This window comes from Mesorhizobium sp. M0701 (assembly GCF_040320365.1).
Classification (GTDB): domain Bacteria; phylum Pseudomonadota; class Alphaproteobacteria; order Rhizobiales; family Rhizobiaceae; genus Mesorhizobium.
Map to the genome: position 1 here is coordinate 1 of NZ_JAMYPO010000041.1, position 57,482 is coordinate 57,482.

Annotated in this window: 47 protein-coding genes and 4 pseudogenes (1 of these 51 running past the window's edge); 18 read left to right on the top strand and 33 right to left on the bottom strand. The window is 61.9% G+C overall.

Going from position 1 to position 57,482, the window contains the following annotated elements; all coding sequences use genetic code 11:
* A pseudogene (locus tag NKI24_RS28030) lies at window positions 1–900 on the bottom strand (aldo/keto reductase); the annotation flags it as partial.
* Between the two features lie 60 nt (window positions 901–960).
* Here NKI24_RS28030 and NKI24_RS28035 point away from each other — a divergent pair.
* On the top strand, window positions 961–1,875 hold the full coding sequence (locus NKI24_RS28035) for a LysR family transcriptional regulator (protein WP_352749985.1): 915 nt from the start codon (window positions 961–963) through the stop codon (window positions 1,873–1,875).
* A gap of 517 nt (window positions 1,876–2,392) precedes the next feature.
* Here NKI24_RS28035 and NKI24_RS28040 read toward each other — a convergent pair.
* Entirely contained in the window at window positions 2,393–2,734 is a 342-nt protein-coding gene (locus NKI24_RS28040; protein ID WP_352749986.1) for a hypothetical protein, read from the bottom strand.
* Window positions 2,735–3,456: 722 nt separating this feature from the next.
* Between NKI24_RS28040 and NKI24_RS28045 the strand changes: the two genes are divergently transcribed.
* Window positions 3,457–4,485, top strand: coding sequence for an alpha/beta hydrolase family protein (locus NKI24_RS28045; RefSeq protein ID WP_352749987.1), 1,029 nt, complete (start codon window positions 3,457–3,459; stop codon window positions 4,483–4,485).
* A 349-nt stretch (window positions 4,486–4,834) separates the two neighbouring features.
* Here NKI24_RS28045 and NKI24_RS28050 read toward each other — a convergent pair whose 3' ends face one another.
* A complete protein-coding gene (locus tag NKI24_RS28050) occupies window positions 4,835–8,275 on the bottom strand; it encodes an AAA family ATPase (RefSeq protein WP_352749988.1) in 3,441 nt (1,146 codons plus the stop codon).
* Here NKI24_RS28050 and NKI24_RS28055 point away from each other — a divergent pair.
* The 5 genes from NKI24_RS28055 to NKI24_RS28075 are packed head-to-tail and all read left to right on the top strand — an operon-like array spanning window position 8,275 to window position 13,417.
* Complete coding sequence (locus tag NKI24_RS28055) at window positions 8,275–9,045, top strand: conjugal transfer protein TraD (protein WP_352749989.1); 771 nt, start codon at window positions 8,275–8,277, stop codon at window positions 9,043–9,045. The two genes, NKI24_RS28050 and NKI24_RS28055, sit on opposite strands and share 1 nt — an antisense overlap.
* A gap of 20 nt (window positions 9,046–9,065) precedes the next feature.
* On the top strand, window positions 9,066–11,111 hold the full coding sequence (locus NKI24_RS28060) for a type IV secretory system conjugative DNA transfer family protein (RefSeq protein ID WP_352749990.1): 2,046 nt from the start codon (window positions 9,066–9,068) through the stop codon (window positions 11,109–11,111).
* A gap of 7 nt (window positions 11,112–11,118) precedes the next feature.
* Window positions 11,119–12,201 (top strand): AAA family ATPase, encoded by a 1,083-nt coding sequence (locus NKI24_RS28065; protein ID WP_352749991.1) that lies wholly within the window; start codon window positions 11,119–11,121, stop codon window positions 12,199–12,201.
* Complete coding sequence (locus tag NKI24_RS28070; RefSeq protein WP_352693581.1) at window positions 12,198–12,620, top strand: hypothetical protein; 423 nt, start codon at window positions 12,198–12,200, stop codon at window positions 12,618–12,620. The genes NKI24_RS28065 and NKI24_RS28070 overlap by 4 nt, the downstream gene beginning before the upstream one ends.
* On the top strand, window positions 12,617–13,417 hold the full coding sequence (locus NKI24_RS28075; protein ID WP_352693583.1) for a hypothetical protein: 801 nt from the start codon (window positions 12,617–12,619) through the stop codon (window positions 13,415–13,417). Before NKI24_RS28070 ends, NKI24_RS28075 begins: the two co-directional genes overlap by 4 nt.
* A 372-nt stretch (window positions 13,418–13,789) precedes the next feature.
* Here the strand turns inward: NKI24_RS28075 and NKI24_RS28080 are convergent, their stop codons facing one another.
* From NKI24_RS28080 to NKI24_RS28130, 11 genes and pseudogenes are all read right to left on the bottom strand, one after another.
* Window positions 13,790–14,089, bottom strand: a complete 300-nt coding sequence (locus NKI24_RS28080; RefSeq protein WP_352722241.1) for a hypothetical protein — start codon at window positions 14,087–14,089, stop codon at window positions 13,790–13,792.
* A gap of 58 nt (window positions 14,090–14,147) precedes the next feature.
* Complete coding sequence (locus NKI24_RS28085; protein ID WP_023803002.1) at window positions 14,148–14,471, bottom strand: DUF736 domain-containing protein; 324 nt, start codon at window positions 14,469–14,471, stop codon at window positions 14,148–14,150.
* Window positions 14,472–15,183: 712 nt separating this feature from the next.
* Window positions 15,184–15,429, bottom strand: a complete 246-nt coding sequence (locus tag NKI24_RS28090) for a hypothetical protein (protein ID WP_352749992.1) — start codon at window positions 15,427–15,429, stop codon at window positions 15,184–15,186.
* 43 nt (window positions 15,430–15,472) lie between these two features.
* Complete coding sequence (locus tag NKI24_RS28095) at window positions 15,473–15,715, bottom strand: hypothetical protein (RefSeq protein ID WP_352749993.1); 243 nt, start codon at window positions 15,713–15,715, stop codon at window positions 15,473–15,475.
* 182 nt (window positions 15,716–15,897) lie between these two features.
* On the bottom strand, window positions 15,898–16,407 hold the full coding sequence (locus NKI24_RS28100; protein ID WP_352749994.1) for a GNAT family N-acetyltransferase: 510 nt from the start codon (window positions 16,405–16,407) through the stop codon (window positions 15,898–15,900).
* A complete protein-coding gene (locus NKI24_RS28105; protein WP_352749995.1) occupies window positions 16,407–16,688 on the bottom strand; it encodes a type II toxin-antitoxin system TacA family antitoxin in 282 nt (93 codons plus the stop codon). The genes NKI24_RS28100 and NKI24_RS28105 overlap by 1 nt, the downstream gene beginning before the upstream one ends.
* Window positions 16,689–16,846: 158 nt before the next feature.
* A pseudogene (locus tag NKI24_RS28110) lies at window positions 16,847–17,244 on the bottom strand (hypothetical protein).
* Window positions 17,234–17,494, bottom strand: coding sequence for a type II toxin-antitoxin system prevent-host-death family antitoxin (locus NKI24_RS28115; protein ID WP_352518109.1), 261 nt, complete (start codon window positions 17,492–17,494; stop codon window positions 17,234–17,236). Before NKI24_RS28115 ends, NKI24_RS28110 begins: the two are co-directional and overlap by 11 nt.
* Before the next feature lie 62 nt (window positions 17,495–17,556).
* Window positions 17,557–18,498: a DUF2493 domain-containing protein gene (locus NKI24_RS28120; RefSeq protein ID WP_352749996.1), complete on the bottom strand. Its 942-nt coding sequence runs from the start codon at window positions 18,496–18,498 to the stop codon at window positions 17,557–17,559.
* Between the two features lie 249 nt (window positions 18,499–18,747).
* Complete coding sequence (locus tag NKI24_RS28125; RefSeq protein WP_352749997.1) at window positions 18,748–19,803, bottom strand: DUF7146 domain-containing protein; 1,056 nt, start codon at window positions 19,801–19,803, stop codon at window positions 18,748–18,750.
* A gap of 12 nt (window positions 19,804–19,815) precedes the next feature.
* Complete coding sequence (locus tag NKI24_RS28130; RefSeq protein WP_352749998.1) at window positions 19,816–24,354, bottom strand: strawberry notch-like NTP hydrolase domain-containing protein; 4,539 nt, start codon at window positions 24,352–24,354, stop codon at window positions 19,816–19,818.
* Window positions 24,355–24,538: 184 nt separating this feature from the next.
* Between NKI24_RS28130 and NKI24_RS28135 the strand changes: the two genes are divergently transcribed.
* Window positions 24,539–25,732 (top strand): DUF1173 domain-containing protein, encoded by a 1,194-nt coding sequence (locus NKI24_RS28135; protein ID WP_352749999.1) that lies wholly within the window; start codon window positions 24,539–24,541, stop codon window positions 25,730–25,732.
* A 35-nt stretch (window positions 25,733–25,767) separates the two neighbouring features.
* Here NKI24_RS28135 and NKI24_RS28140 read toward each other — a convergent pair whose 3' ends face one another.
* On the bottom strand, window positions 25,768–26,451 hold the full coding sequence (locus NKI24_RS28140) for a transposase (RefSeq protein WP_352750000.1): 684 nt from the start codon (window positions 26,449–26,451) through the stop codon (window positions 25,768–25,770).
* Window positions 26,452–26,920: 469 nt separating this feature from the next.
* On the opposite strand from NKI24_RS28140, the gene NKI24_RS28145 reads away from it, so the two are divergent.
* Window positions 26,921–27,316, top strand: coding sequence for a hypothetical protein (locus NKI24_RS28145; RefSeq protein ID WP_352750001.1), 396 nt, complete (start codon window positions 26,921–26,923; stop codon window positions 27,314–27,316).
* 417 nt (window positions 27,317–27,733) lie between these two features.
* Here the strand turns inward: NKI24_RS28145 and NKI24_RS28150 are convergent, their stop codons facing one another.
* The 4 genes from NKI24_RS28150 to NKI24_RS28165 all read right to left on the bottom strand — a co-directional run bounded on the left by NKI24_RS28150 (window position 27,734) and on the right by NKI24_RS28165 (window position 31,666).
* Complete coding sequence (locus NKI24_RS28150; RefSeq protein WP_352750002.1) at window positions 27,734–28,366, bottom strand: DUF1419 domain-containing protein; 633 nt, start codon at window positions 28,364–28,366, stop codon at window positions 27,734–27,736.
* Window positions 28,367–28,498: 132 nt separating this feature from the next.
* Window positions 28,499–28,891, bottom strand: a complete 393-nt coding sequence (locus tag NKI24_RS28155) for a hypothetical protein (RefSeq protein ID WP_352750003.1) — start codon at window positions 28,889–28,891, stop codon at window positions 28,499–28,501.
* An 84-nt stretch (window positions 28,892–28,975) separates the two neighbouring features.
* Entirely contained in the window at window positions 28,976–29,425 is a 450-nt protein-coding gene (locus tag NKI24_RS36040) for a UCP036055 family protein (RefSeq protein ID WP_502901494.1), read from the bottom strand.
* A gap of 96 nt (window positions 29,426–29,521) precedes the next feature.
* The gene (locus NKI24_RS28165; RefSeq protein ID WP_352750005.1) at window positions 29,522–31,666 is read right to left on the bottom strand and encodes a ParB/RepB/Spo0J family partition protein; all 2,145 of its coding nucleotides are present in this window, start codon (window positions 31,664–31,666) and stop codon (window positions 29,522–29,524) included.
* 184 nt (window positions 31,667–31,850) lie between these two features.
* Between NKI24_RS28165 and NKI24_RS28170 the strand changes: the two genes are divergently transcribed.
* Window positions 31,851–32,471 (top strand): DUF433 domain-containing protein, encoded by a 621-nt coding sequence (locus tag NKI24_RS28170; RefSeq protein WP_352750006.1) that lies wholly within the window; start codon window positions 31,851–31,853, stop codon window positions 32,469–32,471.
* Window positions 32,472–33,230: 759 nt separating this feature from the next.
* Here the strand turns inward: NKI24_RS28170 and NKI24_RS28175 are convergent.
* The 5 genes and pseudogenes from NKI24_RS28175 to NKI24_RS28195 all read right to left on the bottom strand — a co-directional run.
* A pseudogene (locus tag NKI24_RS28175) lies at window positions 33,231–34,028 on the bottom strand (DUF932 domain-containing protein); the annotation flags it as partial.
* A gap of 257 nt (window positions 34,029–34,285) precedes the next feature.
* Window positions 34,286–35,092, bottom strand: a complete 807-nt coding sequence (locus tag NKI24_RS28180; protein WP_352750007.1) for a class I SAM-dependent methyltransferase — start codon at window positions 35,090–35,092, stop codon at window positions 34,286–34,288.
* A gap of 314 nt (window positions 35,093–35,406) precedes the next feature.
* A complete protein-coding gene (locus tag NKI24_RS28185; RefSeq protein ID WP_352453168.1) occupies window positions 35,407–35,847 on the bottom strand; it encodes a hypothetical protein in 441 nt (146 codons plus the stop codon).
* Window positions 35,848–35,957: 110 nt separating this feature from the next.
* Window positions 35,958–36,158 (bottom strand): hypothetical protein, encoded by a 201-nt coding sequence (locus NKI24_RS28190; protein ID WP_352453169.1) that lies wholly within the window; start codon window positions 36,156–36,158, stop codon window positions 35,958–35,960.
* Between the two features lie 232 nt (window positions 36,159–36,390).
* Window positions 36,391–36,726, bottom strand: a pseudogene (locus NKI24_RS28195) (hypothetical protein); the annotation flags it as partial.
* 373 nt (window positions 36,727–37,099) lie between these two features.
* On the opposite strand from NKI24_RS28195, the gene NKI24_RS28200 reads away from it, so the two are divergent.
* The 3 genes from NKI24_RS28200 (at window position 37,100) to NKI24_RS28210 (ending at window position 40,014) form a co-directional block, all read left to right on the top strand.
* On the top strand, window positions 37,100–37,561 hold the full coding sequence (locus NKI24_RS28200) for a Ros/MucR family transcriptional regulator (RefSeq protein ID WP_352750013.1): 462 nt from the start codon (window positions 37,100–37,102) through the stop codon (window positions 37,559–37,561).
* A gap of 406 nt (window positions 37,562–37,967) precedes the next feature.
* A complete protein-coding gene (locus NKI24_RS28205; protein WP_352750008.1) occupies window positions 37,968–38,894 on the top strand; it encodes an ABC transporter substrate-binding protein in 927 nt (308 codons plus the stop codon).
* 112 nt (window positions 38,895–39,006) lie between these two features.
* Window positions 39,007–40,014, top strand: a complete 1,008-nt coding sequence (locus NKI24_RS28210; RefSeq protein ID WP_352453171.1) for an ABC transporter substrate-binding protein — start codon at window positions 39,007–39,009, stop codon at window positions 40,012–40,014.
* Between the two features lie 563 nt (window positions 40,015–40,577).
* On the opposite strand, the gene NKI24_RS28215 is transcribed toward NKI24_RS28210, so the two are convergent.
* Window positions 40,578–41,300 (bottom strand): hypothetical protein, encoded by a 723-nt coding sequence (locus NKI24_RS28215; protein WP_352750009.1) that lies wholly within the window; start codon window positions 41,298–41,300, stop codon window positions 40,578–40,580.
* Between the two features lie 169 nt (window positions 41,301–41,469).
* Between NKI24_RS28215 and NKI24_RS28220 the strand changes: the two genes are divergently transcribed.
* The gene (locus NKI24_RS28220) at window positions 41,470–42,099 is read left to right on the top strand and encodes a TetR/AcrR family transcriptional regulator (protein ID WP_352750010.1); all 630 of its coding nucleotides are present in this window, start codon (window positions 41,470–41,472) and stop codon (window positions 42,097–42,099) included.
* A gap of 1,633 nt (window positions 42,100–43,732) precedes the next feature.
* On the opposite strand, the gene NKI24_RS28225 is transcribed toward NKI24_RS28220, so the two are convergent.
* From NKI24_RS28225 to NKI24_RS28250, 6 genes are all read right to left on the bottom strand, one after another.
* Complete coding sequence (locus tag NKI24_RS28225; protein WP_352453175.1) at window positions 43,733–44,779, bottom strand: lipocalin-like domain-containing protein; 1,047 nt, start codon at window positions 44,777–44,779, stop codon at window positions 43,733–43,735.
* Entirely contained in the window at window positions 44,769–47,168 is a 2,400-nt protein-coding gene (locus NKI24_RS28230) for an FtsX-like permease family protein (protein WP_352453176.1), read from the bottom strand. Before NKI24_RS28230 ends, NKI24_RS28225 begins: the two co-directional genes overlap by 11 nt.
* Entirely contained in the window at window positions 47,165–47,821 is a 657-nt protein-coding gene (locus NKI24_RS28235; RefSeq protein WP_352453177.1) for an ABC transporter ATP-binding protein, read from the bottom strand. The genes NKI24_RS28230 and NKI24_RS28235 overlap by 4 nt, the downstream gene beginning before the upstream one ends.
* Before the next feature lie 364 nt (window positions 47,822–48,185).
* Window positions 48,186–48,332, bottom strand: coding sequence for a hypothetical protein (locus NKI24_RS28240; protein WP_352453178.1), 147 nt, complete (start codon window positions 48,330–48,332; stop codon window positions 48,186–48,188).
* A 108-nt stretch (window positions 48,333–48,440) separates the two neighbouring features.
* On the bottom strand, window positions 48,441–48,839 hold the full coding sequence (locus NKI24_RS28245) for a hypothetical protein (RefSeq protein WP_352453179.1): 399 nt from the start codon (window positions 48,837–48,839) through the stop codon (window positions 48,441–48,443).
* Window positions 48,840–49,757 (bottom strand): aldo/keto reductase, encoded by a 918-nt coding sequence (locus NKI24_RS28250; protein ID WP_352749356.1) that lies wholly within the window; start codon window positions 49,755–49,757, stop codon window positions 48,840–48,842.
* Between the two features lie 309 nt (window positions 49,758–50,066).
* On the opposite strand from NKI24_RS28250, the gene NKI24_RS28255 reads away from it, so the two are divergent.
* The 4 genes from NKI24_RS28255 to NKI24_RS28270 all read left to right on the top strand — a co-directional run bounded on the left by NKI24_RS28255 (window position 50,067) and on the right by NKI24_RS28270 (window position 53,882).
* A complete protein-coding gene (locus NKI24_RS28255) occupies window positions 50,067–51,497 on the top strand; it encodes an SIR2 family protein (RefSeq protein ID WP_352750011.1) in 1,431 nt (476 codons plus the stop codon).
* Between the two features lie 4 nt (window positions 51,498–51,501).
* The gene (locus tag NKI24_RS28260; protein WP_352453182.1) at window positions 51,502–52,119 is read left to right on the top strand and encodes a TIR domain-containing protein; all 618 of its coding nucleotides are present in this window, start codon (window positions 51,502–51,504) and stop codon (window positions 52,117–52,119) included.
* Window positions 52,120–52,205: 86 nt separating this feature from the next.
* The gene (locus NKI24_RS28265) at window positions 52,206–52,784 is read left to right on the top strand and encodes a toll/interleukin-1 receptor domain-containing protein (protein WP_352453183.1); all 579 of its coding nucleotides are present in this window, start codon (window positions 52,206–52,208) and stop codon (window positions 52,782–52,784) included.
* Window positions 52,785–53,243: 459 nt separating this feature from the next.
* Entirely contained in the window at window positions 53,244–53,882 is a 639-nt protein-coding gene (locus NKI24_RS28270) for a hypothetical protein (RefSeq protein WP_352750012.1), read from the top strand.
* 21 nt (window positions 53,883–53,903) lie between these two features.
* On the opposite strand, the gene NKI24_RS28275 is transcribed toward NKI24_RS28270, so the two are convergent.
* Complete coding sequence (locus NKI24_RS28275; protein ID WP_352750014.1) at window positions 53,904–55,565, bottom strand: DNA polymerase/3'-5' exonuclease PolX; 1,662 nt, start codon at window positions 55,563–55,565, stop codon at window positions 53,904–53,906.
* 107 nt (window positions 55,566–55,672) lie between these two features.
* On the bottom strand, window positions 55,673–57,482 hold the 3' portion of the coding sequence (gene ligD, locus NKI24_RS28280; protein ID WP_352453185.1) for a DNA ligase D. The gene runs 89 nt beyond the window's last position; 1,810 of the gene's 1,899 nt are visible here — the last part of the coding sequence; its start codon lies off the right edge, out of view — the gene reads right to left on this strand; its stop codon occupies window positions 55,673–55,675.

A 57,482-nucleotide genomic window follows, 5' to 3' on the forward strand; every position in this document is an offset into this window, starting at 1 on the left:
GCGGCAACGCTCGTGCTGTGACGCTCGGCGATCGGTATTAAGGCACCGGCGAACGCCAGGTTGCGGGTAAGCTTTTCGCCGGAAAATTCCGCATTGCGGGATCGCCAGTCGTCTTTCGGCAGGGCCCGGGCGCGCGCGACGGAGAAGCCGCCGGTGAGAAGGCCGGATTGCATGGGACTGTACACAATGACGCCAGTCTCATGAGCGTGGCACCAGGGCAGTTCGGCCTGGGCGACATCGCGACGAATCGCGGAGAACGGCGGCTGCAACGTGTCGACAATGGCCGAGGCTCTGGGCCGTGTCCAACTGCGCGGCACTATGATTTGAAAGGCCGATGGCACGGACCTTTCCCTCCTTCTTCAGGTCGAGGAGCGTTTGCCAATATACTTCGAGCGGCGTGCCATCTTCGGCCGGCCAGTGCATCTGGTAGAGATCGATGCGCGCAACCCCGAGGCGCTTCAGCGAGGCTTCCACCTCGCGGCGGATGCTTGCGGGCGCGCCTACTTTGCTGGGGAGCGCTTGGCGATCGTTTTCGTCCCAGATGAGGCCGCACTTGCTGAAAACGTAAGGCCGCTCATTGGCCGGGATCTCAGCGAGCGCTTGACGCACGACCTCTTCCGAGTGGCCGAGGCCGTAAATAGCCGCCGTGTCGATCCAATTGATACCGCGTTCCACCGCATGCCGTATTGCAGTGATCGAGTCGCCATCGTCCTGTGCACCCCAACCAACGGCCCAATCGGCTCCGCCGATCGCCCAGGCGCCGAACCCGACACGGGTGATCTCCATGTCGGTGCGACCCAAGCGGCGGGTCGGGAGTGCCTTGGCGAGGGATGTCGATTGTTGAAGCGTATCCATGATGCATTCTCCTATGTGCACGCAACGTGAGAAATCTCCGTCCATCTTTCCAATGGATAATTGAGATGCTATTGATCAGTTTAATGCCTTAATAGGATGGCAATCATGGAACTGCGCCAGTTGCAGCATTTCGTGGCGGTCGCCGAGGAGAACCATTTCACCCGGGCCGCCCAGCGGGTGAATATTGTCCAATCGGCTCTGTCGGTTTCCATCCGGGCTCTCGAGGAGGAGCTCGGCGCTCAGCTCTTCATTCGCAGTACGCGACAGGTACGGCTTACGACCACCGGCCGTGTCTTCCTCGACAAGGCGCGAGCGGCACTTGAAGCGGTGCGCGAAGCTCGCGACACCGTGGCGGCGATAAAGGGACTGGATCAAGGCACGCTCACTATCGGCACCGTGCAGAGTCTCCCGGCTTTTCTGGATCTGCCGTCGCTGCTCGCGCGGTTCCATGCGCAGCACCCAGGTATCGAGGTCCGGCTCTGCCAGGGAAGCTCGACCCATCTTCTGGAGAAGATCAGAAGCGGGCGAATTGACCTTGCGTTTTTGCCTCTATGCGAGCCGCCAGTCGGCATCGCGACAACCATGATTGCTTGTGAATCTCTCGTCGTGATCTGCGCACTCGATCACGACCTGGCGGGCGGTGACGAGGTGTCGCTCTCCGCGTTGAAAGGCGAACCATTCGTCGATTTCGAGCCGGAGTGGGGGACGCGGAAACTCGTGGACCGCGCTTTTCTGGAGGCCGGCATAGAGCGTCGCACCGTCTTCGAGGTTAGCGACCTTGAAACGCTCCTGGAACTGGTCGCGCGCGGCCTCGGGATCGCCCTTGTTCCGGAAGCCATCGCTGAAGCACGGCGCTCCACGCTCCACATCACCCCGATTGCGCAAACGGAGATCTGCTGGGAACTCGTCGTAGCCTACGCCGCCGGCGACGGCACGAGTGATTGGCCGCCAGATCACGCCCCAAAGGCGTTTCTGGAACTCCTGACGGATGCGAGGAGATCCGACAGCGGTTTACAATAGCCATGACTTCGAAAAAAGGCCGGATCCGGCGCTTTTGTAATTGCCGCAACTTGAAGAATTTGCTCCGTGGTCGATGGCTAACGAAATGTTTTTCAAATCAGACCTTATAGTTCCATAAGATAGATTACGCGACTTTCATCAGACGAAGTTGAAATTTCTTAAGTATCCCACGTACGTATGCCTGACACTCGCTGCAAGTCTTATGGTTATCGATATGCAAGCAGATCAGTTCTACATCAGTAACTCCTACTCGACGTTCCGTTTCAGAAGATCATTCTTACTCAAGATCGTCTCATCGTCTAATGAAACCGGACGGGATGACCCACTTTTTCTGGAACGCCCGGGGGGGTCGGCGTCCCAGGTCAGACCATCGGCTTCGCTCGCCTGCTCTCTCGGCGCACTCACTTGTGCGGCATGCAATAGACGCCCTCAGATTCCATGAGTACCGCGCCGCCCTTCAACTCACTCAGTGCGCCGACCCACGCTTTCGAATAAGTGCGGCTGGCATCCACGGCCGTCAGCCAAAGACGCGATTGTCGGCCAGTTCGACTTTAGCTTCCTGCTGCAAAGGATTTGCCTGCACGGTCTGTTGATAGTGGCGTTTGATCCTGACATTGCTGGCCGGGAACTCAGCTTCGTTGCTGCCGTAATTCAGCACAAAACCAGTGTGCTCCTCAGCCACTGAGCAACCGCCATCACGCTCACACACGATTTTGGCAGCCGTCCTGCAGTCCCATTTCAGTGAAGCGGGCCACATAGGATTGTCCACGCTTGATCGCGGCTTGTCGCTCTGACCAGCCGCCGTCAACACTGCGCCTGTGTTCAAAATCACAGTGGACAGGAGAAGCGCCTTGAACATTACAAACCTCCCTGAATTACGACCCCATAGTACCTCGTCCTGCGTGATCGCCTGGCTCATGGCATGTTGAGATTGAACCAGCTTTTCTGGCGCACGCCGTTCGCGTCATCATACTCGATGAACCAGGGATTTCCGCGCACCGGTCGAGGGAAGGTGTAGTAGGTGGGGCCATTCCCAAGGGATTGCCCTCGATCGTTCCCCGCGGTCTGGATTGTTGCTGCAACCACCTTACCGTCGATTTCGATTTGGACCTGTCGAGATCCGTCTCCATGATACCCGCCGAGGCCGCTGTCTTTCACAACGACGGGCAACGTGAGCCTATCGGATGAGATGCGGCAGATGCTCCGTTCTTGACCCAGTCCGGGCCGGTCGGAGTTGGCGCCAACCGCTTGCCAGCCAGACGGACAATCCTCATACTTCTCAAATTTCGCGGCGCTTGAGTTGGCTTGCGGACAGATGGCCAGTTAAAACCCGGGGCTTCCATCGCCGCAATCAACTTGTAAATTGGCGGATGGCACGAGGGGGTACCCTGCCAGTCGCCGGATAGACATAGGAGCACCTGGCAGCCCCATTCCGACGTGCATCGAGCAACCCTTTATCGAGCGCTAAATAGTGTGGAGGGATGTCCAGCCGCCCCTTTGTCTGGTGAATGAAGTACGGCGGGATTTCAGCTTTGGTTTCATGATGAAAGGTTTCCAACCTGCAAAGAAAAAGGAGAGAAAATGTTCCGTTATCTAGCGCGCCGTTATGATCGTAAGCACATCCTGAGATCATTAGAACGTCAGAGGCGTATTCATGATAAGCTGATTCCATTTTTTCATGATGGTTCTGACGAATTGGTCTTCAATGAAATTTCCAAAGGCGAGGTGTTTTTCGCGCCTATATTGCCGGCTGCTCCGTTAAGGGAGGGAGCGGATAGTGTTACCTTCCAATCTGATATTTCAACTGAAGACGAGGCGAACAACACGTTTGAATGCGTTGTTACCGACAGTGGATTGAAACAACATGCGCTTGTTGTGTTTCATCATTGGTATGCTCGGAGCCGGTATCCGGCATTTTCCAAATACTTCGCTGGAAAGGGCATAACGGTTATTGAAGCTACACTTCCGTATCATTTTGGGCGGGCTTCGAATGACTATTCTGAGGAAAAACTTTTCAACGCGAATTTAGGGCGCACCGTCCAGTCGATGAGACAGGCTGTCCTAGATGGCCGTAAGATTGTTCGTTGGCTTTATAGTCAGGGCTATCAGAAAATCTCGGTTGTAGGGATGTGTTTGGGTGGCACTGTTGCGGGTCTCGTTGCTGCCCAAGAGCAGAAGGTTGATAAGGCGGTTCTCATGGTATCGCCGGGAAGCCCTGCTGATCTCGTCTGGACTGCGGAGACCATGACGGCCTTACGTCGTCGTATTGAACCGTCCATATCACTGGAAGGACTAAGAACCGCTTGGGGTCTCATCGATCTAGAGAAGCATCTTTTCGGCCTTACACGTCCTCGTCTGGATTTGATGTTCTTGCTCGGTAAGGACGATACGGTTGCCCGCCCAGGAGGCTCTGAGCGTCTCATTGAGTTGCTGGCGAAGTGCAATCTTCCACCTGAGGTCGTGCGGCTGAATTGTGGGCACTCATCTATTGGAATGTTCCCCTACAATTTGATCGCGGCTCGGAAGGTTCTTCGTTTTTTGAAAGAAACCCCGACCCTGTCAGAGCTTTGGGAGGTTCGCGGGTTTCGCTACGACTTTAGCGAAGTTTGAGCTATTTGATGGCTCCGCGCCGGATCGCGGCCAGGGCGCGCGGGATGCGGTTCGGTCCCTCCCCTGCCCTCCCCCGACCAGGTCGCGCATGCGCGACAGCTCATCAACGACGATATCAAGCCGGCCGAGGTCGCCCGGCTCCTGAAGGTGCATCGCGCGGCCTCAGCCCCTCGCAGTTCAGCCGAGAGTACAAGAGCATCTTTGGCAACTCGCCGATTGCGGATCTGCAGCTCTGAACTGTACCGGGCCCACTTGTGACAATGAACGACCACCTTGCTTAGAGAGTAGTCATTCGCCGCGGCCTGCGACGCCGACGGGATAACGACAGCCGGCCTCCCCCGGCGCTTCCCTACTGCTTCAGCCGTGTCGACTGAGACTCTCGCGCTGCAAGACGTTCAGTTTCGGCCTCTTGTCTGGACGCGACTTCACCAGATCGGGCTGCGGAATAGAGAGCCGCGGCCTCGCCCAACCTGACCTGATCGGATTTCGGCACGGATGGATGTTCAAACGATTTGCCCGAGGCTGTCGCACGAGCGATTTCGCGTGCGCCGTCTTCACCGAAACGGGCTTCAATCGATTTCCTGAAGGTGGCGATCTCCCCACTGACCACCTGATCGGCTGACACCATCTTGAAGGTTTCGGCCCGCTCGCGATCATCCTTGGCCATTGCAATTTTTCCGAGCGCGGCTTTCGCCCGATCCGAAACATCCCTTACCTCCACCGCATCAGCCCTCATCCGCTTTTCCACATCACTGCGATAGGCCTGTGCTGCCCGGTTCTCGTACTCGGCGGTCCGGACAATGTTCGGGCCAATCGCGGCGGCGGCCTGTTGAGCGTCGGTCCGCTCTTCCCTCGCCCTGGCGCCAGCGAAGAACCCTTCCCTGCCCCGCAGCTCGCCGATCAAGCTGGTGTCCGCCGATAGACGTCGCGCAGCACTTGTCGGCCCGTCTCGCGCGATGATGTCATCGAGACGCTGGGTTGCCGCTTTCGGATCACGATAGGCGGTCTCCAGATAGATCGAGCGAGCGTCGCGCTCGCGCTGTACATCTGCATCGCGACTGACAGCGACGGCGATGCTCCGTTCGTCAATCGATCGCCCAAAGCTGTCGCGGCGCACGTCATCAGCATTCACATCCTGGAATGCAACTATCAGCACCCTCACGTCCGCTGGCCGATCGGCTGTGGTGCTGGGCGACCCCTCTTCATTTCTGGCATCTGGAACAGACTGCCGAGTTTCGGTCTTGCCTGCCACGGCCCGATCATCGGCTGGCCCACGACGATCGCTGTCTCCTGCCTTTTTTGACTTCGGCGCCACGACGGGCTCAGGCGTCGCGCCTCGATGCCCAAGCCGACGCTGGCTCTCCGCGTCGTTGGCAATGGCGCCGGGCTGCATTTCCGGTGTGCGCGGATCTACCTGACGCATGCCCGCGCGTGCCTCCTCGACAACTGAAGCCATCGGCTGCTCCTCCTTTTCCCGGCCATTCTGAGCTTGCCCAACATGCAACGCTGGCCGAGCGTTCTCCGCCGCCCGTCCCTCGTCTAACTTCGCCCGTTGTTCCGCGCTGAGTTCATCGCGCGTTGCATAAGCCACTGACGCCGCCTTGATCTCGTTGCGGCCGATCTGGCGGGCGAGCTGCCGCAAATCCCGCGCCGTCTGCGTTGCCACGAAGATCGTCGCGCTCTCACGCTGCCGCGTCAGCGCCACATAGCTCGAGGCGGCACGCCAGTGATGCGTGTGCATGAGATAGGTATGATCGAGCGTCTTGCCCTGGCCCTTGTAGATGGTGCCGGCATAGCCGTGCCGGAATCCAGAAAACTCCGACGCAGACCACTCGACCTTTCGCCCTTTCCGGCCTGCCGCCGCATCAAGCGAGACACTGATGCGGCCAAAATTCCGGTCGATGCCGGTGATGGTCCCGGCGTTGCCATTGTAGATGCCGGCGCCTTTCAGCGTATCCGTGAACTGCACCCGGTCACCGACAGCGAACGCGGCCTCGCCATGCTTGGTCGTAAACACAAAATCCTTACCCAACTCACCACGCTCGCGACGGACCGCGCGCAGATCCTTGTTCAGCGCATCGACATCCTTGTTGGTATAGGCAAACACGAACCGCGATGCCGACGGATTGGAAGCAGAATCCTTGGCCCATCGCTCGACCAGTTTTTCTCGCAATTCATCCTGCTTCGACGTCCATACCACCGCCTTGTTTCGGGCGAAGGCCCGGAGCGCGTCTTCGAAGCGACCGTCCGACAGATCGCGTGCCGCCTCTCTCTGCCAGTCGACCTTCTGGCGTGTCACCTGGGTTATCTCGGACGAGCCGTGCTCTTTCTTCAGCTCGGTGAACAGCCCGCCGCGCTCGATCGAGCCGAGCTGCCGGTCGTCCCCGGCCAGCACAACCTTGGCACCCGACAGCCGCGCTTCGCGCAACACTTCGCCGGTCACCTTGGCGTCCATCATCGCCGCCTCGTCGACCACGACCAAAGTGCGCCGGTCCCACTGCGCGCGGCCGTTCTTCAGCCGGAACAGTTCGGCATGAACGGTCGAGCTTCTGGCAAACCCGTCCTCCTTCATGGTCTGCGCCACCGCATTGGTCGGCGCGAGGCCGACCACGCGATAGCCGGCCGCTTCATGCGCCTCGCGGATGGAGCCAAGCGCAAAACTCTTTCCGGTCCCGGCCCGGCCTTCGACTATTCTTAGCCCGCCGGACCCCGTCGCATGATCGAACGCGGCCAACTGATCCGGCCGCAGTTCCTGCACGGACACGAGCCGCTCGCGCGCCCTTGCCCCAACATCGCGATGGGACCCTCCGGCCACGCGCCGTCCATCAGCAAGTGCCAAAACCTCCTGGTCGCGCACCGCCCGCGTTGTCCAGCGACCCACACTCTCGCCTGTCTCCCGGTCATGCAGCGCCAGCACATCGTCACGGCCGAGCACTTTGCCCTTCACATCCGCTCGTTCGCTCTCATCGAGAATGTGTTTTTTCAGATGCCGATCGAGATCGTACTCGGAAAAACTCGCCTGGTTGCGCGTCAGAACAGCCAGCACATGCTCCGGATCGCGCGCCGCTTCTTCGTTCGCCCGCCTGATATGCTCGGCCCGCACATTGGCCTCCGCACCCGGCGTGCGCATGCGGATCGGTCCGATGTGTTCCTCTGGCACCGCGCTCGTCGCATCCACCCGGATCGACAGCCCCTGTTCGGCAAAATAGCGGTTCTGATGATCGCGCCACAGCGCGCCCCACGCCTCGCCTTCCGCCACGATCGCCCGGCCCCCGCCCCGCTTGATGACGGGATCGAGATCACGCGCTTTTTTTGCCGCAAACCCTTCCTCCCCAAGACGCCGCGTCGTGATCAACAAATGCGCATGGTAATTGGCCCGCTCGCCCTCGCTCTCCGCCCCATGCGGCGCATGAACGTCCAGCTGCACCGCCAGCCCCTTTGAGACAAAATGTTCTTGCGCAAACGACCGCGCCAGCTCGACCCGGTCGTCATGATCAAGCTCTTGATTGGCCGGCAGCGCCAGCACGAGCTCGCGCGCCAGCTGCGCGTCCTTGCGTTTTTCCATGGCCTCGGCCGCATTCCACAGCGCATTGCTCGAGGCCAGCTCTGACGGCGCCCCTTCCGGCAACAGCACCTCGTGATGCTCCGGCGCCTCTCGGTGCTTGAAGTAAAACACCTCCCCGGTGCGCTGCGCCTTGATCACCTCGCGGCCGTTGTAGGCGGCCGAGCGCACCGCGCTGCCGCCATCGGATCGGGAGATGTAACGGGCACGGGCGAAAGCGATGGCCATTGCCGCAGGATGCCATCACTCGCGCGCCGGCGCAAGCAAGCATTCGAAGAATGCATATTGCGTCTGCAAAAAACCATCAATCGGCTAATCGACAGACGGTTGGCACTCTGGCAGGATGCTTACTGCGTAAAACGCCAAGGAAGCTTGGTTGCAGCCTCCGGCATATACAAAAGGGGGTTGAAGAGCCTCGCGCCGGCTGGCACAATCCCTTCGGGCTTGGCGGACGGGAAAAAACGGAGATTCTCGCCATGGCCCGCACCTCGCTTGCCGAACGCTTGAGCCGCCTGGAGCAGCAGCGGGCCAAACTCGCCGAACAGGAAGCTAGGCTCAAGGCGGACGAGCGCAAGCAGCGCACCCGCCGCCTCGTCGAGGCCGGGACCCTCATCGAACGGGCCGGATTGATCGATCTCGAGGAAGCAGCCCTCTATGGCGGGCTGCTGTCGCTGGCCGAGGGCGTGCGCGACAAGGCGCAACTCACCGAATGGATCAAGACCGGCAAAACCGCGCTCGATCGGGAAGCGGTCGGCAAGGACGCAACGCACGAACCGTTGACCATCACCTTCCCTGCTCCGCTGCCGACCCCCTTCGCCACTCGCCTGCGCGGCGCCGGCCTGCGCTGGAGCAAAGTCATGCAGCACTGGGAAGGGCTGGCCGATCACGACGCAGTCGCGGCACTTGCCGCCGAGCAGAACGGCAGCGTGCGGCGCATTCATTCCACCGAGCAGCCCGATCGGGAGCCGGATCGCGGCCGAAAATCTGAACGCTCATAGCGCTGACGCCGGGGGACAAGATGTTCGGTCGGCTGTCGTACGATCTCGTCAAGACGCTGTTCAAGGCAGCCTTCGCCATCTTGCCACTCGTCATCTGGTATCCCGCCTGGCGCTATGCCCACACGCTGTGGGGCGACGCCTTGCTCGAATGGTATCGGACTGGTCTGTCGCCGGCATCAGTAATCTACAGACTTGGTTACGCGGCATGGCCATCGATCGCGCTGCTCGGACCGGCCATCACAATGGCGGCGGCTCTCCTGGTGCGCCGATCCGGTATGGTGCTGCCCCTCACTGCTATCGCCGGCGTGTTGGGCATGGCCGCCGCAACGGTTTTCACTGTCTGGCCGGAAGCGACACGACTGCTCGGCAACCGGCCAGCCCATGCCTGGTCCGCCATTTTGAACGCAGCGGACACGACCATCTTCTATGCCGGGGTTGTCGGCTTTCTCGCGACCACGGCCGGCGTCAGGGTGCTGATGGGAAAATCGCTGCACGCCCAAAGCGTCAAGCCGGTTGAGCGTGCCTCCTCTGATATCTTTGGCCACGCCGACTGGATGGAGATTCGCGAGTCACAAAACCTGTTCGGCGGTTCGGCCAAGTCGCCAGCCAATCCGCGTGGCGGCGTCGTCATCGGCGAAGCCTACCGCGTCGATCAGGATGCGCCGACCCGGCGCGGACAAAAGTTTGATCCGCGCGATCCAAAAACATGGGGCAAGGGTGGCAAGTCGCCTTTACTCACCTTTGATCTCTCCTGGGGCGGCACCCACGGCCTCGTCTTCGCCGGTTCGGGCGCCTACAAAACCGTCTCCGTCTGCGTGCCGACACTGCTCACCTGGCGCGGGTCGATTGTCACCCTCGATCCCTCCTCCGAGCTGGCGCCGATGCTGACGGGCGCACGCACGGCGATGGGCCGGCGTGTCATCTCAATCGACCTGATGAAGGGAACCGGAGCCTTCAATGCGCTCGACTGGCTGGCAAAAGATTCGCCCCTCTTCGACGGCGACATCCGCGCGGTTGTCGACTGGATCTGCGGCGAGAAACACACCGCCACCCGTGATGCGCCGCACGGCACCTCCGGCAAAGCCTTCTTCGAGGGCCGCGGCAAGGCCATCGTCGAGACCCTGCTTTCCGACATCGTCTTCGACAAAAATCTGTCCGACGACAAACGCAATCTCGTCACTCTGGCGCAACGGCTCGCCTTGCCGGAGGCAAAAATGCGGGGCGAGCTAGCCCGCATTTTTGAACACTCCTCCTCGCATCGCGCCCGCCATCTCGCCGGCCAATTGATGGGACTGGTGGCCGAGACGTTCTCCGGTGTTTACGGCAATATGAGCGAGCAGACCGAATGGCTCGCCAATCCCGCCTACGCAAAACTGCTGTCGGGCAACAGTTTTCGCACTGCTGATCTCGTTTCCGGCAAGCTTGACCTCTTTATCAACATCCCGATGAAGGTGCTGGAATCGACGCCAGCGCTCGCTCGTGTCGTTGTCGGATCCCTGCTCAATGCCGTCTATGAGGCCGACGGCGTCTTGCCAGGCGGACGCGTCGTCTTCCTGCTCGATGAGGTCGCCCGTCTTGGCTACATGACCTCACTCGCCCGCGCCCGCGATGCCGGTCGCAAATACGGCATCACGCTGGTCATGCTTTATCAGTCCGAAGGCCAGCTGCGCGAACAATGGGGCGATGGCGGCAAGAGCGCCTGGTTCGAAAGCGCTTCCTGGCGATCATACGCCGCGATCAGCTCGCTCGACCAGGCTCGCGCTGTCTCCGAAGCGCTGGGCGAACATGGCGTCGTGCTGAGCTCCGAGACAAAAAACCGCGGCAAGAGCGCAAAGCCGCTCGAGATCGGCACCGCCTCGACCGGCGCCTCCGAGCAGAGATCGGAACGCGGCCGGCGGTTAGCTACCGTCTCCGAGATCCTCGCCGATGCCCGGGCGGACGAGCAGTTCGTTTTCGTCCAGGGCAGACAACCGCTGCGCTGCGGCCGCGCGATCTATTTTCGCCGGCCCGAAATGGTCGCACGCGTCGAGCGCAACCGTTTCGCGCCCCAAAGCCAGTCGGGTTGAGCAAGAGATGCAGCGCGATCTGATCCCGATCATCCTTGGCCTTGCCGTTCTGATCGTCGTGCTTGCGCTGCTGGAAGCCTATTCCGGCGTTATCCTCCTCATCGCGATGACCGTCATGGGCTGGCGGCTGGCGCGTGCCGACAAATATGGCCTGCCGGCATCGCGGAAATTTTTGCAGGGGAACGATCGGCGAGACGTTGAAACCAAATCCGCTCTTCCCATCCGGACATCAAAACATCGGCCGCTCGATGAGGTGCTGGCCGAACTCGACGCCATGACCGGATGGCGCTCCGTCAAGGCGGAGGTCAGGAAACTGGTAGCCGTGTTGCAAGCCGAGCAGGAACGTCGGCGCCACGGCATCAACGCCGCCCCCCCAAGCCTGCATCTGATTTTCCTCGGCAATCCAGGGACCGGGAAAACCACGGCGGCGCGTCTCATGGGCGAGATTCTTTTCGCACTTGGCCTCCTCCGATCCGGCCATGTCGTCGAGGCCGATCGCAGCCAGCTCGTCGCCGGCTATGTCGGCCAGACCGCGATTCTGACACGGCAAGCCGTCGAGGCAGCGCTCGATGGCGTGCTGTTCATCGATGAGGCCTACGCGCTGGCGCCGGAGGGACAAAAAAACGATTTTGGCCGCGAGGCGATCGACACGCTGCTGAAGCTGATGGAGGACTATCGGGATCGATTGTGTGTCATCGCCGCCGGCTACACTGGCGAAATGCGCCGCTTCCTGGATTCAAATCCCGGCCTGCGCTCCCGATACACCAGGACAATCATATTCGAGGACTATTCGGCTGAAGAGCTGGCGGGGATTTTTCGTAACCTCGCCGACCGCGAAGGCTTTGTGCTCGACGCCGCGGCCGAGGACCAGGCCAACCTTGCCTGCGTCCGCATGGAGGCGGAAGGTGGAGACCATTTTGGCAATGCCCGCGCAATCCGCACGCTTTGGGAAGGCACGCGCGAGGCGCAGGCCATGCGCCTCGCGCGTGAGGGTGTCGGAAATGCCGGTCGCGACGCCATCATGACCATAGGGCCCGAAGACATTGAGACGGCGATGGCGACATACGAGCGGCAGGGGTCAATCACATGACGGCTGAAACGCTCTTCTCATCTGTGCGAGCCACACTTCTACGCTGGCTCAAACTTGTTCCCGCCCTGTTCCGGCGCGATCTGCTGTTCCGCTATGCCACGATCGCCGCTGTCCTGGCTTTGATCTTTCGGGCTGTCAGTATCGGTCAGGATGTCGCCGGCCAGCGCGACGATCGTCCCACAGACGCTGGAAAGAACGCCAGCACCCCGCCGACGGATCAGGATAATTTCGAACAGGGCAATGCGTCTTCGGCCGCGGGGTCGCAGACGACGGAACCGCCCGCACCTGGATCAACCTTGGAGCCGGCGCACGAGAAAACGCCTGCTGTCGCTCCAGGCCGGCCGCTACAAGGGATAGAAGTGGCGCCAGCGCCGCACGACAATTTTGGAACCGTGCCGATGGAAGGATCATCACCATGATGCAAAGAAAAAGTGTGGGCGGGCTGGCGCTCGGGATTGGGATCGCAGCATTGAGTTTCGTCGAGGGCCCCGGCTTCGCACTGGCGCAAGACCGGCAGCCAGAAACCCAGAAGCAGTTGGACCGCATCGAGCAGAAACTCGATTCGCTGATCGAGCATCTCGGCATCACCGGACAGGGCGGTGCGTCGGCAAAGAGCAACGACAGCATGCCCGCCACCGGCAACGATGACGCGAAGAAGCAGGCTTCCTCCGAAGGGGGTGCAAGCCAAGGTTACCAGCGGGGCGCGCTCGCCATCGCCCGCGCCGCGCCGGCCAAAAAAGACAATCTTCCAGATATCCCTGCCGACAGCGTCGGCAGCTTTGTCTATATCGGCGGCGCCATTCCCCTCAGTGAACCGTCGCGCAACGGTGTGCTCTACACCGGCCTCACCTCAGTCGAACTCCAGGGCTGGCTGAAGATTGCAGAGCCCGGCCGCACGCAGCTCGCCGTGGAATACCGCGCCACCACCGGATCCAACGTCTTTGTCAATGCCGGCTGCATTGCCTCGCTCTGGCTTGAAGACCGCTCGATTGGCTCCCAGCACGGCGAAATCCCGATGCCCGCCAGGGAGCAAAAAAGCGTCTCCTTCATCTTTGGCGCCGATCTCCAGCCGGGTCTCTACAAGCTTCGCGCCTGGCTGGCCTGCACCGAGCCGCGCGACCTCCGTGCTCTCAACGCTCAACTGCTCATCAAGACGCCTGGCGATATGAACCTGCGCATGATCGACAGCGGCGAATTGCTGCACCAGGGGTCGTAAAAGGTCATGGCGAGAACCTGCTCAGGTGATCGCCGCCTCCAGGAGTTACCGGAAAACATTTTGGCCTTGCTGTTGCCCCTCCTCGAGGTGCTGCCATTTCGGTCGGTACAATCTACTGCCGCGCCCGTCGTCGCCGTCGACGGGGTGGCGACGATGGGCCGAATGAATCCGTCCATGATCGGCGGCGGCGAGTGCTGCACCTGGGCGCTAATTCAAAGCGTCGTCCACTCTCTCCGTGACGCCCGTCCGTTTCGCTGTCGACCGGCCGCACTGAGGCTGATAGACATTGGTCTCCAGCCACTCTGCATGAGAAAAGCCCGGCGACGGAGCGCACCGTCGCCGGGCTTTTGGGGCACGTTCGCCCAGTCGGGCTCATTGAGGCGGCGCCCGATCAGCCACAGCCGCCTTGTCTTCGATGAGTTTCGCCGCGAGATCCGCCGGCAGCGGCATGAGATCGTAGCCGTGTAAGATGGTTGCATGGCGAAGATCCTCAAGCGCTTCGAACGCGCGATCGCGGGTGCCAAGCCAAAGACCGGGCTCGTCGGTTTCATCGTGCGGGAACGCGTGCAGGAAGTAGGTCCGAAGCGGTGGGTCGTAGCCGATGACGGCGTCTGGATCCGAGCGGACCTGTCCGGTGACGGTGCCACTGACGGTGATGGTGTAGCGGCTCATTGCAACCTCCTTTTGCCGGTGGGGAAGCCGGCCCCTTGCGGAGCCGGCCACCGATGCCTCACTGGGGATTGTTCCAGAGGATGACCTTCTTGTTCTCCTCGCCGCCCGGGGCGGGTGCGAGGTTGCCGAAGATGACGCCGATCTCAGGGGCTTCCAGCTTGACCGAGAGGTATTCCTCGCCCGAACGCTGAGAGGTGCGGTGCCAGCCGGCTCCGATCTCGAAGCCCGTGCGCTTGTTGACGATCCGGTAGTCGGGCGCGTCCTCGCGCGACTTGTTGGTGTTCGGGATCAGGGTGATCGGGGCATTGACCCGGAGCGTAGCGAAGACGCCTTCCATCGAGCCGTCGGCCTTGGTGGTGAGGTTTGCGATCGTGGTGGCCATGGTAGTTCTCCTTCGGTTGCATCGGGACGATTCCCGATGGCGCCAAAGGAGAGGGCCGTCCTGCTGCGGTCATCTCGGCGAAAATTCTGGAAAATTCTATTTGCCTAGAAATAACGGGCAGGCCCTTCGCCTGTCCGCAGACAAAAACAGAAATCGAATGTTCCAGAATTTTCGCCGAGTGTACCCCCAACGGGGGTTGACCGCACAAAGCAGGCGGTCGTCTACAAAGGCGACATGAAACGGGAATGGCCCCGGATGCGGCAGATGGAAAAGAACTCAGCCCGCCATCGTTTGGCCGACGCAACGCTGCCGGATCGCACGAACAGGCTGCAGCCTCTCGGGTCATGTCGTCGGCATCGCCAACACGTCGAACAGCAGCATGGCGCGTGAACCGCCTTGCGCGTTTGGCATGGCGGCACAGCGGTTTCGAGATCGGAGCCGACTGGCAGCGAACTTCACGCCCCACGGTGGCGATGCCTCGCAGCCAGGTTGGATGACCAAGCAAGCCAGGATGTTCGGCACGCTTGTACCCGCTTCAGATGCGAGACGGGTCAAGATGATCATGCTGCACAATGCCCCGCGGCTCTGCGCGTGGGCCGGATTCGAAATAGGGTTGGCCCCGGCCGTTCATACAAGTGGAGTTGGGGCGCGGAGCCGGATCAAGCATATCGGAGATCGGACCCACCGGGCTGTCGGGGAAACCGCCCGTACATCATCCTGGCACCGCCAGACGCTCGTCCGGCGTCATGCGGGCTTCGGCCTGGCGGCGAATGTCCGGATCGACATGGCGCAGCATGGCGCACCAGTCTTGCACATTGTACGTGGTCGCCATGCTGCCCCTGGCCAAATCGTAAATGACGAACGGCTTGTTCGCGATGGCGAGCCGAAATACGTTGACGGCCGTACCGGGTGATGCGCCGTCCCAGACCATCATGCCAAAGTCGGCGCGCCGCGCCATCTCCCGGTCCTTGGCGGCGTGGACCCAGTATCCTTCGGCGCCCTCAGGAGCAGGAACATGGTAGGCAGCCCAGCCGCCCAGAGTTGCGGGGTTCCTTGCCCGCATGGAAGACCCCGACATGTTCGTAGCCGTAGCCAGCGAGCAGGCCCTGCGCCTCGGCATTGGCTCCGGGCGCGTCGCCAATCAGCACGCCGTGCTCGGCAGCAACGATTGCGCCGATGCGAGCGATAGCAGGTTCCGGCAGCTCGAATATCTCGCGTGATCCACCTACGAATATCATCGACATCGTGACTTTCCCTTCTCTCCAGCGTCCCCCGCCCCGCGCCGGCCGCCCTCTCCCTCTAGCCCTACGCGAGGGATCGTCACCCGAAGGCTCGGGGAGCGGCGGGACGCCGCGACTAGAGCCCGGCCGGACGCAGGCCGGCGCGCCCGGACCCTGCCGCTGCCGGAGGCGCTACGCGCGTGGAGCTAGTGGCCTTTGTCGGCCAGCCAGAGACTCACGTCCTGGATCGAGCGCATGAGCACCGACGGATTGTCCCGCGCGGGAATGAAGCCCCAGCTCTGCCAGTTGCGCTCGGCCTCGGCGTCTATCGCCCGCACCACCACCGCGCGGCCGCCGACGATGTCCGCGCTGGCGACGCAGCGATGCAGCGCGTCCTTGACCAGGCCGCTGCCGACGCTTTGCCCGGAATGGCGGTGGCTGACGGCGAGTTGTCCGATCAGCAGGCAGGGGATGGGATCGGGCGTGCGTCCGGTGCGGATAGCGCGCGGTGCGCTGTTTGGCTGGATCACGCCCGGCGCGAGGCCGTAATAGTCGACGACTGTTCCCTCGTCGTGAATGACCAGGACGCGGGTAAACCCGCGGGCCTGGTTCGTTCGCGCGAAGCCGGCCATCCAAGCATTGAGCGCCGACTTGCCGCAATTGAAGCTGTCGAGGCTGTGCGCGTCATCGAGGAGTTCGATGCCTGAAAGCGCCACTAGCGGTTCCAGAACGGGGGCCGACGCAGCCGCTCGGTCGCCTTCGGCGGGGGCGCAGCGGCCGGGGCTGAGATCGCCTGCATGAAGGCGTCATAGGCTTCCGGGGACACGCGGATGACGGTTTCGTTGAGGATGGCCGCCTGCGCCTCGTGGAGTGCTGCGCCCCGCATGAACTCCGTGCGCGACAGGCCGAGCAACTGCGCGCCGCGGTCGATGATGGTGAGATCATCGCTGCGAAACCGCATCGAGACGGATATCTTCCTATTTGCGGCGGCAGCCATGGTGCGTTCCTGTGCTGGAATGGATATACGTCGGTGCAATGCAGCATGACACCGGATTTGCGTGACGAACATTCCTGTTCCTGCGACCGGCGTACAGGCATGCGGAAACGGCGGACTGATCCGATCCGAGGTATGCTCCCTGCTGCGAAAAGAGAACGTCAATCCAGACGGCTGACGCGGCGGCCTTCGCTGCGCGCTTCGATAAAGGCGCCTGCGATCTTCATCATGAATGCCTTGCTGAAACGACCGAGGGGCTTACCGTCGGATTCGATGTACCAGGAGCGTTCGGCAATATCGTAGTTGTATTCGTCAACCACGATCCAGCAGCGTTTGAGATCGGTCAGACCGGCGCGGCGGCACTCGATAGCGGAGACTTCCAAACCGACCCGATCGCCGGGCGGTGGCTGGGATGGGTCAGGCCATCTCTTGCGCCGCCGACAGCGATGACCACGCAGGTCGGCCGGCTCTTGCGGCCTTCCGTTTCGCCGCGCTCGTGTTGCCATGCCCAAAGATACGGGTAGGAGATCACCTGACCAGGCAGAAATCTACCGCTCATCATCGTATCCTTCCCCGCGCGCTAGTCGGTCGATCTCGGCGGCGAAGAGTTCCGTGTGTTCCTCCGGCATCTCGGAGACATGGTATGCGCGGCGGGGATCACTGCCGATGCGCATCCGTTCGTAGTGCTCGTAGCTCATCAGCACGAACCGGGGTTTGCGGTGCTTGGTGAGAATAACGGGTTCGCGGCTGGCAACGTCGGTGACGTCGCCAACCTGCTTGTTGAGATCCCCTGTCGTGAACTGACGCATGGCTGTACTCCTTGTCGATCTCCATATTATCCAGATTTTCTTGATTTGCAAGAAAACGGCGCTCACGCGCCGCCCTCCGCGAACCGCCACACGGGGATGCCGAGCAGACGGGCCTTGTCGGCAAGGTTGTCGGTGATCCCGGAGCCGGGGAAGACGATGAGGCCGTAGGGCACCACGGAGAGAAGCTGGTCGTTGCGGCGGAACGGAGCCGCCTTGGCGTGTCGGTTCCAGTCCGGCTTGAAGGCGATCTGGGTGATCTTCCGGTTCTCGGCCCAGCAGGCGGCGATACGCTCGGCGCCGCGCGGGCTGCCGCCGTGCAGCAGGACCATGTCGGGATGCTTCTCGCGGGCCTTGTCGAGCGCGTCCCAGATCCGGTCGTGATCGTTGCAGTCGAGGCCGCCGGCGAAGGCGATTTTGGTGCCGGCGGGAACAAGCACCTCGGTTTCGGCGTGGCGGCGGGCGGCGAGGAAGTCTCTGGAGTCGATCACTGCCGCGGTCATCGCCTGGTGGCTGACCTTGGAGCCGGTGCGCGGCCGCCATGCCGATCCGGTCTGCGCCTCGTAGAGGTCGGCGGCCTCGTCACGCATGATTTCCAGCACGTTGCGGCGCTCGATGTAGGTGATGCCCTCGGCGGTGAGCCGTTCCAGCTCGACCGACTTCACCTCGGAACCGTCCTGTTCCTGCTGGCTCAAGCGCTGCGCCTCCTCGTTGCGGTCGAGGCTGCGGGCGACGCGCTCGGCGGCACGGTGGAAGACGTTTGCGAACGACCAGAGCAGGTCGTCGAGATCGGGTTCGAGCCTGGTGTCGCCGAGCATGCCGGCCAAGGTCTCGACGATCCCGGCGAGGCCAGTCCGGATCACCTCGTCATCGGGAAGTGGCCGAGGATCAGGTTCGTCCTGATGCGGACGGTGGCCGTACATCTGCAGTTCGAGGATGACGCGGTCGGTCGGCGAGGAGGCGTGGTAGGGCTCGTAGGCGTCGTCGAGAGGAAGCTCGTAGGTCATGGCGTGTCTCCGTCGGTTGTGGCCGCGCCCATCGCGGCCTGACAGCGCATCCCGGCCGCGCCCCGGACGCGGCCGCACCGAAGGCCGGAGCGCAAGAGGAGGACGGCGCCGCCGTTGCGGCCGTGACCGGGGCGTGGCAGGGGTCGCCTCTCGGGCAGGCCGCGGGCGCGGCCTCTCCGGTGACCGCCGCCATGCCTGCAGGCCATCCGGCGGCGCCGCGTCGGCCCGCGCGTGCCGGCCCCGACCCGTTCATCCGGGCGGCAGGAAGAGACGGACATCCTCCGGGACGAGCTGATCGCTGAGCCATGCCGCGAGATGGGCCGGGCCGAGATGGCGCAGATCGTCGTTGAAGTCGCCGAGCTGCGGCCGCAACACCAGGGCGAGGATCCCGGCCTCGCCTGCGCGTTGGCTGAGGCGTTCGATGCCGTGCCGGCCGGCAGCGTCGGCATCGGCTGCGATGTAGAGGCGGCGGCAGCCAAGCGGAAGCCTCAGGCCGGCGAGGTGATTGGCCGAGGTGGCGGCCGCCACAGGCAGCGCCGGTATCACCACCTTAAGCGAAGCCATCGTCTCGAAGCCCTCGCCGGCCGCCATGACCGGGACGGGCATGCCGGGCTCATGGCCTAGCCAGATGCCGTTGCCAAGGATATCCCCCAGCGAGCGGCGTGGATCCGCGAGTTGCGCCTTGCCGTGACCCGAAGGATCAAGCCAAGTCCGTTGCAGGCCGGTGATACGCCCGTCGAGGTTGGTGACAGCAGCAATCAGCGCAGGCAGGGTCTGCGTCTCGCCCGTTACGAGATTCCTATGGTAGCAGCCGGGATGGAAGCGCAGCGCGCGCTCGTGCGTCGAAAGCAGAATGCCGCGGCCGGCAAGATAGCGTTCGGCCAGCGTGCCGGCGATCGGCTGGGACATGGCGAACAGACGACGCGCGGCCTCAGGGGAGCCGCGTTTCGCGGCTGGCTGGCACTGCGCGCCAAGGGGCTGAGGTTGGGGCTGGGGCGGTGGCAGCGGCATGGAGAGGAAGCGACGTGCTTCATCCGCGATGTCACGGAAGTCGACGAGGCCGCAACCTTCACGGATGACATCGAGCAGATCGCCAAATTCAGACGTCGCCTCGTCGACCCACCTACCCGCCGGGCCCTTGGCGTTTGCCCTCAGCCGCACATGCATGGAACGGCCGCGCGTGTTGTGGACATCGCCGACCATCCAGTAATTGCCGGAGCGATGGCCGTTGGAGAGATATTCCCGGCACACCGCCTCGGCGTGTTCGCCAAGGCGGCGTGCCAGCTCGGAGGCCGAGCCCGTCATGATCGCCTCCCCTCAAGCCGCCGAGGTACGGTCGGTGACACCAACCAGCGTATGGCGGTCGAGGAGCGCGGCGAGGATGGCGGACCCTTGCGCGGTCGTCGGGATGAACAGCCGGAGCTTCCAGGAGATGATCTCGGAGATCAGTCCCAGCGCCTTCAGCCGAGGGACCATCGCGTCGGTGAAGCCGATCAATTCGACACGGTAGTCGTTCATGATCCGACTGCGGCGCAGGATCAGGCCATCGGCGAGTTGCAGTCCAATCCGTCCGTCGGCGAGCCCGGTCCAGGCATCTTCCGGCGCCAGCCTCGGCACATCGTCGAGACCCAGATTGCGGAACATGGTCGCGACCAGCGTCGGCGCGATGTGGCGGCCGATGATGCGCTCCCCGGCATCGGTCTGGATTCGATAGACTCGACAGTCGCCGTCCGGCAGCCGACGCCAGATCGGCAACAGCAGACCCGTCACGATGTGAAAGGTGCTGGTGGTGAACTCCGGGACAGCGGCGACTTCTGCCTGCCAAAGCTCGCAGAACAGTTTCCGGTCGGCCGGCTGCCAGTGGGTTTCGGCAAGGGCGCCGAGGCCGAAGCGCAGTTCGTCGGTCGGCCGCAGCAGGCGCGCGCGATGCTCGACGGTTCCGTGGTCGAGCATCAGGCTCGCGGTCGGCAGCTGTATTGCCGCGCGGCTCGAACGTGTGTTGACCAGCAGAGCCGATTGGGGCTCCGCCCGTACGATGGCCAGCGCGTCGACGAGGCCGAGCGGCCGGCTACGGTCCTTGCGCGCGACGGTCAGCACATGCGACTGCGCGCCCGAGACCGGGTGCGAGTAGACGGCGCGGCGATCGGTGACGACGATGCTCTCCGCGGTGATCGTCTCCAGACCCTTGTCATAATTGCCGGCGGCGATGGCGCCTTCTATTCTTCCCGCCATCAACTGCTCGAACACCTCGAACACCAGATTCTGGGTTTCGATGCGCAACGCAAGCAGGCGATTGAGCCAGGTCGTGATCGGCGGCAGTTCGTCGCGCAGCCCGCCCTCGTCAGTCGTCAGCGACAGCCCGGTCACGGTCTCGAAAGTCGTGAGCGAGCAGCCCTCGATCTTGCCCTGATGGAGCAGCATGTAGAATTGGCGAAGTGCGGCCCGCGCGTAGGGGCTTTCGAGATTGTCCTCGGCACGGAACAGCCCTGCCCCGCCGGTCTGGCGCTGACCGCGCGTGATCGCGCCCAGCGTGTCGAGCCGTCGTGCGATCGTCGACAGGAAGCGCTTGCCGGCTTTCACGTTCGCGGCCATGGGTCGGAACAACGGCGGTTGCTTCTGATTTGTGCGGTGGGTCCGTCCGAGACCCTGGATGGCGTTGTCGGCGCGCCAGCCGGCCTCGAGCAGATAATGCTTGCGCAGCCTCTGGTTCCTGACCCCGAGATCGGCGTGATACGAACGGCCGGTACCGCCGGCGTCCGAAAAGATCAGCACGCTCTTGTCGTCATCCATAAAACTCTGGGTCTCGGCCAGATTGGCCGAGCCAGGGCGGTTTTCCACGGCCAGCCGATCGATGCCGTCGCGGCCGGTCTTCTTCACGATGCGGCGCGAGCGGCCGGTCACCTCGGCGACGGTGTCGGTGCCAAAGTGATGGATGATCTGGTCGAGGGCGCTGCCGACCGGCGGCAGCGATGCGAGTTTTTCAACCATCTCGTCGCGCCGGCGAACAGCCTCCCGGCATTGAACCGGGTTGCCATCTTCGTCGTGGACAGGCCGCGAATAGAGGTTGCCTTCGGCGTCCGAATATTCCTCGAACAACTGGGTTGGGAAGGAATGCATCAAGTACCCGCCGACGTACTCGCGCGGCGTGACGTCGACATGCAGGTCAGACCAATCCTCGGTGGGGATCTCGGCAAGCCGCCGTTCCATCAGCGCCTCGCCGGTCGAGACGATCTGCACGACTGCCGCATGCCCGTCGACACGGTCCTGCTCGATCGCGCCGATCAGCGTCGGCGTCATCATCGAGGTGATCAAATGCGAGAAAAAACGTTGCTTGGTACTTTCAAAGGCTGAGCGCGCCGCCGATTTGGCGTTGCGGTTTAGCGTGCCGGACTCATTGGTGATGTTGGTCGCCTCGAGTGCGGCGGTCAGGTTGTTGTGAATGACCTGGAAGGCGTCCGCATAGGCGTTGTAGATGCGGATCTGTTCGTCGGTCAGCGCGTGCTCGAGCAGGTCGTATTCGACACCGTCATAGGAGAGCGAACGCGCCGTATAGAGGCCGAGCGACTTGAGATCGCGGGCGAGCACTTCCATCGCCGCGACACCGCCATCCTCGATCGCGGCGACGAATTCGGCTCGGTTGGCGAATGGAAAATCCTCGCTGCCCCAGATGCCGAGACGTTGCGCATAGGCCAGGTTCTCGACGGCGGTGGCACCGGTCGCGGAGACGTAGACGACACGCGCGTCGGGCAGCGCGTGCTGCAGCCGCAGTCCGGCCCTGCCCTGCTGCGACGGAGCGATATCGCCACGCTCGCTTCTGCCGCCAGCGGCATTGGCCATGGCGTGGGCCTCGTCGAAGACGATGACGCCATCGAAAGATTTTTTGGCCCCCGACGGGTTTTCTCCAATCCCTGTCTGGCTTTCTTTAATCCCCGTCGGGCCTTCGTCCCTCCTCGCCTCTTGTCCGACCCAGTCGAGGATCTGAGCGATCCGGGATTTCTTGCCCTGCCGTTCCTGCGAGCGCAGGGTTGCGTAGGTCGTGAACAGGATGCCTTCGGCGAGTCGGATCGGTGTGCCCTGCCGATAGCGTGAGAGTGGCTGGACGAGAAGTTTTTCCTGGCCGAGTGCTGCCCAATCGCGCTGGGCGTCTTCAAGCAATTTGTCCGACTTGGAAATCCAGATCGCACGGCGGCGGCCCTGTAGCCAATTGTCGAGGATGATGCCGGCGACCTGCCGTCCCTTGCCGCAGCCGGTTCCGTCACCCAAAAACCATCCACGGCGGAAGCGGACCGCGTTCTCAGCACCTTCTGGCGCGGCGGAGACGACATCGCAGGTCTCGTCAACCGTCCAGGCGCCGGTGAGATGGCCGGAATGAGCCTCGCCGGCATAGATGACACTTTCGAGCTGGGCGTCTGACAGCAGGCCCTCGTCGATGATCGCATCAGGAAGAGGCGGCCGATAGGAAGGCTTTGGCGGCGCGACGGCGGCCATTGCGGCCGATTGTACGAGCGGCGTCGGATGCGGTTTTGCGCGGGGAATGTCGATCGACTGGAGCGCATAGGGTTCGTAGATCGTGTCGGTGAGCCGGCCGCTCTCCTCCGGCATCCAGTCGCGCAGCACGTAAGCGAGGGGGACAGTAGGGGTGCTGCTTGCCACGATTGGGCGGGTGGGCTTTGCCCGGGCAATCAGATGGACTGGCCGGCCAGACTTTGGAGCAGTCGGTGCTGCGGTCGCGGGTACGGCTCTCGCCGCGGACCGACCGGCCATGTGCGCTGCTGCGTTCCGCAGGATCCCGTGCGAAAGAGCGCCGATCGAGCCCGGAAAGCCGCCCGGTGTCCGGGGCGGCAGATCCGTGATCCAGGAGAGCAGCGTTTCGACGTCAGCGGCCTTGCCCGGTGACCGGACGAAGCCGGTCGGGTCAGTGGCCGGCACCTTGTCGATGATCGTCAGGCGGGTTTCGGCGGTGGTTCCGTGGCGGGCATAGACGCGGCCGTCGATCGCCACAGTGAAGACGACGGTGCCTTGCTGCTGCAGCCGCTGGAAGGCGGGCCGCCATTTGGGGTTTTCGGGAGACAGCCCGGTGCCGGTGATGGCAACGAGGCGTCCGCCCGGACACAGCCGCGCGAATGCGGAGGAGAGGTGTCGCCATGCCGCGTCGGCGACATGTCCGTCGACATAGGCGCCGACGGTGAATGGCGGATTCATCAGCACGACGGACGGCTCCATGGCCGCGTCGAGATGATCGTCGATATGGGCGGCGTCGTGCCGCGAGACGGGGAACCGTGGAAACAGCAGGCCGAGGAGATCGGCCCGCGTTGCGGCAAGCTCGTTGAGGGTGAGCGATGCCCGGCTTATCTCGGCATGGACGGCAAGCAGACCGGTGCCGGCCGACGGTTCGAGAACGAGGTCGCAAGATGCGATTGCCGCGGCGTGCGCCGTTACGAAGGCCAGCGGCAAGGGCGTGGAGAGCTGCTGCATGGCCTGGCTCTCGTCGGAGCGTCGCGTATGGGTTGGAAGAAGGTCGGCGATGCGCTTTATCATCGCTAGCCTTGCCCGCGGCGTGGCGGACCGGGACAGGATCGCGGGGCCGAACCGGCGCAGAAACAGAACCTGGGCGACTTCGAGGGCCTCATAGGCGTCCTTCCAGACCCAGCACCCTTGCGCATCGCTGCCGCCAAAACTTGTCGTCATGGTGGTGCGCAGTGCGGCGGCGGTGACAGGCTTGCCCTGCTCGAGGAACGGCACAAGCCGCATTGCCGCCTGATAGATCGCCTGGGCGTTGTTGATGGGGGCGTGCGTCGGCGCGCCGAGGGGAGCGGCCGTCCGGGCAACGGCAGATGTGGTCGAAACAATGTTCATGGAGATGTCCTTCGCAAGAGGGGAGTGGCGCCCGCGCCGGCACTCTCTCCGCGCCAGCCGGGCCGCACTCCTTCCGGCTCCCCTTTGCCTCTGGCGCGATGCACCAAACGGGTTGCGCTCTGCGCAAAGCCATGACTTGAATGCGCGGACAGGGATGCGGCGGCGACCTGGAGCTGCGGAGGTGATGCGACGGTTCAGAATTGGCAGTGAGGTCTACGAGGAGGGAGCGCCTGACCTGCAGGCGGCGCTGGCGAACGCCTATGCCCGCACCGAGCGTCCGCTATGCCTGTGCCGCGAGCCGGGCTGCCCGATGTACATCGCCCGCATCGGCGACCTTCACCTGATCAAGCGCATGCCGCTGAGCGGCGGCGGGCATGATCCATTCTGTGATTCATATGAATCGCCTTACGAGCTGTCCGGCCTGGGCGCCTTGATGGGCAGCGCGATACAGCTCGATCCGCAAAGCGGCTTGGCGGCTTTGAAACTCGATTTCAGACTGTCGAAGACGGGGAGCCGGGCAGCGTCCGCGCCTGCTGGCGAGAGCTCCGCCAGTGTAACCGGAGACCCCAGGAGGATGTCGCTGCGTGGCCTCCTCCATTATCTGTGGCACGAGGCCGAATTGACGGTCTGGACATCCCGCTGGGCTGGCAAGCGCCATTGGTGGAATGTCCGCTGGCATCTGCTTGAGGCTGCCGGGCAAATGACGGTGAGGGGCGGACCGCTCGCGGATATCCTGTTTGTGCCCGAGCCGTTTCGCTCCGAGAACAAGGAAGCGATAGAACAACGTCGCAACGCGGTTCTCGGCACGGCGCTCCCGCCAAAATCCGGCCCACGAAAGCTACTGGTTCTGGTCGGCGAGGTGAAGGAAATCATGCCCGCCCGATCCGGTCGGAAACTTGTCGTCAGACATCTGCCGGGCTTTCCCTTTGTCATCGACGATGCATTGCATCGGCGTTTGCAGGCACGTTTCGAGAAAGAATTGTCGCTGTGGGGAGCAGATTCCAGCTCACATCTGATAGTGATCGCGACCTTCGGACTGAACGCGGCCGGCCTCGCTATTGTCGAGGAGGTCGCGTTGATGGTGGTATCCGAGAACTGGATCCCTTTCGAGACGGTTCCGGAAAAGCGGCTCGTTGACGCGCTCGCCCGCCTTCGCGAGAAGAGCGTGAAGGGATTGCGCTATGACCTGCAAACCGACCAGCCGATCGCCAACGCTTTGCTCCAGGACAGGCAGCAGCCGACCGCACTCTTTGTCGTCCCGGCCGGCGCAGACGAAGCGTTCGAGGCTTCGTTGCAGGAGATGCTCGCGAACCGGCCGGAGATGGGTGCGTGGACCTGGCGGGTCGGTGACGGGGAAATGCCGCCGTTGCCGCTCTGAGCGTCGGCGGAATTTCCGACGAGGCTCAGTATGTCTTACCCCAGGCCCAGCTTCTTCTTGAGCTCGGCATTTTCCTTGCGCAGACGGTCAGCAAGCAGGTTCTTAAGGCGCTTGTTTTCTTCCTCGAGCGCGAGCAGGTCCTTCAGATCGCCGCTATCTGCGGCTGGCGCTGCAACCTTCTTCCACTGATAATAGGTCTGCTCCGAAATGCCGGCTTGGCTGACCGCACTCTTGCTGGTCGCACCCCCAGCGATCGACTTCTCGATCTGGGCAAGCTTCTGGGCGCGTTCCTTCTCAGAATAGGTCTTCCGGGCGGTCCGCACCGCCACCGCAGGTTCAGCCGGCTGAGGCCCTGGTCTCGCCCCGTTCTTGCGGGTCGGCTTGGCGAGCTCTGCCTTCGCTTTCCTTGCTCGCGGAACTTTCTTCTTCGCTTCAGGGGCTTCCACTTTGGCTGGTGCCACTGTTGTCTGAACCGTTTGAGCTTCCTGAGAATCGGCCATGATATGCTCCGCTTGTGGATTGTCACCGTCATCAGCGTCGATGGGTCTTATACTGGAGTCAATGAGCTCAGAACCTGGCAACTGAGCACCATCAGACAGCTGCGTCATCTCGGTGACAATTTTGGACAGGTCGAGAGCACCCCAGATCGAATGGCTTGGCTTTTGCTTGCCGCGCTTCTGTTTGACTTCCACGATAAATGGCCGGATCTGGCGCTTCATAGTCCCTTCCTTGATGTGAGGACGACTTGCAGCCAAGTCGCTGTTTCGCGTCAGCGAGTATTCTGCGCCTAGTCTAGGCATCTTATCGCTCTTGCCGAGCTTTATCGGAGAAGGCCAGCGACGAGCAAGCGAGGTTTCCCTGACCTCGGGGACTGGCTCGATCACCGGGACGCAAACGGTCTATTGCGAGCCGAGGTCTCATTTGACGCGACCTTCAGAGCCTATCCATGCCCGCCATCCACAGGCGCCACTTCGCTCGATCCACCGGCAGCTGGCAAATTTCGACATGCTGACGAGGCTCGCATGCTCCAGGTTCGGTAAAGAACCCCCCTGCATCGAGCGCCGCCTACGCCGTCATTCGTTGCCGCCGGGCAAACGTACAAGGGACTAACAGCCGTCCGCATCCGATGACTGTGCACAACCGACTGCATCGATTGCAATCCTGATTTTCTTGGGAGCAAATCTTCTCATGGCGGCGGATGAGCTGGACGCGATTGTTTTCGGGATGGCGGTCGAAAGCGTCCGTGCGCTTCCTCTTGGATTCACGGAAAAAGTCGCAGAAATTGCCATCAGAAGCCACGGCGTACTGCTTTTTGATTTGCGCATCGATGGCGACTTGGAAATGCAGCGGATCGCCGCCGTCCGATATCCAAGCAACCGGACAGGCATTCTGGCGCTAGACAAGCAGGGCTCGGCGATCAGCCATTGCATGGTCAATGGCACTTTCTCCAGCTTTATCGCTCCCTTGGAAGACTGGAACACTCTGCCGCTACCGATGCAGGCCAGGACGAGTATCGCCGGCCCGGCCAGTCTCTTCATCGGCGCCTTACGCAATGCCGGATATATCCTGCGCGGCAGGTCCTGATCCGAAGTTTTGTTCGGCGATTGGCCGATCATATCGTCGAACCAGTCGGCCACACGGCTTCGCTAAGGGCGATTACCCACGGTGATCAGGTGACAAGGATCATCCGACTTGAAGTCTGACCCTGATAGGTGGCTCGCTGGACTACGAGCACCTGGTCGGTGCTGGCCTTAAATACCGTGAAAATGCGCCGGCCGGCGGCGACGCACTGATCGAGCAATGTCGGTTGCCGTCAGGTATCTTGGAAAGCGATAGGGCTGCGTGCAAGCGATCGTAATGTGCGAGAGCGTCTCGCCCGTCGGCGTCCGATAGTACGCCTCCTCGATAGACATCGCGCCGCATAGCCTATCCGACGCGCCTCATTTCAGCGGAGTAGGCGGACCGTGCTAATAGGGACGTTTCGCTTCCGAGCGGCAACTCTCAGGGACAACCTTTATCGTCGCCTCCCTTCTTTGAGTTCCGGCTTGATCGGGCGGAGGACAGGAGTTCGTCAATCTCGAGATCCGACAGATCATCGAGCAGCTTGAAGACAGCATCATGCTTTCCGGCGTTAATGAGAATCGTGCGTTTGCCGCGATGTTCGGCCCACCCGGTTCCGGGATTTGCATTGCGGGCGATGTCCCTGAGTTCGACAGGGGTCATGTTCCAGATCGCCTCGAGCTTCTCCGCGCGGGTCATGCTGTCGCTCGCGCCGGTCTCGTGGGCGATGATGGCGGCGCGCATCTTGTCTGGCGACTGCCGATCCGTGAGGTCGCAAAAGCCATGGAACCAGCGTTCGCGGCCCCGGATCCGGATCGCGAAGAATACGCTGGTCACGTTGCCAGCCTTGAACTCCGAGATGCCGAACATGCCGGTGCGCATGAAGAGCGGCGGCAGCAAATCGAGCATGAAGTGAAATTGGGTCGCTTCGATCTCAAACCATTCGCCTGAATAGGGAGTGCCGGAAAGAAGATCGATGCCGGGAGTGTCTTTGTGTCGGCTGAACAGTTGGAACATCTGCTCGCGGGTGGCGACGCCGTCGAGCACCTTCCTGAAGGGTGGATGTGCGGTCATGGGGTTCTCCTGAACGCAGGTCGGCCACGCGCGGCATGAACCGCTCGTCGCAACTGCTTGGTGATGTTGTGGCTGTCGACTGGCCGAGCCTGCGGCCGGCGCGTGCGCCGGCGATGATGGGGTTTGCAGGCTTCAGGCGGCGCGTTGCTCGGAGGAAGGCGAAGCGCCTCGACCAACCCCAGTGACGGCACGGACGGCGGCGGCGAGCGCCGGGATGTCGTCGAGCATGTCGAGCGCAACGAAGTGGTTGGCCCCGCAGGTATAGTCCTTGCGGCCCTTGCAGGTGCGGATCAGGATGCCGTGACCTGAGGACAAACCGAACTGGCCGACCTGGATGTAGGCGCGGTGATGGTGCAGGGTAATTTCACCGGAAACGGCTATGCCCGCCTTGTTCGAGCGCAGGTCAAAGCTTCCCTGCGGCAGGTTTAGTTGGGCAGCGAGTTTCTTGAGCCGTGAACGGGCTATCGTGTGAAAACGTCTCTTCTGCTGCTCGTCATAGGAGCAGCTTCTGTTCCAGTCGAACATGTCGATCTCCAATGAAATGGAACGGGCCCGCGATCGCTCGCGCGATCCCGGGGCCGTGATCGGGTGGGTTAAATGGTGAAACGGTCAGGCGGCCGTGCGGCCCTCAACGACGTCGGCGCCGACCTCATCGGCGGAGACCTCTTCGAGATAGGCTCGGCTGTACGAATTGCTGGCGAGCCAGCGTTCGGCCGCCTCGCGATCCTTGGCTAAATAGAGCAGTTCCGGGCTGTCGCCGAGTTCTTGCAGGACGCGAACCATGCCGGTCGTGGGGCGCTCGACGATCTCGAAACGCAGGTCACTCTCGACGGACCAAGTGCGCCTGACCGAGACGATGATGCCGCCCTGCCCGAAATCGCCCTCATGCAGGGTGAAGTAGGCGGGCGAGCTATAGGTCGCGCGCTCGCGCGGCGGTTCCTTTTTGACCAGGCGACCGACGCCGTTGCGACTCTCCCACGCAGCGAGTTTCTTGGTGAAGCGAGCCGGCGGTTCGCGGCGCCGTCGCTGTATCGGATAACGCTCCCCAGAGGAGCGGATTCGTACACGATATGTGCGGACATGCGGGTTTCTCCATGTCGGAAAATGAGAAAGGGCCCGGCGGGAGTACCGGGCCCGGTGCGAGCGTGAGGCCGATTATTCGGCGGCCTGGAGGTGGTCCGCATCGTCGCCGTCGATGGTCACCGGCTCATCGGAGGACGGATCCGCATCGTCGGCGAGAAAGGCCGGCAGCTCGGCGGCATCGCGGTCGCGAGCCGCCTCGTCCGACATATCGCCGGCGACCGCGTCACCAGCAGCGGTAGCCACTTCATCGAGGCGCAGCGGCTCGGGCAGCCAGTTCGATCCTTCGAGAAGACGCGCGGCTTCACGGGCCATGATGTCCTTCTTCATGTGCTCGATCAGCTGCGCGGAGTCCGCGCCACGAGCTTCACGGACAGCCTGTAGAATCCGCGCCTTGGTGAGCCGCCCGAGGAACTCGACCGTAGGCGTCCAGCCGGCGTCGACCATGTCGAACTGGAGCGAGCGGCCAAGGACGTCTGCATGCTCGAGCGCCTTCGGTCGCCTGTTCCAGGGTTCGACCACCGCATTGAGGGTCAGCGAGACGCAGTGCGCGAACAGCGCCTTGCGGCTTGCTTCGTCGAGGCCGAGAAGGAAGTTCCACAGGCCATCCGCCTCATCGGGCAAATCGCGGTCCCAGGCTTCGTGCCGCTCGGCGATCTCCTTTGCCCAGGACGTCTCGGCAAGACCGTCGACCTGGCTGAAGCTGCCGCTCTTCAGACTGATCTCAAGACACGTGTCCGGCGCGAAGCGATAGAAGACCTGCAGGACGAAGGCATGGAGTGCGGCGACGATGGCGATCTCGACGTCACCGGCGAGCGCGTTGCGCAGTGCCAGCGTCCGCTGCGCGGTCAGGTCGAAGACGAGCCGATCAGGCAGCGGCTTGATGCCATCGTCCTCGCCGTCGTCACTAGCGCTGTCATTCACCGGCCTGCCGTTGACGACAACTCCAACGCCATCGTCGTCGCCATTGGATCGGGTTCCGCCGTCGGCGTCCCCTTCCTCGCCCTCATCGACGTTGCCGGTTTCGGTCCGCGGCTCGTCCTGGGACCGCACGAAACCGGCGTCGAGCTGAAGCTTGCCGTCCGCGGCAAGGGTAACGAACACACCGGCAATGGCCTTCTGGGCGAGATGGTAGCTTTGAGGACGATCATCGATCGCATCGAGCTCGGCGCCCAGCTGGTCGAGCTTCGCCTCGGCTGCTTCGTCGGCATCCTCGGCCTGGGCATAGTCCGCATCCAGCTTGTCGTATTCGGCCTTGAGCGCGTCGTAGCGTTCGATCTCCTCGGCGCTGAGCTCCTGCGGCTCGGCATAGATGCGCCGCATGCCGGAGGTATGGCCATAGGGAAAGCTGATCGCCGCCTCGACCCATTTCCAGCCTTCGGCGCGGATCGCCTCGGCATCCACCTTCAGCCTGTCGAAGACGAGCTGCTCAAGAAGTGCGGCATCCTGGAACCAACCGCCGGCATCCTGCTCGAACAGGTCGCGAAGGATGACGCCGCCAGCCGCTTCATAGGTTTCGGCGCCGACATAGACGGCCCGGCGATCATCGGCTCGGACCGTGGTCTCCGTCAGCAGGCGCCTGATGTAATAGGGTTCCTGCATGTGCGAGCTGGCAATCCGTTCCCAGACCTGCTCCTGACGTGCATGATCGTCCGAGATCGAAAACGCCATGATCTGCTCAAGCCGGATTTCGTCCTTCTCGTAGAGACCGAGAAGCCTCGGCGACACCGATGCCAGCCGCAGGCGCTGCCTCACCGTCGCAGGCGATACGAAGAAGCGGGCGCCAATCTCCTCCGGATCGAGGCCCTGATCGCTGAGCGTCTTGAAGGCCCGGAACTGGTCGAGCGGGTGCAGGTCGGCGCGCCGCAGGTTTTCGGCAAGCGAATCCTCTTCGGCCGAGGTCTCCTGCTTACGGTTGACGATGCAAGGGATCGGCTCGTTCTTCGCCAGGCGCTTCTGCTTGATGAGGATGCCGAGCGCGAGATAGCGACGGCCGCCGGCGGGCACCTCAAACATGCCGGTCTCCTCGCCCTCGCCGTCGAGCACGGGACGGACGTTCAGGCTCTGGATGAGCTTTCGCCGTCCGATGTCTTCGGCCAGCTGCTCGATCGACACGCCGTCCTTGATGCGCCGAACATTCTTTTGCGACAGCATTAGCTTGTCATAGGGAATATTCTCCGCGGCGTTCATCGCGATCTTCTGAATGGCGTTCTTTGCCATGGTCAGGTTCTCCATGACGGGCGGCCCGGGGCCTCTCCCCGAACCTCCAAGCCCGTCAGGAATCTCCCCTCCCCCCTCTGCCTCCAGGCCTCGCGCCGGCGCCGGCCGCCTGCCGCAAAGCTTCGCTGGACTGCAGACGGCAGAGTGACTATATGTCTTCCATGAACGTGGAAGGATTATTGTCATGCCGGGGTTGAGTACCGAAGTGCTCACCGCCAATGAGGCGGCGGCGGTAACGCAGGTGCCGCTCAAGCAGGTGCATCGCATCATCGATGCCGGATTGCTACGCGGCCGTGTCGAGACACGCCGCGGCAGCCGCGTCATCATCGGAGCGGGTCTCGTCGGCCTACGCCTCGCCTGGCTGACGGCGGAGACGCTGACGCCTGCCGGGCGGCGGCGGATCGTTGAGCACGCCATTGCCGATGATGCTGCGCCCGTAGTCGCGGCCGATCCGCTTAAGGTCGACCTGAAGCCGATCACTGCCGGGGTAAGGACCGGCCTCAGCCGGTTGAGGAAAGCCAAGGCCATGGTGGCGCGCGATCCAGCGGTACTTAGCGGTCAGCCGGCCTTTGTGGGAACACGCGTGCTTGTTCATGACATTGCCGACATGCTCGCCAATGGCGATACGCCCGAGACGATCCGTGCCGCCTATCCGCAACTGACTCTCGACCAGATTGGGCTCGCGGCCGACTATGCGCTCGCCTATCCGCGGCGTGGCCGTCCGCCGGTCAAGCCAGCGTGGCGCAGCACGGCGGCGAAGTCGACACGCACAATCCGTCTCGACGATCTGCCGGCCGTTTCGTGACATTCCTGATCGACGAATGCCTGAGCCCAGAGCTTGCGAAGCTGGCGCGCGAACGGGGTTTTCCCGAGTGAGCCATGTGCGCTGGCTGGGCCTCCGCCAAGGACCATATGGTGACCCGGCGTCGATGACGGCTATGTGCTCGTCACCCACAACACGACCGACTTTCGTGGCCTCTATCGCCGCGAGGAGCTGCATGTCGGGCTGGTCGCCTTCAACACCGCCCTGGCCTGATGAGCCTCGATCTCCAGCACAGGCTCTTTCATCTCGCCCTTTCGGACCTCGGTGGGGAGGAGGCATGAAACGAAGTGCTGGAGATTACGGTGGATGTCGCGCGTACCATCACCATCGAACGGTTCAACCTACCCGACTGACGGACCTCCGAATTCGTTTCCTGCAATCGGGCTGCCAGAAGCCGCCGCTCGCATAACGAAAAAGCCCGCCGCGGGAGGAGGTGCGGCGGGCTTGATTTGGACGACAGCATTCGGGAGGAATAAATGCCGTCCCTGATCGCCAAGGTCGGGAGGAGGTGACCCGGACGAAACTCGATACCGACAGGCTACTCCCTTCCGCGCAGCCGAGAAGCATTAATTGTGCATAGCAGCATTGCGATTTTGTGCGGCGCACAACTAGACCTGAGAGATGTGTTTGCCAGACCGGCAGCGCAGGCCGTGTGCTGCGCGCCGCAGCGATGCACATGTTCGGACACTGGCAGCCTCAGTAGCCCAGTGACGTTCATACTCCTCGCGCAGCATTGCGGTATCATGCTGCTAGATCGAGCAGCTTCTTGGCCTTGCCCTCCATCTCCAGGCGAACATCCTGATGCGGCTTGTCGCGCGCTACCCGCGTAATGCCCTGCACGAAGTCGAAAATCGAGGCGGGCGGGTGCCCTTCCTCCGAAAGCACGGCATCGATGATCCTGGTGGTCTCCGCCTTGGAGAATCCGCGCTTGCGCAGGAAGCTCTGGCGATCTTCATCGTCGCGAGCGACGATCCGCTCCCGCGAAGCCTTGATGCCATTGACGAACGGCATGGGCGAAGACTCCGCGAACTGGATCAGCGCTGGTTCGGCTTCCAGGGCAAAACGCGAGGCGGCATATTTGGAATGCCGGATGGTGATTTCCTCGAAATTTTCCACGCCCCACAGACAAGGATTCTGGCAAACTGCACGTAGATAGAAGCTGGCGATTCCGAGCGTTCGGGCGCCGACTTCGGAGCTCCAGCAATAAATCCCCCTGAAAAAGACGTCGGGCGAGCCATCGGGCAGCTTGCCGGCTTCGATCGGATTCAGGTCGTCGACGAGGAAGACAAAGACATCACGGTCGGACGCATAGAGCGTTGTCCTGTCGTTGGAGATGTCGACGTTCGGATTGTAGATTCCCGTCGACCAGTCGAGCACGCCAGGCACTTTCCAGCGCGTGTCGCCGCTACCGTTGCCGGCGATCTTCTGCACGGCATCGACCAGTTCTGAGTCAAATATTCTGCCGTAGTCGGGGCCTGTTACCGCCCGCAACTCGAGGCGTCCGTTCTCGATTTCCAAGGTCTTCATCTGCTCGGCGCGTTATCTGAACAATCAACCTGTCTCAGCGGTGCTCTTGGGGCGCTGGATCCCGAGAATTCACCGGATCTTTGCTCAGTAGATCAGCATGAGACAGATTAGATAAGTCACAAGTCGACAACTAGCGGCCGTGGCCGAGAGCAGTCAGACTGCCTTGAGCGACCGGAATGCAGAAGCGGACATTCACCTAATTAGTTTCGATAGACGTCGCAGTTTGGCCCCACCGGACCTTCGCAGGCCTTATTGCATGCCCTCCAGGATCAGGCTGGGACCAAGCCGCGCACCACACGGAACGTCATGGGAAATGACCGGGGTCCATCGGGCAAGTCAACCAGATATCCGGCACGAACATGCTGCTCGATCGAACCGCGGGCGTCATCCGAAAGTGCCTTCAACATGGCTGTGACGCTGCCCGGGCCGTCGGTGAACGTAGCCCAATAATCCGCGAAGGACTGATACTCGCAATCCACGACAACGGGAACCTCCGTCACGTCGTCGAGGCCGAGCTTCCGCCACAATGCCGCCTGACCGTTTGGCCAGAATTGCTGTCGCCCCGCCCGCATGGATCTCAGCCTGGCGACGTCCGCATCAAGCAGAGCACCGGTGTTATAGACGAGGTCGAAGGCGGGCATGCCACCAAAGAACTGAGTAACAGCGGACGCGACCACGCCGCCCGGACGGGTCACGCGCTTCATCTCGGCAACTACCTGTTCAATTTCCGGGATAACGTCCAGGGCCAGCGTGGAAACGGCCGCATCGAATACGTTGTTGTCGAACCGCATGTGCCGAACATCGCCGTGTTCATATGCGATATTGGGGTGGGATCGACGAAGGCGGGCTCCTTCCAAGTATCCCTCCGATGCATCAACACCAATCACATGCGCGCCCGCCTCGGCCAGTGCTTTCGTCAACACACCTGTCCCACAGGCTACATCGAGTACGCGACCGCCCGGAGCGACATTGACATGGGCGAGAAATAGGCTTGCCAGATGTTCGCTCCAGCGCCCCATGAAAGCCTCGTAGACGTCGGAATCAGCCCAATTATATCGTAGTTGTGCGGGTTCCATGGCTTGCCATCCTTCCTCAATCACGGATGGACCTTAACACGGTCATGCGAGCCGCGTATCGCCGTCACACCGCACACTGGCCTTCCCGTCGGGGTGCTCCGAGGTCCCGCTTTGGTCGGTTTGACCAGTTCGATCCGCGTAGGTCGAACGGCGGGTAGCCGGCCCGTCACATCCTGTTCTCGGTGCTGGTGCGGAACAGGGTTGAGGGGCCGGCAGCCACAGCCCGAGCCCCTGCCTCGACGGAGAGGGCGAGCGTGGGAGCGCCGACCATGATGGACGGCCCGGGCCAGATCGGTTACGAAGCTGCGCGGCTCTCAGCCAACGCTGTCGTGAGACGGGCGTCGTAGCGGCACAACGCTGGTCGCAGGTGATCGAGCCAGTTCCTCCCGCAGGCCGTCGATCACCGCATCGCGCTCGGCGACCTGCAACGTCAGAACCTGGATGTGCTGCGCAAGCGTGCGGGCCAGCGCCCGCAGCTCGGCCATCTCGGCGCCGCGCACGGCGCGGAGCTCGGCTTCGAGGGCGCGAATGCGCTCCTTGAGGACTCTGGGGGAGGATCTCCGGTGGCGCGCTTCGGCGGCACGGAACTCGGCAAGAAGAGCGCCGGCCCGGTTCGCCGTCGCCCGGCTGACGCCGGCCTCGCGCGCCAGGTTGGCGACGGTCAGCGCCCCGTCGGTGCGGGCGGGGCGACCGTCGAGCAGCCGCTCCACGGCCGCCCTCAGCGCGGCTTCGCTCTTCGGCCCAAGCGCGGTCATGCATCACCGTCCACGAGAGGAGCGATCAGACGGCGCTTGCGCTCATTGTCCTTCAGGATCGCCGTGCGCTGCAGCGGCGACAGGCGTCGGTTGGCCAGCAGCGCCTCGCCCTAGGCGATGGAGGCCTGCCATGGCTCGCGGTGCCGGGCGGTCAGGCAGGCGTTGGGGCACCGGTCGGGGCTGCAGCGCGACAGGGCCGGCGCCGTTCGCTCGTCATCCGGCGCATCTTTGAGGCAGAGCGCGGTCGCCGCGTCGAACAGGCAATCATTGAGGAAGCCGACATGCAAGGTCCGCCCGAGATGGGCGAGCATGGTGCCAGCCGCTTGCGGTCCATGATCCGGCCGGGAAGATCGCCGAGCTCCTGCTGCACCTGGGCGAACTCGCGGCGCAGCCGGAGAGCGCCCGGTCCGGCGGGGCCCTCACGGTCGAGATAGGCCTCGTAATGGGCGACGATATCATCGAGCTGGCCAAGCGCACGCTCGCGCTCGACGGCAAGGCGGAAGTCGGCCCGGGCCGATCCGGCGTAGCCCTCGAACATGGCTAGGCGGCTGGCGCGCCGACCAGGCTGGCGAGTTGGCCAAAGCTCCAATGCGTCGGGGCCACAGAGGCATGCGCATCAGGCAGCATCAGCTTCAGGCGCTCCGGGTCGTCGCGGCTGGCCTCGACGCGGATCAGCTCACTGTCAACGATGCGGGTCTTGCTGCGTTCGGACCGCCGCTTCACCGAATTATGGAGATCGGTGAGAGAAAGGTAGCGCTCGTCCGCCGGCCGGTTGAACCACTCGGAAGAAACGCGACCGACACGTTGGCCACGGCTGACATCCACCTTGTAACCGCCCCGTGGATTCACCGTAGGAGCGAGAACTTGCAACTGGGTCATGGAGCTTTCTCCGCGACGGGCGCCGGAAGCCTCTCTTCCAGCCCTCGACCCGTCACGCGGGCCATCCACCCTCTCCCTCTGCCGTCCGGCAAACGGGCAAACGCCGCGGCCGCACCTCCGCAAGGAATACACGTCAGAGAATCGATTTGACCGCGTGCTTCAAAGCCGGGACGCCGGAAGCGATGGTCCTGCTGTTGGCGGAACCGCACGCGGCAATCGCTACAAGGTCGTCGCCGGAGCGGATCGGCCACGTCGAGCAGTGTCACGCGACTGCCGAAACAACAGAAATGCAACAGGTTCGTTGCTATCGGAAGCGGTCGTCATTATGAAACGACTGTTCGACGCCAATCGTTTGATCCGCCAGGAGTATTTCGTGACAGAAGAAACCGAGAGCAATACGGACAAGCTCATCGAACTCACGGCTGATGTAGTCTCAGCCTATGTTTCAAACAACCCGGTGCCAGTCGGTGAACTACCCGCCCTCATCGGACAGGTCCATGCCGCCCTGAAGGGCACGACCGGCGGTGTGTCGGAAAGACCTGAAGTTCTCAAGCCTGCCGTGCCGATCAACAAGTCAGTGACGCCCGACTACATCATCAACCTGGAGGACGGGAAGAAGTTCAAGTCGCTGAAGCGGCACTTGTCGACCCATTATGGCCTGACTCCGGATGAGTATCGCGCCAGGTGGGGCCTGCCGGCGGATTATCCCATGGTTGCGCCGAACTATGCCGCAGCGCGCTCAGCCCTCGCTAAAACCATGGGCCTCGGCCGCAAGCCGAAGGAGCCCGAAGAGCCGGCGCCCGCGAAACGTCCCCGCAAGAAGGCCACAGCCTGATTGTAGCCTGATGGGTCGGTTGGGCGCGTTACCGCCTGGCAGCTTTGGGGCCGATGGCGAAATGGCGGCTTTCGGCGTCCGAAGAACGATAGCGGATGTTCAGCGGGTGGGTCGAAGTGGCTATTCACAACCGCGCAAACGGTCTCGCTGATAGCGAGGTGCTGGCGGGACGTTTGGCGTAGTAAGTTTTGCGCTCGCAACCTACACAAATTGGGCGTATCGTGGCATATCGTCGGTTGCTAATACATGAACCGGCGATCGAGAGCGCAAGAGTCCCGCATCAGACTAGGCGCGCTAGGTTCCACAACTATTAGGTAGCGTTCACCGGTTCATCTGCCTCTGCCGAAACCTCTTTTGCTCGGTTCCGGCCAGAATTGCCTTTTGCCAATCGGAAGAGGAGCGCTTGATGCAGATTCTGCAAACCCGCCGCCGATTCCTGACCGGCGCTGCAATGGCAGGCGCTCCCGGTATCGTCGGTCTTCCGGAGTCACTCCACGCCGAGCCGCTGGAAACGACCACGGTTCGTCTGCCGCGGTGGGTTGGTGGTTCCTATTGCTGGGCAGGCGCGTACATCGCCGGAGAACTGATGCGCGCAGAGGGCTTCACCGACGTTCGCTACGTAGAAGCCGACAGAAGCGTCGACCAATCGGAATGGATCGCACGCGGTGAGACCGATTTCTCTGTGAACTTTCCGCCGAATCAGATCGCGTCGATCGACGCTGGCGTGCCGATCAAGGTGCTAACCGGGTTGCACTCGGGATGCCTCGAACTGATCGCCAAGGAGAGCATCCGCAGCGTCACGGATCTGCGGGGCAAGAGGGTGGGCGTGGATGGTTTCAATAACTCGCGACACATGTGGCTGACGCTCATGTCCGCGTATGTCGGGCTCGATCCCGTGAACGATATCCAATGGGTCTTGACTAAGGACGTCAAGCCCACGGAACTCTTCATCCAAGGGAAGATCGACGCATTCCTTGGGACGCCGCCCCAGCCGCAGGAGCTGCGCGCCAAGAAGATCGGCCACACGATCCTCAACAATGCCGTCGACCGCCCATGGTCACAGTATTTCTGCTGCATGATCTCCGCCACCACGGACTACGTGAACAGGTACCCGGTGGCGACCAAGCGGGTCTTGCGATCCATCCTCAAGGCCGCCGACCTCTGCGTGTTGGATCCGCAGTGGGTGGCCCGGCAGATGGTCGATCGCGATTTCGTCCCGTCGCATGACTACGCGCTCCAAACGCTGAAGGTATCCGCTACGACCGCTGGCGGGAATTCGATCCTGAAGACTCCCTGCGGTTCTACACACTGCGCATGCAGGAGACGGGCATGATCAAATCGAGCCCGCAACAGATCATCGCCAACGGAACGGACTGGCACTTCCTCGACGAGTTGAAGCATGAGCTAAAAACCTGATCCCATCTGTCTCGAGGGGAGACGTAGACATGCAAATCATCCAGAGCCGCAGGCGCTTCCTGGCCGGCCTGACGGCTGCCGGCACCGCAAGCCTCGTCGGCGCTCCAACTCGAGTTCTTGCCGAGCCAGCGCCGGAGACCACACGCATTCGCTTGGCCAAGATCCCTAGCATCTGCGTGGCGCCACAGTATGTTGCAGAGGATCTGCTGCGCGCTGAGGGCTTCACCGAGGTTGCCTATGTCGCCGCAGGCCCCGGTGCGGCCACGGCCTCCGCGGTGGCGAATGGCGAGATCGACTTTAGCCTCAACTTCGTGACAAATTCGATCGTCGCCTTGGACTCCGGTGCGCGGCTCACTCTGCTCGGCGGCATCCATCCCGGTTGCTTCGAGCTGTTTGCCAAGCGCGGGATCGACAGCGTCGTCGATCTGAAAGGCCGGAACGTCGGCGTCCAGGGGCTCGGTTCGGGGCCGCATCTGTTCCTCGCCAGCATCGCGGCCTATGTCGGGCTCGATCCGGCGCGCGACATCAACTGGGTGGTGGACCCGGCGGTCAAGCCCAAGGAGCTGTTCGCGCGGGGCGACATCGATGCGTTCCTGGGCTTTCCGCCGGACCCGCAGGAATTGCGGCGCAACAAGGTCGGGCACGTGATCGTCAACAGCACTGTGGACCGACCTTGGTCACAATATTTCTGCTGCATGCTGTCCGGCAACAGCGATTTTGTGGCCGCGCATCCGGTTGCTACCAAGCGTGTGCTGCGCGCCATCCTCAAGGCTGCGGATCTATGCACCGCTGCGCCGGCCTTGGTTGCCGAGCGCTTGGTGGCGGGCGGGTTCGCCAGCCACTACAATGATGCGTTCGCAGCGATCAGCGAGTTGCCCTACCGGGAATGGCGGGACTACGATTCCACTGATACCGTCCGCTTCTATGCGCTGCGTCTGAAGGAAATCGGTTTGATCGGCTCCACACCCGACAGGATTATCGCGAAAGGTACGGACTGGCGCTTCCTCAACGAACTCAAGCGCGAGCTGAAGACCTAATAGGCGGCGGGAGCGGTCGTTCCACCTCGTTGCCGGCGATGTCTGCATTTTGGGCGGTGGCAAAGGCGTCCGCAACGGCCGACATGAGGCGCATCCAGTCCGATCGCCCTAAGGGTTCAACTGGGGCCGGTGACTGGCAGCTTCGAGTCTTGGAATGCCAGAAGCGGGCCTTAGATGCCCAGCTTGCATGGACGAGCACTGACCTGATGCAGATCTTCATGTCGATCACTCGAACGGAAGCAAGTAAACTCGAACTGGCCATTCGCGACAGCGCAAACAGTCTCCCTGACAGCGAGGCGCTCGCGTTTGGCGGAGTAAGTTTTGCGCTCGCAACCAACGCAAATTGGGCGCCGGCCAAAATCGGAAGACCGGTTCGGGTCATATAGAGACATTCCTTTGCCTGTCACCGGCGACCGCTTCGGGTCGCATCAGGTCGTAGCGCGAACGGCTGGTTTGGAGAAGCGGCAGGAAGGTCAGCAAATGGCGCGCGGAGCGGCCGATGGTGAAGTCCGCTGGTGACCCGACGCCGCCGCCACAGCAAACCTATTGCAGCGATAGGGGCATCAATTCTGAGGAGCAAAGGTGGTCACGTTTTCCGGCCTCAAGTCGTCGATAGTGCTCGCGCGTATCCACAGCCATCCGGCCAGCCAGGCGATCGCTGTCGCAAGAATTACCAGGCCCAGGTCGAGAGCCCACTCCGGCACGAACACACGGAGCGCGATAGGCACCGCGCCAATGAAATAGAGAGCGAGTGGAATGCGCGGCACGGCTCTTCCGACGGCAAGAGAGATTACAAACGCGAGCGTCCCAAACAGAAAAAGAAACGAACTGACGACCAGAACGAGTCCGAGCGGCCCGCCGCGCAGGTCGATGATGGTTGCCAGCGGAAGCTTCGAAAATACGAGATTGATCACCACTTCCACACCTTCCAGACTTGCCAGTGCAATGAAGTTGATGACAAAGGCGATAGTGCCGAACAAGCCCGCGCGCCGGCCAAACGCAAAAAACAAGCCTACGACAAGACCAAGCGCCAATATCTCGGCGAGTGGTGCGAGAATTTGCGTTAGATCGGTGGTCGGGATGAGCGCGCTGCGTTTAGCCGCGTTGACCAGAAGAATAAGCGCGCTTCCCGCTCCGGCGATGGAGGCAAGCCGATAAAGCGTGACGCTGGACACTGCCGTGCTCGACTGAACAGTCGGGAAATTCTCCTTGTGCCGAGGTTCTTCGGCTGAGCTCTGCAACGACGTGAATTGCGGACGGCGGGGTTTGGCGTTTCTGGCGTGCATGTCGTCTCCTTCAGCTGGGAGTTCGGGAGCCGCGTAGACCACAGGCCTGTTCCGATCCCGGTTGTAATCGCTGCTTACATCATTTCATCGAAGGTGTAAACAGTGATTACATAATTGGCGAAATCGTGGTATAGACGCGTGATCCAGCTCTACAGAACGAAGGAAAGAGATGCCAAAAGCCAAGACGCCTCGCCGCACCAGCTATCACCATGGAAATTTGCGGGAGGCGCTGATTGATGCCGCGGTTCAACTTGTCGAGGAGGGCGGCCCTGACAATGTGAGCGTGCGCGACGTCGCAAAGCGGGCCGGCGTTTCCCCCGGCGCACCCTTCCGTCATTTTCGCAATAAGACCGCATTGATGACGGCCGTCGCAGAGCAGGCAATGAGCCGGTTCCGCTCGGAGATTATGAACGCAGTCGAGAACGTCGCGACGGACGACCCGATTGAGCGCTTTGCCGCTGTTGGAGTCGCCTATTTGCGCTGGGCAATTCGAAACCCCACCCATTTCCAGATCATCTCGACACGGAGTCTTATTGATTGGGACAGTTCGGAGTCGCTGCGTCACGATAACGAAGCGGTGCGTTCGCTGGTAGAAGGGTCGCTGGCAGAAGCGCAGCGACGAAACCTGCTCCGGTCAAACGACATAGCAGAGACCCAGGTAGCCGCGAGGGCGCTCGTCTACGGGCTCGCACGCATGTGCATTGACGGACACTTTGCGCAGTGGGCAGTGGCTGGACATACTGCGGAGCGAACTGCGCAGGACGCATTAAAGCACTTCGTGACACTCATTGGCAAATGATGGGCCAAATATGATGCGCTTGGCCGTGGTCCCATTGCTCCCTCAACACTAGCTGTGATTTTGGTGGGATCCTTCCAAGCAGTCATTGCCAATGGGGAATAAGCGCCTCTGAGAAATGTCGGGAGATGGCACGGAGCCGACCAAGAGGTTTTGTTTCCGAACGAAGGATCACTTCATCGAGCGAGTTATCCCATAGACCGGTATTCAACACCCTTGAACCAAACAATCACGACTGTAACTAACAAAGCAACGCGGTCGAATCTTCACCCCCTCGAGGCCCTGTCCCCGACAAGACCAAGTGAAATAGGGAGTCAATCAGGCAGTCTCAAAGAGCAAACTGCTCAAATTCCTACCTCAGCTACCTTCGTTCAACATTTCTAATAGCCATCGATTTCCTTCGACCAACTCGAGCCTAAAGTTGCGATATGCTGCTGGCGCTGTCTCTGCAGACACTAAAATTGCATTTCTATCGTTGCCGAAAGGATAGAGGCTTGCATATCCGCCGTTTGGCATAGATAGGAAAAAGAGGTCATGTTCAGCTGTAACGTCTGAACCTTGTTAGAGGCTCAATTACTGCGCCTGTTTCAATGAAATTTCCAGAAATAATTCCGCATATCATCCTCATTTCCTTTCTATGGCACCCATTTATGCAAGGCAAGTAACTGAAACTCACAATATCGGTGACTGGAGGTGAAATGTTGGGATCCGCGCTTCATGGGTCGAAATCTCCCTTAAGCGTAGTATGCCATTTGCGTGCAGCGGGTCGCCTCCGAACTCCCGTGCTCGCGGCAAAAATCTACGGATTTCCGACTGGTACTAATCTACAACCCAATGATCTGTCCCTGCTAAACCGGCTCTTTTCCGCCGGAATGGCGGTCTAGAGCATTCTCTGGATCACGCTAGGCCAGCCGGCAGGCTCTGATATTCAGACGATGTTCGACGCGCTCAACACGTGATGCCGTTTTTCGCGGAGCTCGAACCGGAGTGTGAGGGTGAAATAGCTCGGTTTTGGATACCACCTCATGTATCCGAATGATGGACGTGACTTCTTACGGGCTCTCCGAGAAGAGCTAGATCCAATTGTCGGATGCCGATTAGGTGCGTGGAGGCTCACTTGCCTTGCCAAGGCGACGGGAGCTTTAGCGACACTAGCGATAGGTTACGTCGCCTTACTAAACTGCTCCGGCTCCTCCATGATCTTCGCCTATTTTATTTTTGCTCTCTTATCCGCCCTAGTTGGATTCAATGGTTGGCACGATGCCAACTACAACACGCTGTCGCAGCACCAACCAGGACAATCCCTGCCAGGCCGAACCTGAGGACTGGAACGAAGGCATCCGATCGCAATGGTGCGGAAGGCCCGAATGATGAGGCAGACAATGGCACTCGACTATCCTTGGAAGACTGCAACGGCGTGCTGATCCCGCCGACGACCGGCGACAAGGAGAGCAAGGAACCGCCCGACACGGTGACCACACCGGTGATTCCTCCTGGGCTCCGTGCCGAAACAGGCGCCGGATTAGCCTTCGCGCTGGACGGCAGTGGCGCGCGCCTACGTGTTCCAGGAGTTGTCCAGGACGATTCAACGCACCGGCAAGCGCAGAGTGCTGCGCCTTCCAGCCGGCGATCCAGCTCATTGCCTCTCGTAGCCCGTCATCTCCAGATAGCCCTTGCCCGTGTGGGTGCCTATCACCCGGACCGGACCTTCCCAGTAGGGGATGCTGAGACCCATCCATGCCTGAGAGTTGAGCGCGCCGACGGTGACGTCGAGCGCACGGTCGGGCAAGACGAGACGCCAGCGCGTAGGAATCTTGCGCCCCTCCACCCGGCTCGTCTCCAGCGGAATCATGACAAGCTTGCCGTTGCCGTAGGGCGTTGGCTCACCGTCCGCCGCGATCCAGGAGGCCGAGGTGAATCCGCCGCCAGCAGCATCGCGCAGGCGAAAACCCATCAGTTTCTCGCCTGTGTCGAAGGAGAGCGAGAACCAGTCCCAACCAGTCTGTTCCTCCGCCAGCGGCTGCGAGGACCATTCACGATCGAGCCACGCCCTGCCGCGCACGGGAACCTCGCCTTCCGGCAGCGTGATCGTACCTTCGACGGCGAAGAAGGGCTGGGAATAGTAGTAGCTCGCCTGCCCCTTCGCCGACTTCACCGAGTAGCCTCGGTCGCCGTGGAGAACGAGCGGGCCTTCGGCATGCATTGCGATGTCGTAGGCGAAGTCCTTTCCGGTCGCCGTGAGACGCAGGCTGTCGAAGGTGTCGCCCGCCATCTGCCAGTCGTCGATCCAGGCCGCGAAAGGCTCGGCGGTCACACCCGCCTGGCCCGTGCCGCCGCGCGCGAAACGCTCCGTGGCGCGGTGGGTCGTGGCGCTGGTGACGGCGGCATGGCCGAACCACACCTGCGGGCTCTCCCATCCCTCGGCCTCGCCGGGCGCAAGCGCCGAGCGGAACAGCGTCCATTGCAGGCCGTAGTCCGCACCGTCGGGCCCGGTGAGGTTCGCGGTCAGGTACCACCACTCGATCCGGTAGTCCGGATGGGCTCCGTGATCCCGCGGAAACTCGAACCGCTTGCCCGGTTCCGGGACGGCGAAACCTTCAGTGTCCGTGCCGAGCCCGGCAAAGCCCTGAGCGAAGGCATTGCCGACGCTCAGCAGCAGGAAAATGAGAGCCCTAGCGTTCATTGGCGAATATCCTCAACAGCGCGGCCGGCTCCATGCGCGAAAGCCGCCAGGCCGGCCAGAGCGCAGCGAGCAGCGCGGCGGCGAGCGCGAAGAGCATCAGGCGGGCGTATTCGGTAGGAAACAGGTATATCGGCAGACGCCAGCCGAACGCCTCGACATTGACGATGGCAAGCAGCACCCAGGCCAGCGCCAGGCCCAGTGGCAAGGCCAACAATGCGGTGATCGCGGCGAGCAGGACGGTACGCAGGATCTCCAGCCCTGCGAGCCGGCGTTGGGTCGTCCCCATCGCCCAGACGGGCGCCATCTGCGGCAGCCGCATCGCCGCCAGGGTGAGCAGGCTCATCAGGATGGCGAATGCAGCGACCGCCAGCGTCAGCACGTTCAGCGCCCCGGTCACGGAGAAGGTGCGCTCGAACACCGACAGCGAAAACGCCTTGAGCGCCGCCTGGTCGATGATGCGCGCGACTGGGACGTCGAACGCTTCCGTGAGCGCCCGGCGCAGGCCCTGAGGATCGCCGGTGCGCACGCCGTAGCGGCTCGGCTCGATGCCAGGGAAAGTCTGGCGGAACAGCGCCTCGCCGACGATGGCCTGGCCGATGGGATTTCCGTAATCGCCGAAGACGCCCGCGACCGGAAGCGACAGGCCGGGACCCAGCGCGAGCATCTCGCCGACGCGCAAGCCAGCGCGACGGGAAAGCTGCTCGTTGACGATAACCGCCCTACCCTCTTCGACCTCGTCCCAGACGGCGGGCACCGCGTCGAGGAACCGCCAGTTCTCGCGGTAGGTATAGCCGATCCGCGCCCCGAAAATCTCCGCCGGCAGGCCGGCGAGCGTCGCATCGGCCGACATGATCGGCAGCACGGCGTCGGCGCGCGCCTCGAGGAAGCGCTCCAGGCCGGCCCGGTCCGCGACCGCTTCCGCATCGACGTAGAGCTCGGCCGACAGGCGCTGGTCCAGAAAGCCGACGAAGGTCAGGCGGAAGCTGGAGACCATGGTGGAAACGCCGACATTCGCGGCCACGGCGAGCAGCAGCGCCATCAACGCGAGCCCCAGGCCAGGCAGTTGCTGGCGCGTGTCGGCCCAGAACCATTGCGCCATGGCGCTGTGGGCTTGTCCTTCGCTAAGGCGCAGGATCGCGGCGAGACAGGACGGCAGCGCAAGGGCTGCGCCAAGCAGCAGGCAGGCGAGCAGCGCGAAGCCGGCGGCCAGTCCACCTCCGGTGACGGCCAGCACGCCCGCTGCCGCGAGCAGCACGAGCGCGGCTGCGGCCTGCAGGTTCTGCGTCCGCCTCGAGGCCAGCGCCCAGGCGCGCCCGCCGGCGCTCGCAAGCACCGGCATCCGCGCCAGTCGCCATAGGGCGCTCGCGGCGGCAAGCAGTGCGCCGCCGAGCGCCATAGCCATTCCCGAGAGCCACCATGCCGGGCGGATCTGCAGCGTGCCGGCAACGTCGGCGCCATAGAGGCCCCGTATCGTCGCGGCCACGTCCGGCAGCAAAAGTGCTGCAATGAAATAGCCGAGCGCGATGCCGAGCGCGCCTGCAAGCGTCGCCAGCACGACAAGCTCCAGTACCATCAGGACGATCAGGCGGCGGAGCGGCACGCCGAGCGCGCGCAGGGTGCGAACCATGCCGCGCCGCTGCTCGAAAGCAAGGCCGATCGCGCCGTGGACGATGAAGATGCCGACCGCGAAACTGAGAAAGCCGAAGGCCGTGAGGTTGAGGTGGAAGCTGTCGGTGAGCCGGCCGACATTGGTCGCGCCGTCCGCGCGCTGGAGCACGAGGTCCGGCGATATCTCGGCCAACGGCCGTTGCCGCAGCGGCTGCTCCGGCAGGACGATCAAGCGGCTGATGCGCCCGACACGGCCGAGCAGCTTCTGGGCGACGCCGATGTCGGCGAGTACGGTGCCCGGCGCAACCGCCTGATCGGCGAGAACCGGGTTGGGTATGTTCGCCGCAAGGAGCGCCGCCGTCTCCGGGTCGGCTACCAGCGTGTTTGCGCGCAGAAAGCGATTGAGGTCTGTACGCGTCAACACCGCACTCGCAGCCGAGCCCGGAGGCGCGGTCAGCGGATCGGCCCCGACGAGCCTCACAGAGATGTTGCCGAGGCGCAGCCTTCCCTCCACCACCGGGCTGACGAGCCAGCCGGCGCGGCGCAGCGCGACGAAAATCTCCTGCGCCATTGAATCCCCCTCGCGCGGCATCAGCTGGTCGAACCGGCCCTCGGCCAGCGTGGCGGCAGCCGCGTCGTAGCTTGCGCGCGCCTCGGCGTTGATCGCCTGCACACCCGACCAGAGGGCCGTCGCCAGCGCGAGGCCGAGCACCAGCGTCAGCAATTGGAGCCGGCTGCGTCGCCAGTGCGAAGCCAGTGCCGAGAAGACAGCGCCGGTCATGCGAGGCGGCCCTGGCTGAGATGCGCCCGGCGCCCGAGACGTGCTGCAAGACGCGGGGAGTGCGTGACCATCAGGAGCGCCGCGCCGGTCTCCGCCACAAGCGCAAGGAACTGCTCCATCACCTCGTCCGCCGTCGCCTCGTCGAGGTTGCCTGTCGGCTCGTCCGCGAGGATCAGCTTCGGCCGCGCGGCGAGCGCGCGGGCGATCGCCACGCGCTGCTGCTGGCCGCCGGACAGCTGCTCGGGGTATTTCCGCAGATGCGGTTGCAGGCCCAGCGCACTGGCCAGCCGCGAAAGCTCCGTCGAGTCCGGCGCGCCGTTCAGACGCGCCTGGAAGGCGATGTTGGCGGCGACGTCCAGGGAGGGGATGAGGTTGAACTGCTGGAAGATGATGCCGACCGCGCTTCGCCTGAGCCGCGCGCGATCACTGTCGTCGAGCGCGGTGACTTCCTGCCCGTCGAGAACGACGCGCCCGCCGGCGGCGGCATCCAGACCCGCCACGAGGTGCAGCAGCGTGCTCTTGCCCGAGCCGGATTCGCCGGTCAGCGCCAGCGTCTCGCCGGCGTCGAGCAAGAGCGTCACACCGTGCAGGACGGAGACCGGGCCTTCCGGGCCGGGATAGGATTTCCGCAGGTCTTCGATCGAAAGCAGCATGCACCACAGCTACAGTCTGTGGCGAAAAGGAAAAGCGCTGCAGTTGAGAATTCCGAAGAGGAAGCGCGGCTGCCTTGCAAGACCGCAGCCGGATGCAAGCGGGAATCCGATAATTGTTGCATAGAACCAACGAACCAACCGCGGGTGGGTTGCCCTCTCGACGGCACCAGACGGCGGGGTGGTAGGGCTGGTTCTGGCCAGGCTCTCAGACAAACTGCCCCTCTGTGCCGACACGCCAGCACCGATCAGCCAGTGGGCAGCGGCAGCTGCAGGTCATAGGGGCGCGGAAAGCCATACGAGGAGGCATCGAGCGTCCCGGGGAGCGGCAAGTCCCGGCTGAGCACGGCCCAGCCGGATCGCCCATTTACCGACCCAAACGGCGCAGGACCAGTCCGGCAAGAGCCGTCCCCACCACCGAGAACGGCAGCCATCCCTGCGGATCGCTCATGGTGTGCAGCGTCAGGCCGCTGAAAAGAAGCCATAGGAGCGGGATAGGAAGCAACAGCGCCATGAGCCTGCCACTCGCCGCGAGCAGGATGCCAAGCGTTGCGATCGCCGTTGGATCCGGCGCGATGCCGAAGGCTTCCGCGCCAGTCCATGGCCGCCCGAAGAGCGGCGCCTAGGCGAAAAGGCCGATCACCGCGAGCAGCAGCCCCAGCTGCCCGGCGATGTCTTTCCGATCGAAAGCAAGTCCGCCCACTGTGCCCAGGAACCCCAACAGCAGCGCTTGCAGGCCGAAGGCCGGCGCGACATAGGCGACAGCCCAGTTGATGCTCGCATAGCGGCTCCACAGGAACGACCAGCCGACGAAGGCCCAGAGCACGGCCAGGATGAAGGCGATCCAGAGGGCGTGGTTCTGCAGCCGCCGGAGCACGAGCAGGACGATCGCGAGGCCGGCGGCGAGCGTTGCTAGATGCAACGGCCAGAACGCGACATTGTGCAGCTCAAACATGCGCCGGTAGACGCGCGGCGAAAAGAGCAGGAAATCTCCCAGCCGGTAGGTCCACCATTCCGACATTCAGAGATCCCAAACGTAGGCCGCCATCCGCTCGCACAGCGCCGTGTCCGGGAGGGGACCGGCCGCGGCCGCCAGGTTCTCGCGCACATGGTCGACACGTGTGGTGGCGGGGATGGCGACGGTGACGGCCGAGTGCGCGAGGATGAACTTCAGGATGAACTGTGCCCAGGTCCCAGCACCAATATCGGCCGCCCAATCCGGCAACGGCTCGCCTTCCAGCCTGCGCGTCAGCGCGCCTTGCCGGAACGGCCGGTTGACGATCACCGCCATGCCGCGCTCGGCCGCCAGTGGCAGCAACCGCTCCTCCGCCTCGCGGTCGACGATGTTGTAGGTGAGCTGCACGAAGTCGAGCGGATGCTGCCGCATGATATCTTCGAACAGATCATGCCGGCGGCCTTCGGAGGTCGTGATGCCGACATAGCGGATTTGCCCGTCCGCCTTCATGGCGAACAGTGTTTCGAGATGCGCTTCCCAGGCGACGAGGTTGTGGACCTGCACGAGATCGAAGCGCGGCACTTCCCACAAGCGCCGTAACTCCTCAATCTGTGCCGGTCCGCTTCCGGCCGACGAGGTCCAGACCTTCTCGGCCGAAATCAGCGTTTCGGGCCGACCGAGTTTCTCCAGCCCGTAACCGGTCACCGGCTGCGAGGAGCCGTACATGGGCGAGGAATCGATCATTCGCCCGCCCGCCTCGAAGAAGGCGGCGATCACGTCGACGCATTCATCGCGAAGCACCGGGTCGTCGCCAACGTTGAAAGTGATCCAGGTGCCAAGCCCGACCGCCGGAATCGCCTCGCCGGTGGAAGGGATGGTGCGCATCAGCGGGGCAGGCGTGGCGGCGAGCGTCTTTCCCGGCCAGGCGAAGGCCATCGGGGAGCCGACGGCCACCTTAACGAATGTCCTGCGGGTGATGTTCATCCAACGGTCGTCACTGAACTCCGACCTCCGCGGATAGTCGGGAAAGATAGTCTTCGCGGGTTCTACCGCGCGGAAGGCTGGGGAGACCGTGCCGGTCGAGCGTCAGCGATCCCTTGTGCCGCGCCAGGGGCAGCGCCCCAAGCAACTGGCTCAGTTTTGTCGGCAGTCAGAGAAGAACTTCTAACTTATGCTTAATGTATCGGATTGAAGGTTGAATATCTGGCCCAGCACACCCATGTTTCGCGAGGGGACGGGGCGATATTTCCTATTGCCAGACCGTAAGACCAACGACCAACGAAGAGTCGATCGATGCGGGATGACGTAAAGGGATTTGTTGCCAGTTTTCTTGCGGAAATCGAGGCAGGTAACGCAGCGATCTTTGCTGGGGCCGGACTGTCGGCTCCTGCCGGATTTGTGGATTGGGCTAACCTGGTCCGACCGCTAGCCGAAGAACTCCATCTCGACGTTGACAAAGAGTCCGATCTCGTCGCGGTGGCGCAATTTCATGTAAACGCGAACCACCAGAATCGGCACGCTCTTCACACGGCTATCGTCAACGCCTTCTCGGCAAATAACCCGCCCACCGCCAATCACAGATTGCTAGCGCGGCTTCCCATCACGACCTACTGGACAACCAACTACGACAAGCTGATCGAGACTGCGCTTAAAGACGCAGGCAAGATTGTGGATGTCAAATGGGCCGTACCGCAGTTGGCGAACACACAGCCCCGCCGCGACGCCATCGTTTACAAGATGCATGGCGATGTTGACCGGCCAGATGAAGCGGTCGCCACGCGCGATGATTACGAGCGTTACGCGAGTGACCGTGGAGCGTTCATCAACGCGCTGGCTGGTGATCTTGTGTCGAAATCATTCTTGTTCGTCGGATTCAGTTTTACGGACCCGAACCTTGAACAGGTGCTGGCTCGGGTGCGGATCACGTTCAAAACTAACCAGCGCCGTCACTACGCCATCTTTCGGAACCGGACCCACCGCACGGATGAAAGCGAGGCTGAGTTTGAATATGGAAAAATTCGCCAAGAGCTCGTGCTCGAAGACCTGAAGCGTTTTAACATTCGTCCCTTGCTGGTCGACGAATATAGCGAGATTACCGACATCTTGGCCGAGATTGAACGGCAATACCGTAGCCGGACGATCTTCGTCTCGTCGAGCGCGAGTGACTTCGCGCCGTGGGGTGAACCGGTGGTGACAAGCTTTATGCGGACTTTGGGTTCGGCCTTGATCTCTGCCAAGCTTCGCGTTGCGACAGGCATGGGCCTTGGCGTCGGCAATGCCCTGTTCACGGGCGCACTTGAAGCGATTTACGCAGACCGCCACGGGCATATCGAGGATCGAATGCTGATGCGGCCCTTTCCGCAATACATCGCCGATGAGGCGAAACGGACGGAAGTTTGGGAAGCCTACCGCCAAGACATAATATCGTCAGCGGGCATCGCATTGTTCCTGTTTGGCAACAAGAAGGTTGGCGATGATACCGTCGTCGCCGACGGCATGATCCGCGAGTTCGAAATCGCCCGACAACATGGCGTGACCTGTATTCCCATAGGTGCAACCGGCTATGCCGCCGCTGAGTTAGCCGACCGTTCGATTGGTGACGGCGCTGACGGAGACGCAGCTCTGCTCGATGCGCTGAAGGAATTGCGCGAGCCGCGTGAGAATCTCAATGAACTGATCGACCCAATCCTAAAACTCGCGGCCGCTGCTCGAAAAATAAGGTAACCCGATGCACAAAGTCTTTATCAGCTATCATCACGCCAACGACCAGTGGGCCAAGCACCAATTACAACAATGGGCCAACCAATATGGTCTGTTCATCGACGTATCTGTTGATACGAACGACGTTAACGACAATCTTCCCACCGAAAGCATCCGTCGGATCATCCGAGATTATTATCTCAGGGATTCAAGCCTTACCATCGTCTTGGTTGGCACGGAAACCAGAGGAAGAAAGCATGTCGATTGGGAAATATACTCCAGCATGTATGATGGAGCGGTCAATAAGCAGTCCGGCGTCCTTGTTGTCCAGCTTCCGTCCACCAATCCCACATATTGGACGGCGGCGCACGAAGTTGAGAAGGCCACGGTCTATCCTGATTGCACCTCGTGGAGCACCATCAGCGACCGGGCGGAATATGAACGGCGCTACCCATACCTTCCTGCCCGCATCATCGATAACTTACTGGCCCCAAAGGCAAAGGTTTCCGTGACCACGTGGGATCGCATCGCCGGAAATTTGAACAATCTCGTGACGATGATTGATACTGCCTACGACGATCGAACGCTCTGCGAATATGACCTGTCACGGCCGATGCGCTCAAACAATGCACCAGCATTCATTTAAGTGGAGGTTTGAAGTTCTGTCAGCAGCATGGTCCTGCCGAGCAGCGCGACCGAGAATATCGTCGTCAGATAATGTAGGGGGAATTAGTGTCCACATTCACGGAAAGCCGCATACGACAGCGCGCCCAGCGAAAGGTTGGAATCTCGAGAACGGCGAAAGCCGTTCTCAAGGAGGAAGTCGCAACAGCAAAAACCAAGACTAGCTTCGACATTTTTCTCAGTCATTCGACTTCTGACGCCGAGATCATTCTGGGCGTGAAAGGCGTTCTGGAGGACTATGGCAAAACAGTCTACGTCGACTGGCTGGAAGATCCGCAATTGGACAGAGCCAATGTCACCGCTGCAAACGCGGAAGTCATTCGGATGCGGATGCGCCAGTGCAAGTCACTCGTCTACGTGCATACTGCAAATTCCGGATCCTCCAAATGGATGCCTTGGGAACTGGGCTATTTTGACGGCTTCAACGGCGCCGTGGCGGTACTCCCCGTGACGCAAAATCATCAGACAAGCTATGACGGTCAAGAATACCTCGGCATCTATCCATATTTGGACGAAGCTCCGGCTGAGGGGAGCACAACCAATGAAATGTGGATTAACAAGAGTTCAACATCTCAGCGGTGGGCCACTTGGGTCAGCGATCCCAGAGCATTCCGTAAGGCGAGCTGATCGGTTCGAACCCCTGCGCCGCATTCGGCAGGAGCCAATGTCCGCCTGATGGACGTTGGCATTGGTTGCCTTCGGCCTCGATCTACCCGGAGGACATCCGTGAGCGCTATGGAGGGAATAGCGTAAACGTAGTTCTCCGTTTCGTTTCGGCCCGCGGGGCGAGATTCGAACGCACGTGGCTGGCCGGACGCGTACGGTATGTCTGCTTCCTGCCCTCGCTTTCCAGAAGCGGCCAGTCTGCCAGCGGCCCCCCAAAGCCGGCAGGCGGCAACGCGCCTGATATCGCACTTTGAAATCAACTCTGCCGCTTCCTGTTAGCCGAAGTTGCAAGCGGCCCCGCCAACAATCGTGGTTGCGCCTTTTAGGGCATCGTGGTTCAGACCGCTGGCGGATTAAAACTCAAGTTGGCTTTGCGATCGGCTCATCGCTGCCGACAATCGGTGACCTATATAAAGGGGCATGTCCACGCGCCGAAAAATCAATGCAATAGCGAAGCTGATTGGAGAGTGGCCTTTAACCCCGGCTGCAACGTTTGGATCGTCCGTCAGAGCGAGGGGTATTTTTCTCGAAATACGCGCCCGCCTTCCAACGGAGTTCAGGAAATTGCTCAATATCGAGTCCCGCGTGCTTACCCTGCGCCTGTCTGAGGGCGCCGAGAATGATGTGCAGGTGGTATTCGGGATCGTATCCAAAGCACTGCAGAATATCGAAGACCTGCCCGTAATCCCCCGTGAAATCGAGGACATTCTGACGATCTCGACGGCCGAACGGCACCGCTGGCTGAAAGATGGTCGCTTGCAGAGCGCCGGGACGAAAACGGTGAAACTCCGCGGGCGGGCAAGGAACATCACCTTTCACGTGTTCGACCCGCAGCACGTGGAGGATGTGCTTGACCGCGACCTGGTTACGGTCTGGCGCGAACAGGACGCAGCGACAGCTGCAGAGAATAGGCGGCGAGCCGCAGGGAAGGCCGCTATGAAACGCGCTCAAAGAAGCGGTCGCGGAACTGCAGCTTCAGCTGGCTACGGCCCCGATGAGAACGCGCACTCCAGTTTGCGCGGCTGGGAAGATTTTGAGAAGGACGGACTCCTGCGCTGATAGGCCGGGCGCACAAGCAGGTTAGGACGTTTGCCTGCGCCGTGCGAGATGCGCAAGGAGGGCCGTCAAACGCATCGCGTTCAGGACCCGCTTCGCAGGGACACCGCCCTTGCGCGCCATCTCGACACCCCAATGCATGTGGTCGAGCTCGCGGATCGAATGAGCGTCCGGATTGATGCTGAAGATGCAGCCCTGATCGAGTGCCTTTTGATGCCAGCGCCAGTCGAGGTCGAGTCGCCACGGATGTGCGTTGATTTCGACAGCGACGCCGTGTTTCGCACACGCTTTGAGGACTTTGTCGACGTCGAGATCATAACCGGGCCGGCGCAACAGCTGGCGACCGGTCATGTGCCCGATGATTGTCGTCCGAGGATTTCCGATCGCCTCAATGATACGCCCCGTCTGTTCCTTCTTGGGCAACTTGAAGCGGCTGTGCACGCTCGCGACGACGAAATCAAAGTGCTCCAAAATATGATTCGGGTAATCGAGCGAGCCATCAGCCAGGATGTCCGCCTCGATGCCCTTCAGTATGCGAAATTTTCCATTGTATGCCTTGTTCAGCCGGTCAGCTTCGCGGTGCTGTTCAGCAATCTCCTGCAACGAAAGGCCGCCTGCGTAGTGAGCGGACTGCGAATGATCGGCGACACCATAGTATTCGAAACCGCGCCTACGCGTGGCTTCAGCCATTGCCTCAAGCGTTTCGGTGCCATCGGATGCGGTCGTGTGAGAATGCAGGATGCCATGCAGATCTTCATCCCGAATGAGGGCGGGTAGCTTCTGCTTTGCCGCTCGCTCAATCTCGTCCCTGCCTTCGCGCAATTCAGGCTCGATAAACTGCAAGTCTAGAGCTTGGTAGATTTCTTCTTCTGTCGCTGACGCGATCAGCTTTCTCCCGCGATGAAGCCCGTCGGCGTTTAGGGTGAATCCCTTGTCGGCCGCGAACGTCTTCAGTTGCTCAAGGTGGTCTGCCGAACCGGTTGCCTCGAGCAGGCTCGCGCCAAAGTGCTTCCTGTCCGTGACAACAAGCCTGAGGGCCATATCCTCGATTCCAGTCGACTTTCTGGCCTGCGCTACCAGGGCGAAGTCGGAAACGAGCTCGCAACCGCGTCGGAAGTCACCTGCAATTTCCACGCGCGAAAACTCTGGATGCTGTTGCTTTACCGATATGACCGCATGGTGGAGAAGAGCGGCGGCCTTGTGCAGGTGAAGTTGCGTTTCGCCGCTTCGCACGATGGCCAGGTTCTGCAGCAGCTTTGTCTGAAGCGCGGCGCCGAGGCCTTTGACTGGGCGGATGCGGTCTTCTCTCGCTGCGGCCTCGAGCTCCGCCAGCGAGTTCACGCCGAGCGCCTGATGAAGCTTCAGTATCTTATCGGGACGAAGCCCGGGTATGGCAAACAGCTCCATCACGCCCGCTGGAACATCCTCGCGCAGCTTCTCAAGGCTTGGGTGCGTGCCGGTTTGGTAAAGCTTGGTCACGATGTCTGCGATCGCGTCACCGATCCCCGGGATCTTGGTGAGGGCGCCGGCGGCGATGATCCGATCAAGCGGCTGCGACAGCGCCATCAGACTGTCTGCCGCGCGCAAGTATGCCTTTGTGCGATAGGGATTGTCGCCGCGCATAGACGCCCGTTGCGCGTATTCCCTTAAAAGACTGGCGACGGTCCTAGGATCGATTTTTGCCATGGCTTCAGCCAAACGAGACCGATCTCCGCAGGTTCCAATGAGGCAAGGCCGTGAGCGCCGCGTTGCCCTTTGAATCCCGGCTTTACTGCCTCTTCCCGCGTCGGACGCTACAGATTGGGCAAGGATTGGTCAGCGCGACCCCATCCAGCCAGAGTTTTGGAGACTGCGCGTTTCTTTAATTCAGGAGCATCGCCCACGTGGAAATGAGAGGGCGCGTCTATTGTCTTCATCTCCGCCCACGTGATCGGTGCCGCGACAGGAGCGCCCGGACGTGATCTCGCGCTGTAAGGCATGATCGCGGTCGCCCCGCGCTGATTGCGTAGATAGTCCACAAAGATGCGACCCTTGCGGCGCGCCTTTGACAACACGGCCGTGAAATGGGCCGGATCGCTCCGGGCGACCGCCTGCGCCAGGCGAGACGCGAAGTCCTTCACCTGTGGCCACTCGGCGCCAGGGGTGAGCGGCGCGATGACGTGCACTCCTTTGCCTCCCGTCAGCATCGGGAAAGTCGTAAGTCCCAGCGATTTAAGGATAGCGCGGAACTGAAAGGCAGCGGCGCGGACGGCCTCAAAATCGAGGCCTTCATCGGGGTCGAGGTCGAACACGAGGCGGTCGGCCTTTTCGACATCCTCGATCCGAGCCCCCCATCCATGCAGCTCGATCGTTCCCATCTGGACGCAAGTCATCAGTCCGTCGGCATCGTCGACATAGAGATATGGTTCCTCGTGCCCGTCTTTCTCTGTGATGCCGACGTGGTGGACTTTGTCGCCAAAGCTGCCGGCGTCGTGTTTCTGGAAGAAGCACTTCTTCGCGCGGCCCTGTGGGCATCGAACCAGACTGATCGGCCGGCTGCCAACCCAAGGAAGCATGATCGCTGCGACCGCTGCGTAATGGTCGGCAAGCTGTCCCTTGGTGATGTTGGACTCCGGATAGATGACGCGGTCACGGTTACTTATCGCGATGGCGGTTGTCGCAGACGCGGCGAGATCGGCTGCATGACGTTCCGTCTCGAGCACGACCGCCTCCGGCTTCTTGTCTTCACGGAGACCAAGATAGATCGGATGTCGTAACGTCCCTTCATTTGTCATTTCGGTGAAGGCAATCTCAGCGACCAGTTTCGGACGGAGCCAGTGTGCGCCGCGCACTTCGGCGCGTGGTGCGTCGACGGTGGCGGCCTTCTGCTCAAGCGGCGCCATGATCTTCAAGAGACGAAGAAGTTCAGCGGTATCGAAGCCGGTGCCGACTTTCCCGGCGTAACGCAGCTTGCCGCGGTCATGAACGCCAAGGATCAAGGACCGAAACGCGCGGACCTTGTCGGACGGCGTCCAGCCGACAATCACAAATTCCTGCCGCCTGATGCATTTGATCTTCAGCCAGCTTGCGCCGCGGGCCGCCACATAACTCGAATCCGCGAGCTTTGAGATGACGCCCTCAAGGCCGGCAGCGCAGAAGCGATCGAGCAGCTCTTCTCCGCGGCCGAGGATATGGTCGGAGTAACGAAGGACCGGATTTTTCGCAGGCAAGATCGCCTCCAGCTTCGCCTTGCGCTCAACAAGAGGAAGCCTTGTCAGATCTTCGCCGTCGAGCTGCAGCAGATCGAACGCATAAAAGTCGATAGTCGCCGGGGCACCCTTCAATGCATTCTGAAGCGCCTGGAAGTTAGATCTTCCTTCCACATCGACAACCACGGCCTCGCCGTCAATCAGGGCTGAGCGCACCTTGAGCTTGCGAGCCTCGGAGAGGATCGAGGGAAAACGGCTAGACCAGTCCAGACCAGATCGTGTGTACGCTCGCGCCTCGCCACCGCCGACGGCAACGAGAATACGATAGCCGTCGTATTTCATCTCATGGATCCAACGATCGCCGGCAGGGACCGTGTCCACGAGCGTTGCGAGCTGGACCGGCCGGAAAGCGGGC

Bases quoted from the DNA above. Each gene is read 5' to 3' on its own strand.
- NKI24_RS28245 (WP_352453179.1), bottom strand. From the start codon at position 48,839: ATGTCGGAATGGTGGACCTACCGGCTGGGAGATTTCCTGCTCTTTTCG.
- NKI24_RS28210 (WP_352453171.1), top strand. From the start codon at position 39,007: ATGCAAATCATCCAGAGCCGCAGGCGCTTCCTGGCCGGCCTGACGGCT.
- NKI24_RS28095 (WP_352749993.1), bottom strand. From the start codon at position 15,715: ATGTCGATGATATTCGTAGGTGGATCACGCGAGATATTCGAGCTGCCG.
- NKI24_RS28130 (WP_352749998.1), bottom strand. From the start codon at position 24,354: ATGAACATTGTTTCGACCACATCTGCCGTTGCCCGGACGGCCGCTCCC.
- NKI24_RS28180 (WP_352750007.1), bottom strand. From the start codon at position 35,092: ATGGAACCCGCACAACTACGATATAATTGGGCTGATTCCGACGTCTAC.
- NKI24_RS28215 (WP_352750009.1), bottom strand. From the start codon at position 41,300: ATGCACGCCAGAAACGCCAAACCCCGCCGTCCGCAATTCACGTCGTTG.
- NKI24_RS28045 (WP_352749987.1), top strand. From the start codon at position 3,457: ATGTTCCGTTATCTAGCGCGCCGTTATGATCGTAAGCACATCCTGAGA.
- NKI24_RS28070 (WP_352693581.1), top strand. From the start codon at position 12,198: ATGACGGCTGAAACGCTCTTCTCATCTGTGCGAGCCACACTTCTACGC.
- NKI24_RS28135 (WP_352749999.1), top strand. From the start codon at position 24,539: ATGCGACGGTTCAGAATTGGCAGTGAGGTCTACGAGGAGGGAGCGCCT.
- NKI24_RS28150 (WP_352750002.1), bottom strand. From the start codon at position 28,366: ATGACCGCACATCCACCCTTCAGGAAGGTGCTCGACGGCGTCGCCACC.
- NKI24_RS28155 (WP_352750003.1), bottom strand. From the start codon at position 28,891: ATGTTCGACTGGAACAGAAGCTGCTCCTATGACGAGCAGCAGAAGAGA.
- NKI24_RS28260 (WP_352453182.1), top strand. From the start codon at position 51,502: ATGCACAAAGTCTTTATCAGCTATCATCACGCCAACGACCAGTGGGCC.
- NKI24_RS28165 (WP_352750005.1), bottom strand. From the start codon at position 31,666: ATGGCAAAGAACGCCATTCAGAAGATCGCGATGAACGCCGCGGAGAAT.
- NKI24_RS28065 (WP_352749991.1), top strand. From the start codon at position 11,119: ATGCAGCGCGATCTGATCCCGATCATCCTTGGCCTTGCCGTTCTGATC.
- NKI24_RS28230 (WP_352453176.1), bottom strand. From the start codon at position 47,168: ATGACCGGCGCTGTCTTCTCGGCACTGGCTTCGCACTGGCGACGCAGC.
- NKI24_RS28040 (WP_352749986.1), bottom strand. From the start codon at position 2,734: ATGTTCAAGGCGCTTCTCCTGTCCACTGTGATTTTGAACACAGGCGCA.
- NKI24_RS28050 (WP_352749988.1), bottom strand. From the start codon at position 8,275: ATGGCCATCGCTTTCGCCCGTGCCCGTTACATCTCCCGATCCGATGGC.
- NKI24_RS28120 (WP_352749996.1), bottom strand. From the start codon at position 18,498: ATGACCTACGAGCTTCCTCTCGACGACGCCTACGAGCCCTACCACGCC.
- NKI24_RS28035 (WP_352749985.1), top strand. From the start codon at position 961: ATGGAACTGCGCCAGTTGCAGCATTTCGTGGCGGTCGCCGAGGAGAAC.
- NKI24_RS28080 (WP_352722241.1), bottom strand. From the start codon at position 14,089: ATGAGCCGCTACACCATCACCGTCAGTGGCACCGTCACCGGACAGGTC.
- NKI24_RS28105 (WP_352749995.1), bottom strand. From the start codon at position 16,688: ATGGCTGCCGCCGCAAATAGGAAGATATCCGTCTCGATGCGGTTTCGC.
- NKI24_RS28185 (WP_352453168.1), bottom strand. From the start codon at position 35,847: ATGACCGCGCTTGGGCCGAAGAGCGAAGCCGCGCTGAGGGCGGCCGTG.
- NKI24_RS28085 (WP_023803002.1), bottom strand. From the start codon at position 14,471: ATGGCCACCACGATCGCAAACCTCACCACCAAGGCCGACGGCTCGATG.
- NKI24_RS28125 (WP_352749997.1), bottom strand. From the start codon at position 19,803: ATGACGGGCTCGGCCTCCGAGCTGGCACGCCGCCTTGGCGAACACGCC.
- NKI24_RS28075 (WP_352693583.1), top strand. From the start codon at position 12,617: ATGATGCAAAGAAAAAGTGTGGGCGGGCTGGCGCTCGGGATTGGGATC.
- NKI24_RS28140 (WP_352750000.1), bottom strand. From the start codon at position 26,451: ATGAAGCGCCAGATCCGGCCATTTATCGTGGAAGTCAAACAGAAGCGC.
- NKI24_RS28270 (WP_352750012.1), top strand. From the start codon at position 53,244: ATGTCCACGCGCCGAAAAATCAATGCAATAGCGAAGCTGATTGGAGAG.
- NKI24_RS28250 (WP_352749356.1), bottom strand. From the start codon at position 49,757: ATGAACATCACCCGCAGGACATTCGTTAAGGTGGCCGTCGGCTCCCCG.
- NKI24_RS28235 (WP_352453177.1), bottom strand. From the start codon at position 47,821: ATGCTGCTTTCGATCGAAGACCTGCGGAAATCCTATCCCGGCCCGGAA.
- NKI24_RS28090 (WP_352749992.1), bottom strand. From the start codon at position 15,429: ATGGCGCGGCGCGCCGACTTTGGCATGATGGTCTGGGACGGCGCATCA.
- NKI24_RS28190 (WP_352453169.1), bottom strand. From the start codon at position 36,158: ATGCTCGCCCATCTCGGGCGGACCTTGCATGTCGGCTTCCTCAATGAT.
- NKI24_RS28255 (WP_352750011.1), top strand. From the start codon at position 50,067: ATGCGGGATGACGTAAAGGGATTTGTTGCCAGTTTTCTTGCGGAAATC.
- NKI24_RS28170 (WP_352750006.1), top strand. From the start codon at position 31,851: ATGCCGGGGTTGAGTACCGAAGTGCTCACCGCCAATGAGGCGGCGGCG.
- NKI24_RS28145 (WP_352750001.1), top strand. From the start codon at position 26,921: ATGGCGGCGGATGAGCTGGACGCGATTGTTTTCGGGATGGCGGTCGAA.
- NKI24_RS28225 (WP_352453175.1), bottom strand. From the start codon at position 44,779: ATGAACGCTAGGGCTCTCATTTTCCTGCTGCTGAGCGTCGGCAATGCC.
- NKI24_RS28205 (WP_352750008.1), top strand. From the start codon at position 37,968: ATGCAGATTCTGCAAACCCGCCGCCGATTCCTGACCGGCGCTGCAATG.
- NKI24_RS28275 (WP_352750014.1), bottom strand. From the start codon at position 55,565: ATGGCAAAAATCGATCCTAGGACCGTCGCCAGTCTTTTAAGGGAATAC.
- NKI24_RS28240 (WP_352453178.1), bottom strand. From the start codon at position 48,332: ATGGCGCTGTTGCTTCCTATCCCGCTCCTATGGCTTCTTTTCAGCGGC.
- NKI24_RS28220 (WP_352750010.1), top strand. From the start codon at position 41,470: ATGCCAAAAGCCAAGACGCCTCGCCGCACCAGCTATCACCATGGAAAT.
- NKI24_RS28060 (WP_352749990.1), top strand. From the start codon at position 9,066: ATGTTCGGTCGGCTGTCGTACGATCTCGTCAAGACGCTGTTCAAGGCA.
- NKI24_RS28115 (WP_352518109.1), bottom strand. From the start codon at position 17,494: ATGCGTCAGTTCACGACAGGGGATCTCAACAAGCAGGTTGGCGACGTC.